Below are 47,251 nucleotides of genomic sequence, written 5' to 3'. Positions count from 1 at the left end.
CGATGTACAAAAATTCGTTTGCCATGAGCAGTGCCTGAGCATATTGCTCCTCGCGGCTCGGTGGAGCAACGGTTGGCCCCCGAAAGTCCGAGCGGGCATCCCAGGTTGTTTGAGAACCCTCTGCAGATTCAAGTGTGATCACCGGAGACCATTCAAATGAATCATGATTGGTGTTCTTCCGGCAATCGACGACGAAGTCGATGATCTCGCCAGCGTTCACGTCGACCCGAGGGATGATAGTTCGTGATCGCCCATCATGTGCCTCCCATTCTCCCAGCACTCCTACCGACTCGGAGACAATTCGTGCTCTCACTCCGTCTCCCCTGCTGTTGCGGTGGACCAATTGACCCTCTATATGAAGCACCCCCGCAACGGGTGCGGTCCATCGACGAATTGCAGCCCGATTCGGTCCATTCCCGACATGTCCGCCTTCAGCCTTGAGGTGCAAATGACCACCTTCGGGATGAGGAAACTCCTCACCGAGTTGCCAGGTCGTGCCGGTCCAGTGAGGGAGGTCCTGATACTGAAGCACGCGCCCCGTTTGCGCATCGAAGCCCCCGAAACCGTAGGACCACGGGGAACGCAGCGGCTCCATTGTCCGCGTCGCGGAGTTCAGAAATCGCTCGCCGAGTTCGAGCTCTGAGGCTTCGGGGACACGTCCGTAGAGAAGTTGATAATAGAACCGAATCCAGTCGGCAGGAACGTCCGAACTGGTCTCAGTTCGACATCGTTCGGCCAGGGACCGAGCCTGCTCAGCCACAAACGGGCTATTCATGAGGAAGAGGGCCTGCTGAGGCACAATGGTCTCGGGCCGATCTGGGTTTGAGACTTCGGTGCTGGCAAAGTCGAAGGTCCGGTAGACTCCATCGAGAAAGGTCCGGTCGATCATGGAATAGAGGGTTCGCCGAGTCCCTTCGGAAGACGACGGAGAACGCCCTGGCCGACCTCCGAAGCGAGGGTCCAGTCGTCCGGACACGGCAAGCATGGCATCGCGCATCGGTTCCAGTTCCAATCGCCTGCGATTTTGTCGCCAGAGCAGCCGATTTTCAGGATCAATCACCGCGGCCTCGGGGCGATCAAGCGATGACTGACGATAGGCCCGAGAGTTGAGGATGAGTCGGTGCATCGTCTTGATCGACCATCCGCTCTCCACGAATTGCGACGCCAGAGAGTCGAGTAATTCAGGATGCGTGGGAAGATCGCTCCGGGTTCCGAAATCGCTTGGGGTTCCGACGATCGGCCGGCCGAAGTGGTGCATCCAGATGCGATTAACCATGACCCTGGCCGTCAAGGGATTCTTCGGATCGACGATCTTTTGCGCAAGCTCCAGTCGACCACTGCCTTGAGTGAACGGTTGCCGCGTCTCTCCTTCGAGGAATCGGAGAAACTGCCTGGGCACCTTCGGGCCGTGGTTTCCCGGGTTGCCCCGGATGAAGATGACCGGCTCCCGAGGTTCCTCGGTGTCGACCAGCACCATTGCCCGGGGTGGAGCTCCTGGATGGGTGGCCTGGAGTTCCGCCGCCTTTCGTTCGAGATTGCGATGCTCGTTTCGCTCATCCCGTTCGAGGATGCGGAGCGCCTCGTCAATCGAAGCAACAACAAAAGCTCCTGTGTCTAACGCAAAGAGCGCATCAATCGCGGATTGGCCCGGCTCCTGCGAATCCTCGTCGGATTGCTGCGAAAACGCCTGGCTGTACCGCTCGATGACCTCGCCGAAGCTCACTGGTGGCGACGGATGGAGCAGCACCCTGGCGATGATCGGATTCAACGAAATGGAATTCTCACAGGTCAGGGCTTCAAGTGCCTCCTCGGCATTCTCAGCGAACGATTCGACAGGTAACGCGGCCAACGCGTGCCAGGGAGCGAAGATCGGGTCGGTCTTCGGGTCCGACCGTTCCAGCAACGTTCTCCACTTTTCACTAAATGCTCCAAGTCGGCGGGGAGGAAGTTCTCGTGCTCTAGCTTCTCGATCGAGGGCGCTTCCGTCTCGTCTGCGGCGGTCGCCTCCGTCGGTTCCGGATTCGCTCGTCGACTGGAGCACATGGGTTGCTTCCAGGTAAGTTCGGAAGCGTTGGCGGAAATCCGAGTTGATTTCATCACGTTTGGAGCGAAGAAACGCGGTCACCGATGCTTCACGCTCCTGAAGCTTCTCGAGAAAATCGTCGCGTTCAGGACCACTCGAATCGACCAGCTCCGTGATCAGAGGCAACGTGTCCGGCTCGGTTGAGCTGTTGAGGACGCCGTAGAGTGAGTAATAATCCGCCGTCGGGATCGGGTCGTACTTGTGGTCGTGACAGCGAGCACAGGAGACGGTGAGTCCCATCAACCCTCGGCTGATGACGTCGATTCGATCGTCGATCACATCGTTAATGTTGTTCAAGAACCGCTGTCCGACGGTCAAAAAGCCCATTGCGGCCAGGGCCGGATCACCTGGCGGAAGGTCGAGCTGATCGGCGGCGAGTTGCTCGAGGATGAAACGGTCGAAAGGTTTATCCTCGTTGAACGATCGAACGACATAATCTCGATAGGTATAGGCATACGGGTATCGCCGCTCTTCGGTGAAGACATATCCCTTGGTGTCAGCGTAGCGTGCGACGTCGAGCCAGTGTCGGCCCCAGCGCTCGCCGTAGTGCGGGCTGGCGAGCAGTCGATCGACTACCTCGGCAAAAGCCTCATCATCTGACCTTGCATCCTGGAGAAATGCCTCGACCTCCTGGGGGGTCGGTGGCAGTCCGGTCAGGTCAAACGAGACCCTGCGGATCAAGGTTCTTCGATCCGCCTCCGGAGAGGGAGCAATCCCCGCCTCGTCGAGCTTCTTTCGAATAAAGGAATCGATGTCCGTGCCGACCCAGGAAGGGTCAGACACTTCAGGAGGAGAGGGTTCGGCAATCGCTTGAAATGCCCAGTGGCTTGTAGAGGCGTCGAGAAGGTCTTCTGGCGTTGGGATCGTCGCGTCGTTGGGCCAGGGCATTCCCAGTCGCACCCAGCGCTCGAGATCGGCGATCACTTCATCGGGAAGTTTCCCGTCGGGTGGCATCTTCAATTCGGAATTATATTGAAGAACGTCCAGAAGTGGGCTTGCCTCAGGTTCATCGAGATAAACCGACGGACCTTCGATGAAACCTCCTGCGAGAATCGCCGATCGCGAGTCGAGCCGAAGCCCTGACGACTCCTTCTGTGCTCCGTGGCAGGAGAGACATTGCTCGGCCAGCACCGGACGAATCCGTTCCTCGAAAAAGCGTAAAGCTTCCGGAGGCCAATCAGCAGTCCCCTCTTCTCGTGCTTCAGAGACGCGCGGAGCAACGACGACAATGGAAATTCCGAGGATCATCCCGAGAGTCGTCGCAACCCGGTGTCGAAATGGTTCGGTCGCCAGCATTGCGGCCGATGCTCCTGAAAGATAAAGATCCGAACGTACTCCCGACTGCCACCGACACTCACCAGGACCGCGATAAACGGTTTGAGCGCCAAATGGTCACCGAAAACTCAACCAATTATTGAACATGCTCCCTTCTAAGATCAAGGGAAAGGAACGCCACAGTGTGATTGCGTGGATCGAGTGTGGAGATATTTCATGTCATCACAAGGAGCTTGGATCCACCTGAAGGAGTTGTACAACAAGTTCCCCTCCACACCCTTGCGGAAAGCGCGTTGCGTGTCGAGTTAGGACGACTCTCTCAGGGAGAGGTCTCGATGCCCGATCTTCCAGTGGGCTCTTGTGTGTCAACTCATCGTCCGCTAAATCGTTCGATGACGTGAGGCGCCTCTCGCATTCTGAACCCGTGAGAGATCGTCCTTCCCTTCCCCAGGAATTTCCGAACTACGAGAGCCCGATGACAAACACTGGTTCGATCCTGAAACTCCTTGCCACAGCGTTCATCCTCAGTACCGGGACCTTTGCCACTGCGGGTTCTACCGAGGATCAAGAGGGATTCCACGACCTGTTCAATGGTCAAGATCTGACGGGATGGTTCGGTGCAACCGACGGCTACTCCGTCGCGGATGGCATTCTTTACTGCATCGAAGGAAGCGGCGGAAAACTCTACACCGAGGAGGAATACGACGATTTTATCTTCCGGTTCGAATTTAAATTGACTCCCGGAGCGAACAATGGGATCGGCCTTCGAGCCCCGACCGAAGGTGATCCGGCCTACGCCGCAATGGAGATCCAGATTCTGGACAACACGGCCGAGAAGTATTCCAATCTTGCCCCTTATCAGTATCATGGATCAATCTATGGTGTCGTCCCGGCCAAGCGTGGCTATCTCCGTCCGGTCGGTGAATGGAATGAGCAGGAAATATCTTGCATCGGAAACCAAATTCGAGTGGTGCTCAACGGAGAAACCATTGTAGACGCTGACATTCAAGAAGCCTCAAAAGAAGGGACCATCGACGGTCGAGAGCACCCAGGGTTGAAACGCCCAACCGGTTATCTTGCGTTGCTGGGTCATGGTGATCGCGTCGATTTTCGGAATCTCAAAATTAAGCGGGTTGATGTCACAATACCCTGAGCTGGGGTGTATCTTCTAGGATTCCCGCCTGTATCGAAATTGGGAAAGCCGGGCGGGTGCGGCTCAGGAACTCCGGAGAACCCGGTCATGGCCCCGCCGCACATTCCCGGAGAACCCGGCAGCGAGCGCCTTGCTCCTGCCGGGCGGACCTCGAGGTTCTTGAAGTGGAGCGCCCCGGTGCTGGGGGCCCTCTTGGTGCTCATCCTTGGCTTCGTCTTGATGATGTCGATTGCCGAGGTATTCGTCCTTTCTCAGCTGAGCAAGATCGCGCTGCTTCTCGGGATCATGGTCCTCTCCGTCAGCCTGATGATCTGGATTCAGGCTCGGGTTCACCTTGCGGAGAATCGACAGGAAGCGACCGAGGAGTCGCTCCACTTGCTGTCTGATGCCTTGATTCAGGCTCGCCGAGACTTGGCACAGCACCGCGAGTCGGAGCAGGCACTTCGAGACGCAGACCGTTCCAAGGACGAATTCCTGGCGACCCTCTGCCATGAGTTGCGCAATCCGCTCGCGGCAATCGATCACGCTGGCGAATTACTGTTGGATCTGGACGATGACCAGGAGCAGCGTGAGTGGGCAGTTCGGATCATCCGAAATCAAACCCGACAACTCGCCCTGCTCATTGAGGATCTCCTAGACCTCTCCCGGATTTCCAAAGGGACACTCACCTTAAGCCTTCACCCAGCCTCCTTGCCTCAACTGCTTCAATCCGCGGTCGACGCGGCTCGATCCTTCCTGGAAGATGCGAAACAGACCGTGGTCTTCCAGCTCAGTGATGAACCAATGTGGGTCGAGATTGACCCCGCTCGAATGCAGCAGGTTCTCATCAACTTGCTTTCCAATGCTTGCCGCTATTCCGACCCAGGTAAGTCGATTACCATCGCGGCGACCCCCAGATTGTCAGAGGTCGTTCTGTCGGTCAGGGATCAAGGAATCGGAATTGACTCCACCTTGATGCCCCGAATCTTCGGCATGTTTGTCCGTGGAGAAGCAGCCCGCAATCGCTCTCCCTCTGGCCTCGGAATTGGTCTTCGGCTGGTCAAGCTGATCATCACGAGACATGGAGGCACCATTGTCGCTCGGAGTCAGGGAATCGGCCACGGAAGTGAGTTTGAGATCCGGTTGCCGAGGATCGCTCCTCCCGCTCACCTCTCGACGCAGAATCACCCCGGAATACCCGCCGAATTGCCTCAATTGCTCATCGTCGATGATAATCGACCCATGGTCGAGGCACTTCGCCTGTTATTGCAACGGGAGGGACACGAAGTTCGAGTCGCCCGATCCGGCAGAGATGCTCTGCAAGCGATCGGACTCCAACGTCCGGACGTCATCCTCCTCGACCTCGAACTTCCAGACACCGATGGGATTGAACTGGCACAAGTCCTTCGGTCGTCCGACCACTCAACCCCTCCTCCGATCATCGCCTTGACCGGATCGGGCCGGCCCACCGATCTCGACGCCTTGCAGCAGGCAGGAATTCTGGCCTTGCTCCAGAAACCTGTGCGTATTCAGGAACTCCGGGAGACGCTCGATCGCATCTTCCGGGAACGGGCTGGAACCCATTGACCGTAGGGTTGCACTCGCGAAGCGTTGGTGAGTCTCCAGGGCCGGCTCACTCAGTGCGAGAGAAACACGGCAGCCTGGCTGTCTTTGAGCACAGATCGTGTGGTTGATCCCAGGAAAAATTCCCTGAGCGTCGACTTGCCGTAAGCTCCCATTACAAGCAGATCCGCCTCGGTCTGTTTCAGATGTTCCAGGATGACCTCGGCTGGCCCTCGGTTGGACGAGAGCGTGATGGGCGTTGCCTTCAATCCGTGGAAACCAAGATACTCAATCGCGCGATCCGCTTTTCGAGCCGCTTCGACCTTGTCGTGATCAACCGTCAGAACTCGGATCGTCTGACCTTCCCCGAGACCTGTAAAGCGGAAGGCTTGCAAGGCTCGGGCAGCCTGAACGCTACCGTCATAAGCAATCAGGATTGACTTACGGTCGTCGTCGAGGCGTTCGGGAGCGGCAACCACCGGCCTTGGGTTCTCAGTCAAGACACGCCGAAGTGTGTCGTCGGCAGCATCTTGCCATCCAAACCGGAAGTGGGTTCGCTGACCCATAATGATGAGGTCGTATCGCTGGGCTTCAATCACAATGCGTTCGTGAGGAGTTCCGATGTCTTCAAGAGGCTTGAAAGATACGTCGGCCTCAACACAACGCAAGGCGGCCCGCTCCAGGGTCCGCTCGACCTCTCGACGAACGTCTTCAGTGAGACGTTCGTTGATCTGTCGGAAGTAGACCTCGCCAAGCCAGGTCTCCTCGGCACCGTGGATTCCGGGTTCGTCAATGACGCCAAGGCCCACGAGCAAGGCATTAAACCGCTTGGCCCATCGAAGACCGAGTTCCAGCGCGGCGTCGCCATGCTCGCTGCCGTCCAGTCCGACCAGCATACTCTTGAGCATCGTGCAAACTCCGAAAGAGTTCGGGAACTCTGGTCCCGCATCGCGTTGGAAGGTCTTTCTCAGACGAGCCAACCTGATCAAGCAGTTGGCTCGTGATTCTGATCGCATTCGCGAAGAAACGCCCAGAGATCGGCGATCGCCAGTTCGATCGATTGCCGATGACTGGGATCACCCGCGCTGTCGAGATTCTTCTCGAAGAGATTCAAGAGTTGACGAGCCGCCATCGCTGGCGTCTCACCGGGTGACCAGTTTTCGGGAAAATCGCGGTGGTAGATGCAGATGTGAGCGCCCCCGTGTGCTTCGCAGGGACCCTCCGAAACGATGACTCGATTCTGGGTGCTAATCATGGGAGGAGTCTCCCATTCACTCGTCTTGGAACTCGCGAAGCGAATGATCCACGGGTTTCAGGACGAAGAGACGAAGATCAAGAAGGGTAACAACGCTTACACGGTGATGGGAACTCGGACAGAGCGTTGGCTGACGGATAAAAAAACCCCGAGCCTGTGTGCATTGCGACCATGACACAGGACGGGGGCTCACTCAGCCGCAAACAAACGACCCGCCATGAGTCGAATGTTCCATTTCATTAGATACCTCTCCTGGGTTCGAAGTCAAACAAAATCGATCCCGATCTCGTCGCTTCCTGTCTTCTGCAGTCACCATCAGTTACGACCCTTCGCCCAAGCCTTGCCGACCGAACCGAAGCAAACGCTCGAATCGGCGAATCGATTCTCGGATGATCCCCGTCTCCCTCGATCTCGTTGATTGATCGCTTGCGACGGAAGACTCCCCACTCCGAACGCGAACAAAGCTGGCCAGGGACTATTCAGTGGGCTCTTTTCTTCTCGCAGCAACGCCAATCATTTCGAATTGTAATCACAAGGAATGATTGACGCGCTTGGAAAAGTTGGAAACTGTTAGTCGGCCAGGAAAACAACGAATAGCAAGGCAACACCGGTAACGCCGATCTTCTGATCTCGACCAGCGACGCAGGTGTCTCTTGAGAATTTCGGGAGAGATTTCCCGGATCCAAGCACTTTGAGGAATCAGGAATCGGGGAGATGGCGATGCATTGACAGGGCTCACAATCAGTCCAGAAGGATTCGGATTTCGCCTCTGTTTCGATGACCTAACCGTTGTGGGGGCTTGCCAGGCGGAGAGAACTGTCTCTAGCATGGCTTTTCTTACGAATCGGTTGGAGTGTGAGTGATTCGACCTGAGCCTCGCGACCAATGGTGACGCGATTGGTGTCGTGCGTGAGTGATCAGCTCGATTGGTGAAGGGATTGGGGCGGAGCTCCTCGAATGGGAGACACGGATCGGATTCTCTCAAGACACCGCGATGTGAAGCGGTATCTCGACTGGGACGAACAAAACGACTTTGAGCGGTTGGTCGGACTGCAGCCGATCATCACGCCTCACTTCCCCGCCTTGATTGCGGATTTTTATGCAGAAATCCAGCGGCATCCCGGCGCTTCCTCGGTCATCACCGGAGGAGAAGAGCAGGTCGCCCGCCTGAAAGCCACGTTACATCAGTGGCTGGACGATTTGTTCCGAACTCCTCCCGACGACGAATATGCTCAGCGATGCTGGCGCATTGGTCGTCGTCATGCCGAGATTGGACTCGATCCGCTCTTCGTGATCGCCGCCATGGCTCGGCTCCGTTCTGCCATGTGCCGAGTCTTGCGATCCTCCTGGACCGGAGAGTTTGAGCGATTGGCTGAATCTCTTCGGTCGCTCTATCGAAGGCTCGACCTCGACCTCGCCTTGATTCAGGATGCCTACCAGGCTGAGAGCGAGGACCGTCTCCAACGCGCCGAGCGCATGGCCACCCTTGGTCAGGTCGCCGGAGGCCTGGCGCACGAGCTGCGAAACCCCCTGAACGTGGTCAAGACTTCGGTCTACTTCCTCAAAAATGCGCGATCGGCCTCGGCCGAAAAAGTCGCAGAACACCTGCAACGCATTGGCCGAGGGGTGGATCGCGCCGATGCGGTCATCACGGCTCTCTCGAGCTTTGCCCGCCTCCCGGCTCCAGAGGCTCAGCCGACCCCCGTGATCGATCTGGTCCGCGAATCCCTCGAAGCCAACCCGCCCGACGCCTCAGTCGACGTCCAGGTCGAGATCGATCCCTCGCTCACCGTGGCAGTCGATCCGGCACAGTTACAGATCGTCCTCGGCAACTTGCTTCGCAATGCGAACGAAGCGATGGCCGATGGAGGAACGCTCTCTGTGAGGACACGTACGTTGGAAAATGGCCGTATTGAACTCGATGTCGAGGATACGGGAATCGGTATGGCTCCGGAGCTACGCGATCGGGTGACGGAGCCGCTGTTCTCGACCAAGGCCCGAGGGCTCGGGCTGGGGCTGGCCATTTCTCGGGAGATTCTCACCAAGAACCGGGGCACGTTGAGAATCGCGAGCGAACCAGGAGTTGGGAGCATCTTCACCTTGGTGCTCAACCAGGCTTTGGAGACCGGAGATCGAGATTGATGAACGATCCGGCACCTGCCATCTTACTCGTTGACGACGACATCGACGCTTGCCGTAATGTCTCGGACATTCTGAACGATCTGGGGTATCGAGTCGATATCGCTCACGAAGGCCAGGCCGCCCTCGAACTGGCAAACCAGCGTCCCTATGATGTCGCCGTGCTCGACTTCAAGATGCCCGGTATGGACGGTGTGACCCTCTATCGCCATCTTCGAGCACGGCATCCTGGTATCGTCGCCTTGCTCCTGACCGCCTACGCCAGTGAAGATACTGCCACAGCCGCCCGCTCTGCGGGAACCTGGAGAGTCCTTCGCAAGCCGGTTGATATTCCGGCACTGCTCGGTCTCATCAACGAGGCCGTCGGCCAACCCATTGTTCTGGTCGTTGACGATGACCTCGACCTTTGCGAAAATCTCTGGGACATGCTCCGGTCGCGCAATATCCGGGTCTGCACCGCTCATGACTCGATTCAAGCCGTCAATCGACTCAAGGAAGCCCGATACCAGGCGGTGTTGATTGACATGAAATTGCCCGGTTCCGACGGTTGCTCGGTCTTCCGGACCGTTCGTGAGGTTGATCCCCACGCCCGGACGGTCCTGATTACCGGTTTCCGTCCCGAGACCGAGCCCTTGATTGAGGTCGCTTTGGCCGAAGGGGCGGATGCGGTCTGTTATAAGCCGTTCGACTCCCCTGCCCTGATCGCCTTGCTCGAACGCCTGGTTGGACCGACTCCCTCTCAATCAAGGTGACTGCCGCGATGGATACGGCCTCCGCCCGGCGTCTCGGATCGAGACGCGTCCTGGTCGTCGAGGACGACGCCGATGCTCTGGCCAACATCTGCGATATTCTTGAGCTCGACGACTTCGCCGTCGATGCTGCCTCAACCGCTCGTGAGGCGCTCGATCGTCCCGCTCAACGATGGACCAGTTATGAGGCCTTGATCCTCGATCGTCGCTTGCCCGATGCCGACTTCGACTCCCTCATGCTTCAGCTTCGCGCGCTCGCTCCCGACGCGGAACTGATCATCGTCACCGGCATGGCCGACATTCGCGGCGCTATCGACGCCCTGCGAGGCGGAGCCACCGACTACATCCTCAAACCCCTCGATCCCGATGCCCTCCGAGCCAGCCTCGCTCGGGCGCTCGACCGCCGCGCCCTCCGTCTCGCCAAACGTCGCAGTGAGGACGCTTTTCGGACGCTCGTCGAATCTGCTGAAGCCGTCATCATCATTACCCGGCTTGACCGCTCCATCGTCTACTTCAGCTCCTTTGCTGAACGCCTGACCGGCTATCGGGTCGAGGAGGTGGTTGGTCAGAATTTCCGTGATCGCCTCATCCACGAGCAGGATCGCACCCTGACCGATGAGGCAATGCACCGACTCGGCGTCGGTGAGTCGGTCCGAGGCCTCGAATGTCGGCTTCGATCTCGAGACGGTTCCTCACGTTGCCTCGTCTGGAACGCTCGAAGGCTTGACGATTACGAAGGAGAAGGGGCGATCCTGGCCGTCGGGCATGACATCACCGACCTCAAGCAGGCTCAGCAGCGTGCCTTGCAGGCGGAGCGGCTTGCGGCAATCGGTCAGATGGTGACCGGATTGGCTCACGAAAGTCGCAACGCCTTGCAGCGCGGTCAGTCGTGTCTCGAAATGCTCGCCTTGAAAGTCGCTGATCGACCTGAAGCACTTGATTTGATCCGGCGGACCCAGCAGGCCCAGGACCATCTTCATCATCTTTTTGAGGATGTCCGTAGCTACGCAGCTCCAATCCGACTGGAGTCCGGCCGATTCGATCTGACCACCGTCTGGAGGGAGGCTTGGTCGTATCTCGAACCCACCGTCCGAGAACAATCGGCCACGCTCAACGAATGGATTGAGGCGCCGGAAACCCGATGCTGGCTCGACCCCTTTCGCCTGGTCCAGGTCTTCCGCAACATTTTCGAAAACGCCCTCTCAGCCGGGACCGCCCCCGTCGCGATCCAAATTCAATGTGTCTCGACGCGTCTGGACGGGATTGATGCATTACAAGTCTCGATCCGTGATAATGGTCCAGGCTTGACAACTGAACAGGCTGATCGCATCTTTGAGCCGTTTTTCACAACCAAGGCTCGAGGAACAGGCCTGGGTATGGCCATTTGTCGTCGGATTGTCGAGGCCCACGGGGGAAGGATCGCGGTCGGTCCCCCTGGAGTTCCCGGTGCCGAGATCCTTCTGACCCTCCCCCGTGAGCCGTCATGACTCGACCTCTTCGCATCGCTGTGGCTGATGACGAACAAGACATGCGGGACTACTACCGCACCATTCTCCCTGTGCTCGGCCACGAGGTCGTCGCAGTGTGCGCCGACGGTGAGGAATTGGTCGAGCGCTGTCGGGCAGTCCAACCCGATTTGGTGATCGCTGATATCAAAATGCCAGGGACCGACGGCATCGAAGCCTCCTCTCGAATCGAACGAGAGCGGCCCGTACCGATCATCCTTGTCTCAGCCTTTCACGACTCCGACCTCATCGAACGGGCCGAGACTGATCACGTTCTGGCTTACCTGGTCAAACCGATTAAGCAGGCCGATCTGGAGCCGGCGATTGCCATCGCCCTCCGCCGGTTCGAGCAATTCCAGGCACTCCGCAAAGAGGCTGCCGATCTCCGCCAGGCACTGGAGGATCGCAAGATCATCGAGCGGGCGAAGGGCGTGCTCATGAAACGCTCTAACCTTGACGAGAGTGCAGCATTCCGTCGCTTGCAAAAGCTGGCCAGCGAAAAAAACCTCAAACTCATCGAGTTGTCGAAGATGATTCTCACGGCTGAGGAGGCCTTGGGTGGCTAGAGCGTTATTCGTTTGTCTGTGAAGGGTCAGGGACATGAGGACTGGCTCCGAGTCTTCGAGGTGCGTGTCCCCATTTCCCGGCGAGCCGCTCCGCTCAATCGAAAACCGCTCTAAGCATCACTGCGACTTCCCCGTGTCCCCAGTCAAAGGGCCAGCAAGCGGAGCAACCCCGGCAGTTCGTCAATCGCAAACTGTGAGCGTATGACGCCGGCCTCGAAGGCCGCCTTGTTCATGCCGTAAATCACGGAGGTCGCCTCGTCTTGCCCAAGGGTCGCGCCTCCGGCCTCGATGATGCTCCGACACCCCTCGACGCCATCTCGCCCCATCCCGGTCATCAAGACACCGACCGCCTCGGCTCCAAAAATCTCAGCCGCCGATCGGAACAGCACATCAATCGACGGTCGATGACCGCTCACCGCCGGTCCGTCCGTCAGTGCGATCCGAACAAATGGTGGCCGCCCGAGCAGCGACATCTGCCGACCCCCGGGAGCAACCAAAATCAAGTCTGACTCGACCCGATCTCCCTCTTTTGCTTCCCGCACTGCGACGCGACACCGACGATCAAGCCGCTCGGAGAACACTTTCGTAAACGTTGGTGGCATGTGCTGGACGACGAGAATGGGAGGAAGCGGGGGCTCCAGCTCAGAAAAAACCCGGGTGAGGGTTTGCGGGCCACCCGTGGAGATGCCGACCACAACGCATCGCGTCGCGGCTCGCACTCCCGAGGGGCTTCGCGGTTCTCGAGCAACTGCTGATCGCGGTTCCACCGATGCTGTCCGCGACCGACGTACCCGGCTCCCCGCGGCGGTCAATAGCTTCGCGATCAGAAGATCCCGTGCTCCTCGAAGCTGTGAGAAATGTTTCCGATCAGGTTTCGGCAAGAAATCAACCGCTCCCAGCTCAAGCGCCGACAACGTGATATCGGCCCCTTCCTGGGTCCAGCTACTGACCATGACCACCGGAACCTCTTGCTGTTCCAGAAGCCTCGGTAATACCTCCAGACCGGAGAGCCCTGGCATTTCGACATCGAGCGTCACGACATCGGGACGCAGTTGATCCGCTAGAGCGAGTGCCTCCTCTCCGTCTCGGGCCGTACCGACGACCTCAAGCTTCGAGCTGGATCGGATCATCTCAGAGAGCATTTTTCGCATCAGAGCCGAGTCATCGACAATCAAGACTCTGACAGGCCGATGGGACATCGGTGTTTATCCTCCCGGTTCATTCCGGGTCAGACGTCTGGGGAACTGCCAAGCTTCGTCAACAGTCCCAACATCTGAGTTCGATCAAACGGTTTAACAATAAAATCCATCGCCCCGGCGTTGATGGAAGCGGCCAGCGTTTCCTTCTGGTCGAGCGCAGTCACGATAATCACCCGGGCCTCAGGGTCTTCGTCTCGGATGAGTTTCAGCGCATCGAGCCCACCCATGACCGGCATCACCAGGTCGAGCGTGACCAGGTTGGGCCGCAAGGAGCGGTAAAGGTCCACCGCTTGCTGCCCGTCACCTGCTTCGGCCACGACATGCCAGCCTGCGTTTTCGGCGACCCCTCGGATCAGCTTACGCATGATCAGGGCATCGTCGACGATCAGAAGTCGCTTCATCGATCGGTCCCCGGTCGCATCACGTTGGTCGGTCGATTCGAGCCTTGCCGGCCGAGAGGTCGTAACTGGGTCCACCGGGAATCCGAACCCGGACCACCCCCGAGGCCGTGTCGAGTGTCACGTTTCTGCCAGTCGATCCTCCGGCGTCCTGAGCGAGGATCGGAATGCTTAACGCGCGAAGGATACGTTGAGACGCCTCAAGGTTCTGTCGTCCAATATCGGCATTCGGTGCCGAGCGAAACATCGCCGCTCCTCCGACCAGCGTGGCTGAGAAGGTCGATCGGCCGATCAGCGAGTGCCCCTGGAGACGGGCCAGATCCCCCAGCAACGCAGGAACCGCCGTATCCACATATTTCCCTAGACCATCCTCGCGGCCCCGAGAATCGGGGAGCACGATATGAGCTAAGCCGCCGATCCGGGCTGCCCGATCATGCAAGATGATCGCGACGCAAGACCCAAGCAAGGTCCTCATGGTCGTCGGGGCCCGGGCGACTGCCCACTGGCCTATCAGAACACTGATGCTCGGAAGTGGTTCGGGAACGGGTGTTCGACTCACGACGGCTCCCCCGGATGTTCCCCCCCCAAGTCACCGAGACCAAGCGTCTCCAGGCCACCAGCGGCCGGCACGATAACCATTGCCCAGTCGTTAGTAATGCCATCAACCGAGAAGTGGATCTCGACCATCATGATCTGGTCGTTCCGACTCATCTGATCCATCAAGGCGAACTCAATCAAACTCCCCGAAAATTCGAACCGAAACTCGGGCGGCCCGGGAATCATCAATCCCCCTGGATTCAACGACTCGGCCATCGCATTGACGAATGCGCAGACGACAATATTGCTCGTCTCCTGAGCCGCCGACTGTTCCATCTCCCCCCATTCCGTTCCGGTTCCTTCCGGACGACCGAGCAGGGCGTCGATCATGGTCATCGCCGATCGATCATCGAAGATCATCAGGACGGTGCCCGGCAAGGGGCCTGATAATGGAATGGCGCAGGCGGCGACCACCGCGTCCCCCGGACCAAGTGCCTCCGTTGCCTCGATCAGTTCGACGAATCGAACCCGGCTGACCACCAGCGACGCGGGTCGTCCCAGCCACTTCGAAAGGGCAACGGAGGCTGCCTCGGCTCCCTCTTGGATCGCCTCGTCAATCCTTGGAGGAACCTGTCCCAGAGATTCGTCCCCCGAATTCATGAGTCTCGCCTCGAGAGGGCCATGGATGGAAGCTCGTGCTTCGGGAGGTGATGGGAAGGGCGGGTCGACAACTCGATCAAGGCGTCAACATCAAGAATCAAGGCAACCCGTCCGTTCCCCAGGATACTGGCCCCAGAAAGCCCTCGCACCGTCCTGTAATTCCTCTCGATCGATTTCAAGACAATTTCCTGAATCCCAATCAGGTCATCCACCATCAGGCCAATCGTCGTCAACGTACTCTGCACAACGACCACCGGGCGACGGAGCGAACCACGTTCCAGCGACGACGAGGCCGAGCGACTGGGATGGGGGCCCCCACCCCACGAAAACACATCATCAAGGCATAGCAGCGAGATGACCCGACCACGAACCTCGATCGCTCGACTCCCTTGAACGTTCAGGATTTGATCAGGGCCGACTTCGACGATCTCCCGAATCTCCCCTAACGGCAAGGCGTACGTTTCGTCGTAAATCCGTACCAGTAGACTTGGCATGATGGCAAGTGTGAGAGGGAGCCGGATGGTGAAGGTCGTCCCCTGGCCCGGTTCGGTCCGAACGAAAACCGTCCCGTTGAGTTGCTCGATCCGATGCTTGACGACGTCCATTCCGACTCCTCGTCCAGAGATGTCGGAAACGGTATCGGCCGTGCTCAAACCTGCATGGAAGATATACGGGATCACTTCTGGAGGCGAGAGCCGCGCGGCTTCAGCCTCAGGCAAGAGACCATGAGCGGCGATTTTGCGGCGCAACCGGGCAACATCCAGCCCTTTGCCGTCATCGGCCACGGTAATGACAACGCGATTGCCACGATGGGCTGCGGCAAGGGTCACGGTTCCCGTTTTCGGCTTGCCCAGTGACTGGCGAACGCCCGGTGCCTCCAGCCCATGATCGACCGCATTCCGCACCATGTGAATGAGCGGATCGCTCAGTTCGTCGATCATTCGCTTATCGAGCTCAGTTGATTCTCCCTGGATTTGCAGAGTGACGTCCTTGCCCGACCCCACGCTGACATCGCGAACAACCCGTCGGAAGCGTTCGAACAACGGGCCAATCGGAACCATTCTCGTATCCAGCACCCCCTTCTGGATACGGTCGCAAACCCGACCGAGCTGATCAATTGCTTCAGCCATTTCTGTCAGGTGGTCCCGGCCAATCCGAAGCCGATCCAGGTTCGCTCGGAGTTCACGAATGTTCTCGGTCAGCCGCCGAAATTGAGAACGCCATCGTTCTCGGATGCCCTGACTTCGTTCACCCGAGTCAAGCACAGCATCGAAGCCTTCAATCAGGCAATCGAGCCGATCTTGACTGTCAGCGGCCAGCAAGCGAACGTCCGAATCCCGAAAGAGTGCTTCCAGTTCCCGAGTCAGGTCGGCAAATCTGGCACGACTAATGACCAACTCTCCCGCAAGATTCATGAGATGATCAAGTCGGTCAACATCAACTCGAAGGGTCTCGGCAATTTTCGGTTTTGTCGTGGTTTTCGGCAGTACCATCTCCGTTGGTGCGGCCCGCTCGGGGCTAAGGGCGGGTGCATCTGTTTTCGCCACCAGTTCCGGAACATCGAGTAGTGGAGGGACTGTCTCTTCTGAGGGCCAGACCTCCTCCGAGCCGTCCGCACCATCGCCGAATTGAATCGCAGCAACCCCATCAACATCGGCGAGCGATCGAAGTTCGTCACGATCCGCGTCGGCATCGACCCAGGCGGTGAACGTGGACCTCGACTCGACCTCGTCGAGCCGATCGGCAGGCGGATCACTTCCCAGGACCCGCACCCGAGAGGATAGTCGATTCAGAATCAACCGCGCTTTCATGTCACGCCACTGCAGGGTCGGCACAAACACGACCTTGACAGCCAGGCCTTCAGGCTGTTCCGCCTCGTCGATTTCTGAAGCGGAGTCCGAGCTCTCTGATACGGTTTCGGGAGGTGTGTCGATCAGCTCGTCCGATGTCTCGCCCATCGGAAGATCATCGAGATCCGATAAGTCGGTTGATTCCAACGGAGGTTCGATTTCATCGCCAGAGGTCGCTGAAGGCGTGGTCTGGTCCGCTCCCAGATAGGAAACCACCGCTTCGATCATATCGCTCAGGTCGTCACCCTTGCCTTCCGATCGAAGATCTCTATGGTAATCACGCAGGCGATCAAGGCTCTGAAAGCTCAACTGAAGTGCATCGAAATCGAGTAACCGTTTCCCACTACGAAGTTGGTCGAAAAGCGTTTCCAGATGATGCGCGAGCCGATTGACCTGATCAAACCCCATCACACTGGCCGAGCCCTTCAGGCTATGAACAATTCTGAATGTCTCCTGAAGCGCGGCCGCATCAGACTGGTCCTGCTCAAGCCGTAAGAGCGTGTCGTTGAGCGTGCCGATTTGCTCATCCGTTTCGTCAAGATAGAACGGCAAGAGCTCCGAAACGTCAAAACCCGACATGAGTGTCATTCCCCGTCCGGTTTTCGGTAGAGCCAACTCTCGACACGCTCCAACGGATCAAGCATTCCGTAGATCCCCTCCGTCGGACCGACCACAAGATAACCTCCGGGAGCAATCGCACCGAGGATCTGACGGACGACCCGAGCCTTCGATTCTGCATCGAAATATATCAACACGTTCTTTAGAAAGATGCAATCAAACGGTCCTTCTCGGATCGGATGTAACAGGTTATGGCTGCGGAAGGTTGCACGCGACTTCAGTTCCTCGTTCAGGTTCCATCGATTCGCAGCAGAATCAAAGGAAAACCAGCGTGTTCGTTCCGCCTGGGTCACTGATCGAAGCGACCGATCTCCATAAATTGCCTCACGAGCCGACCGAAGGGCCGCCTCGCTGATGTCCGTTCCGAGGGCGAGAAGCTTCCATCCTGGGGGGGGACAATGGACCTCAGCCAGACGAATCAAGGCAGAATACAGTTCTTCGCCACCACTACAGGCGGCAGACCAGATCGAAATCGTCCGTGATCGTTTCCCAAGTCGGGCTTGTTCGATCAGTTCCCGGGCAAACCGTTCGGCGAGCCAATGAAAATGGTGCGGATCGCGAAAAAAGTAGGTTTCTCGGGTCGTGATGGCATCGACGAATCGACCCAATTCCAGACGATCACCACCCGTAGCCAATCGGGCGTAATAGGCTTCGAAGGTCCCATCGCCAGTCGCCTGAACACGTCGTTTCAGGCGATTGGAAAGCATGACACGCTTGTTCTCTGGAATCCGAATCCCCGTTGAACGGTAGATCATCGCTCGGAACTGATCAAAAAGTTCATCGGGCAGCAAATCCTGTTGCATTGGTTCTCGCTCAACACCAACCCGTGACAGGGCCAGAACGCTCCAAATGCCTCTGGAGGTTCTGGCCCGCCGGGTTTACCGGATCAGACCTTGAAGCCCGAAACCGCCTGACGCAAGGCCTGAGCCTGGGCTCCGAGTTCCTCGGCACTGGCCGAGAGTTCCTCGGCGCTCGAGGCGTTCGTCTCGGTGATTCCCGAGACATCCTGAATCGCTTTGGTCACTTCCGAGGCAGATTCCGACTGCTCATGAGTAGCTCTGGCAATCTTCGCAATGCGTTCGGTGGTCTCCTCGACCCCCTTGACGATCGTCGAGAGGGACGACCCAGCCTTCTCGGAAAGTCGAGCACCATCGGCCACGCGTCGTGTCGATTCCTTGATCAATGAGGTGATCTCTTTCGCCGCGGCACTGGAGCGTTCCGCAAGTTTTCGAACCTCGTCAGCGACCACCGCGAAGCCCAGACCATGCTCGCCGGCCCTGGCTGCCTCGATCGCTGCGTTTAGTGCGAGCAGATTGGTCTGGCTCGCAATCTCGCCGATCACCTGGGTGATGTCACTCACTTGCTCGCTCGATTTCGTGATCAGGCCCATGGCTTCAATCGCCTGCTCGACAGCTTCGCCTCCTTGTCGGGCGAGTCCCCAGGTCTCTTCGGCCTGAGAACGTGCTGCCTCGGCGTTCTGATTGATTTCGGTGATCGCCCGGCCGAGTTGCTCGATTGAGGCTGACATCTCTTCGACCGTGGCCGCCTGACTCTGAGACGACTCGCTCAGGTAGGTCGCGCTCTCGGCGATCACCTGAGAACCTTCGGCAAACTGGCCTGTCGATTCAGCAATCTGACTGATGATCTCTTTCAGATCCCGAATCATGTTGGCCATTGCAGCCCCAAGCCGGCCCAGATCATCCTCTCCTCGAACCGGAACCTCCACGGTCAGATTTCCAGAAGCTGCGGCCGAAGCCACGTTCATCAGAATGTTTACTTTCTGTTCCAGATCGCGTTTCTCAGCCTCAGACCTGGCTTGCCGATCGACCCGGTCGAGCGCGCTTGACACTAGCCTCCCCACGCTCCTCATCACTTCCAGACGATTCTCCGACGGATCGATGGTCTCCTTCGTCAGAAAATCCATGGCACCGAGGAAGCGACCATTCAACTGAATCGGAATAGCCAGCGCCGACGAAACCTCGCAACGGCGGGCGACTCCCGCACGCGGGCATCCTGAGAGTTCGGACAGTTCGGGAACAAACACGAGATCGAGTTGTTGCCAGCAACGACCACTTAGCCCTTGACCTTCGACGTAGCGAGACGCTTTCGTAGCCCTCTTGAACTCGTCCGGCATCTCTCCTGATTCCAGTCCGAAGACGAGCGATCGTCCATCGGAGTCAAGTTTCCAGAAAGATCCATAGAGCCATCCGAAGGCCTCACGAACGGTTTCCAGGGCGATCCGGATCACATCATCCGGTGTATTGGCCTTGCCCAATCGCATCAACACAAAGTTCACTGCGTTGGAGTCCGCCAGCATCTCCGTTTCGCGAACGGCCTGAACATGTTTCTCCGTCACAATCTCCCAGGTGAGCATCGGTCCGAGATACTCGCCGTTCTCGTCAACGATCGCCGATGCCACCAAATCAATCAGTTCCGATCCAAGGTGCATCGTGCTATGATACGGCAAGTTTGCGGGGTCCGCCAGCAAGGCACGTTGATTCTCGGGATTCTTGTGAAAGGCGTCGAGTGATTGGCCGATCATCTTGTGAACCGGCACACTTAATGAGCCTTGCAGTCGAGTTAACGTTTCGATCGACTTCGGGTTGAGGTAGCGGATCCGAAGGTCACGATCCGCAAACATCATGTTCAGCGGAGCATTCGCGACCATCTGAGCCAGGCGGTTCATCTCGCGTTCCTGGGCCAGGTGGCTGATCTTGTTCGAGGCTGTATGCGCGATCGTGTTGAGCGCATCAATGCGAAGCTCAGTGATCTCGATCGGACGGGTTGAGGCAAACTCAAGTACTCCGATCAATTCGCCTCCCTGTCGAATCGGTAGCGCAATCATCCCTCTCAGACCGGCCTCCTTGGCAACTCGATCATTGGTAGAGGAGTGATCGGCCAGCAGATCTTCGACGTAGACCGGCTCGTCGCGTCGCCAGGCCAATCCGGAGACCCCTTCATTCAATCGAATCTCTCGATCTTGAAAGAGCCTTCGCAACGGACCATTCCCTGATCCCGCATCAAGACTGCAGACCAACGCATTCGATGTTTGATCAATCTTTCGATAACAGGCGATCTCCCAGCCATAGTTCGACTGGATGGTGGAAAGCACTTCTCGCAGAATGTCTGAAATCGAGTTCGCACGTACCAGTCCTGCGAAGGCATCGATCATGGCCTTGGTGTCGGCCTTCGAGGCTTCGAGCTGAGCGTGAGCTTCCTCGGCCAGTGCCATTGGTTCCATCTCAGAGGTGACTCGTGCGGACCGTTCCCGGACCTTGGCGCTCGTCGGTCGTTTGGAGGACCGCCCCGAGGGGATGTCTTCCGAGACGGGAGAGGATGTGTCGACTGCTTCTGGATCGCGCGGATCGTGACTCATGGAACACGGTGCTCAGGAGGGAACTTGGGGAAGAAGAACCTGGCCTCCTGCCCCGTTCTTGGCTCCGTCAACAAGCAACTTGCGCTCGGGGTGCGAATCCCCGAAGGTCGACTCAGTCCGATTCGATTTCGAGATGTTCCAGCAAGCGGTCAACATCCAGTGCGATCACCAATCGATCTCCATCGCGAAAGAGACCGGAGATGGCCGAGGAGGCCACCGACGCAATGCCAGGAGGAGGTGGTTGGAGCTGGTCTTCACCGACCCGCATGACCTGAGAGACCGAATCGACGATAAAACCAACCGTCCTCGATTGAACATTGACGACCACCACGCGTGTATGTTCGTCAAACGGTTTTGGAGGCACGCCGAAACGGGTTCGGAGGTTGATTACCGGGAGAACTGTCCCCCGTAAATTCATGAGCCCCTCGACATCCGGGGAGGTCTGCGGCAATCGAGTGATCGCCGGCATGAGAATGATCTCTTGCACCCGACGAATGGCCACCGCATAGTCCGAACGATCGAGCCGAAACCCCACAAATTGGAGAAGCGTCCCCTCACTTCGAGGAGCGTCAGGTGTCGGCGTTGATGCGTTCAGCGAGTTCGACGCAGAAGACATGTGACTGACGCTCATCAATCTGAGAAGAGGAAGAAATCACTCCAACCCAGTCGCCGCGACGCTCTCGTGCCAACCCTTCTTGAAGTTTACCTGATGAAACGTCCGAGCGTCGTGAGGTTCACGAAGAGCTCCTACCACTCCCGGGCGTGAGACGGAGTTGAACGATTGAAAAATCGTCCTCAAATCCTGGTTTGCCTGATAACGAACCCAGGTAGGCGATCAGCGCGTCCATGGCCGATCCGGGAGCCTTCGATTGTTGGCCGAGATAGGAGACGAACTCGGAAAATGGCCACATCGTCTGATCGGCTTTCTGAACTTCAAAGACACCATCACTATAGACAAACACTGTCGCGGGCCCCTGAAGCGGGTACTCCTTGGTCTCAAATTCGAGCCCGTCAAAGGCTCCGACCATCGGCCCCGTCGCTTCGAGCATGACCGTCTCCCCCGAATCATCTGACACCAACAGTGCGGGGGGATGCCCTCCTCCGGTGTAGCGGATGACTCCGGTCGGGAGGTGATACACACCATACCAGGCCGTAAAATACTTGTCGGCCTGACGAGACATCTCAAATCGCTCGTTCAAGGCGGTGAGCACCTGGCCCGGATCTTTGAAATCGGCCCCGGGAAGCGATTGCGATCGAATGGCATTGAGGACCGAGACCGAGAGCAACGCCGCCCCGACCCCGTGGCCAACTACGTCAATCAAATAGACAGCGAAGTGGTCATCATCGAGCTGGTGGTATCCGAACGTGTCTCCCCCGAGCTGAGCAGAGGGGATAAACCGCCAGTCGGCCTGAATTGCCCCCTGCTCGATCGGATCGGGAAGAAGCGACTGGACGTATCGGGCAGCTTCATCCACATCATGAGCCAGCGCTTCCTGGCTCGCAACAAGAGCGCGATAGGCCTCATCACGCTGAAGCTGGTTGATGTATCCTTTCGAGTGGTGCCGGATCCGAGCGAGCAGTTCAAGCCGATCCGGAAGCTTCACAATGTAATCATTGGCCCCAAAGGCAAAGGCATCGGCCTTGGTCTGAGGCTCTTCTCGGGTCGAAAGTACAATGACGGGAACGTCCCGGGTCGCCTCATGCGTGCGGTAGAGTTTCACCAGATCGAGCCCATCGACATCGGGCAAGACGAGGTCCTGAAGGATGATCGTCGGCTGAAACGCCACGGCCGTCTCCATTGCTAGAGACGGTTCCTTGCAATACTGAAACTCGATGTCTTGCTCGTTCGCGAGCATCCGTTTCACAGCCTCACCAATCAATGGCTGGTCATCGATCAGGAGAACCTTGACCTTGTGTTCGCTTAGGCCGGTGGCCATCTACGGGGCCTCGCTGCAGACGTGGGCGATCGGGCAAGAAGAACGACGTGGAACTGACAAGAGAAATGATCCTAGCCTGTTCGAGCGGTCAACGACAGTTGGCAATCAAGCATTTCGGTCCAATCCAACAAGGTGAGGATCGATCGAAGAACTCGACTGACCCCCACCCCCTCCCCCACCGCATTCAAGGGAACAAAAATTTGCCAGGGACCTGCAAGAGAGCGCAATCCGTCTGGAACCATTGTTGGATAGCACGGACATAATGCGCACAACAGGCCCTTGAATCGAACACAAGGATCAGATGATCGCTCGAATGGGGTCGGCCCCTTCCACTCCCACCAGGGTCTGGTCGAGACCACCGTAAAAGAAGCTGAGGCGATCCGGATCGAGGCCAAGTTGATTCAGAATCGTCGCGTGGAGATGCTTCACATGAAAGCGATCGCGCACCGCGGCTGACCCAAGATCGTCGGTCTCGCCAACGGAAGTCCCTCCCTTCACACCACCACCAGCCATCCACATGGTGAAGCCGTAGGAGTTGTGATCGCGCCCGGTTCCCTTGTCATATTCAGCTGTCGGCTGACGACCGAATTCGCCTCCCCAGACAATCAAGGTCTCATCAAGAAGACCGCGACGTTTGAGGTCGGTCAGCAGGCCGGCGATGGGCTTGTCGGTCCGTCCACAGTGAAAGTTGTGATTGGCTTCAATGTCGGTGTGTGCGTCCCAGTTATCGTCGTTGTGGGCCCCTCCAGCGTAAATTTGGACAAAGCGGACGCCTCGTTCCACCAACCGGCGAGCCAGCAAACAGCGACGGCCAAAATTCTCGGTCTTCGGATCGTCAATCCCGTAAAGGTGCTGTGTTTCCTCCGTTTCCCCCTGGATCTCGGTCGCCTCCGGTGCCGCCATTTGCATCTTGTAGGCCAGTTCGAAACTGGAAATTCGGGCAGCCAGGTCCGACTGATCCGCACGCGCAGCAAGATGATCCGCGTTGTATTCGTTCAGAGTGTCGATCAACCGCCGCTGAACCGCATCACTCATACCATCAGGGCGGCTAAGATCAACGATCGGATCACCTTGAGATCGCAGGATCGTTCCTTGATACGTCGAGGGCATGTACCCGCTCGACCAGTTTTTTGCCCCTGAGATTGGCCCACCGATCGGGTCGAGCATGACCACGAATCCCGGGAGATTCTCATTCTCGGAACCGAGCCCGTACGTGACCCAGCTTCCCAGGCAAGGACTGCCGCTCAGAATCTTCCCTGAGTTCATTTGCAGCATTGCAGAGCCATGCAGCGGGCTATCGGCCGTCATCGACTTGATGAACGCCAAATCGTCGGCACACCCGGCCAGGTGAGGAAACAGGTCGCTCACCCACTGGCCCGACTCACCATGCTGTCTAAATTTCCACTTTGGACCGACGATCCTCCCCTCATTGCGAGACCCGGCCCTCCCCTTCGTCTTTACCGCAATCGTCTGGCCGTCCAGCCGGACCAGATCGGGCTTGTAGTCGAACGTGTCAACATGGCTTGGACCACCATACATGAACAGAAAAATGACCGATTTGGCCTTTGGGGTAAAGTGTGGTGCTTTGGGGGCCATCGGATTGACATAATTGGTCCGATTTCCCGAATCTGCCTGCACAGAGTTCGAGAAAAACCCATCCCGAGACAGCAAGTCGATCAACCCGAGCGACGTGAAGCCAAGCCCTGTTTGCCAGATGAACTCGCGTCGTGTCCGCCCGCAGAAAGAACCCCTCGGTCGATTCGTGTGGTTCATGACATTCGACTCCATGGACTCGGGGGGATCGAGGCTCACCCTCGTCGCGAGTAGATTAATCAAGATAAAGAAATTCGTTCAGATTCAGCGCCAGCAGACAGAACAGATGAAACGCCTGGTCGTCATCGACATCGTGGTCATGCTGAAACTCGTCGACAAGAGCGATTCCTCGCTCGATTTCTTCAGCGGAAGGAGAGCGAGCAGTGACCAGTTGAAGCACCCGGCGGATACGCTCCTCCAGGTCCTCGCCCACGTCCTGACGAACGCGAGCACTCAACGCACCGGCCTGCTCATGCAACAAGGGGCCATTCAACGTACTCAACGCCTGGGTCGGCTGAGTCGTGGCAAAGCGAACCGGACAGGAGAAATCCGTATCGGCCGCGTCGAAACTGGCGAGAATCGGTGTCACAAGCGACCTTTTTATGTAGATATAAATGCTTCTGCGAGCTTGTTCCTCTTTGGATGAATTTCCCCAGCCTGCTCCCGGGCGTGATTGACCGGCCAGGTACGCCTTCTGAATCTCGGGATAAAAGCTCGGTCCACCCATCTTCGGGTTCAAGGTTCCGGTGACGACGAGCATGGCGTCCCGAAACTCCTCGGCCGAGAGTCGTCTTAGGTTAAATCGCCAGAACAGGTCGTTTTCCGGATCCTGCGCGAGAGCCTCAGCATTGCCTCGGGATGACATCCGATAGGTACTCGACATCACAATCCGTTTGTGCAAAGGCTTAAATCGCCAGCCCTCCTGAATGAACTCCGCGGCCAGCCAGTCGAGCAGTTTCGGATGCGTTGGTTTGTCTCCCTGGAAGCCAAAATCATTGGGCGACCGGACGATTCCTCGACCAAAGTGATAATGCCAGACCCGATTGACCGCGACCCGAGCGGTCAGCGGATTCGAAGGGCTGGCAATCCACTCGGCCAGGACCCGACGACGACCCGAAGAGTCGGACGCGGTCGAGGGAGACGGCAAAACGGGTTCCGGGGAACCAAGGACCTCCGGGAATCCTGGTTCTACCGGCTCCCCAGGTGCATGTGCACTACCGCGAATCAGCACGAAGGTTTGTGGAGCCTCTGCCCCATGTTCCCTGGCACTCAGGGCCATCGGTAACGGTGGGACGGGTGGGATAGCCTTCCATTGCTCGATCAAATTTCGATACGAGGCCAGTTCCTCGGCCGAGAGTTCTGCTTCCGCCATCCCGTCCAGAACGTGCCGACGCGCCTCGAACGATCCCCACCGAACATTCGATCGCCGCGGTTCGGGGACGGTCGCCAGGAGTTTCGATTCGATGGTGCTCAGGTCCTCCTGGATCTCGGCTTCGCGTTGCGATCGCTCGGCGAGGGCACGTTGATGAGCCTCACGTTCCTCGTCCGAGGCAATCTCGGTGAGGATGTGGTCCTCGCTGTAGGAATAGGGTTTCAGGTTGTGGAAGAACGCGAGGAATCGATAGTAGTCACGCTGGGGGATTGGATCGATCTTGTGGTCGTGGCAGCGGGCACAGTTGATGGTCAGACCGAGCATCGACTGCGAGGTCGTCATGATGATGTCGTCCAACTCGTCGAATCGGGCCTGAGGCGGATCGGTCGGCTCGTCATCCCAAGCACCGAGTCGGTAGAACCCGGTGGCGATAATCGACTCGGCCGAGGTGTCGTCGAGTTCATCGCCGGCCAGTTGTTCGAGGACGAATCGGTCGTACGGCTTGTCATCATTGAATGAATTGATCACATAATCGCGATAACGCCAGGCATTCGGCTTGTGGTTGTCGCGCTCGAAGCTATTCGTCTCCGCATACCGAACGACGTCGAGCCAGTGCCGCCCCCACCGTTCGCCGTAGTGCGGCGAATCGAGCAGGCGATCAACGAGGGCTTCGTAGGCGTCGGGAGACTGATCGGCTAGAAACGCCTCGACTTCATCCGGAGTGGGGGGCAAGCCGGTCAGGTCGTAGCAAAGGCGTCGGATGAGGGTCGCTTTTGAGGCTTCGGGAGCGGGGGAAAGCCCTGCGGCTTCAAGTCGGTGCAGGATAAACGCATCGATCGGATCGCGGACCCAGTCCGAGTCCTCGACGTCTGGCATCGCCGGCCGTTGCAGAGGTTGGAAGGACCAAAAGCGTCGGTCCTCGTCCGAGATAGCTCCCTCGGGTTCTCCCTCGTCGGCCTGAGCGGGCGTGTCTGGGTCGTCCCCGCTGTAGGGGACCCCTTGATTGACCCAGTCTGTGAGGATGGCAATGGTGTCGGGGTCGAGCTGACCGGTTGGAGGCATTTCCAGCCCGGCGTAGGTGATCGCTTCAATCAGAAGACTCTCGCCGGGCGATTCCAAATCGACCGCTGGACCAAGGTCCCCGCCCTTGAGCAACCCCGAGCGAGAGGTCAGATCAAGACCTCCTCGCGTTTTCCCGTCAGCACCGTGACATCGGAGACAATGCTGCTCCAGGATGGGACGAACCGATTCCTTAAAAAATCGGGATCGATCGGCCTCGACCGCCTCGTCCTGGCCTCGACTCGATCCAGGCGTTACCAAGAGGCTCAGCATGACGAGCCAGCCGAGACGCATCATCAGGCAAAGTCCTCAAAAAAAGGTGGAGTCACCCTGTTGAACCGCCGATCGATCCCACGATTACCGTACCGAAACCGAACCGATCGGGTCAACAGAACGAGGCTCGTGAGGTTCGTGGGGACTGGGAGGGATCACACGAGATACGTCTTGCGGAACTCACGAAGCCAGGGAACCAGCGGTTTAGCCTGCCCTTCCGCATCAAAGAGCCCGGCGTGGGGATAAAGGTGCGGCGACGCGTCGGTGGCATGGGTCCAGATGACCGATCGGACGTAAGGCTTGGCAGCTGCGAGCGCGATCCATCGCGAGGCCAGATCACGCTGCATTTCCGGAGTCGGGGTACCGGGCCACTGCCGCTTCTCCACCTTGATTTCACCCGAGGTCTGAGGGTCCTTACCGCGAGTCGAGGGTAATGCGATGGTCACGTGCAGGGGCTGATTGAGCAAAGCAAAGAGGTCGAGCATCCGAGAAAACTCAAAGAGATCTCGCATATGACTGCCCGGTGAGCTGAACCCCGGTGCGACCTCAATCCCGACCCCAGCCAGGCCAATCTCAGCTCTCGACAGCGAATCAGCCACATGGAGGGGGCCGATTCGAAAGGGGCTGGAGCCGAGCCACTCGGCCCAGGGCTGGTCAAAGTCGACGATCAAAGGGGTTACAGGATCGACCTGATGGGCCACCTGAACGCATCGGGCGGCCAGGCGAATTTGCTCCTCCTCAGACATGCCGAGCACGTCTCCCGAGGCTGGCCGAGCCACCAGGTGCCAGTGACCGAGTCGCCCCTTGTAGCGCGAGACCGCCTGACGGACCAGGTCGATCGCCATCGAGCTGATCTCCTCGACGTCTCCGGCCCAGAGCCAGAGCCAGTCGGGGAAGGACGATGGCCGAAACTCCAGAATGGGCCCAGCCATCGGCATCAGATTTCGAGATTGGCACCACTCGATCTGAGCATCGAGTGCTTCCCAACGATAGCGTCCCTCGGTCGGAGCCAGTTCCGCCCAGGAACAGCGAACCCGGGCGGCATTGATAAGCTCGATGAGTGAATCTGCCCAGGGGCTCCCAACCGGATCCGCGTTCAGTCCACAGCCGAGCAGCGTCGGCAGTTTCGAGGAGTGTTCCAGGCGTTTGCGAATGACCTGGGTCGTGTAGGTCTCCGTCAGGTGCTCTCCAGCCCGAAACGAAGCTGCAAGACTCGCCCGGGCGAACGAGGCGGCCCGCGACGGATTCTCGCAGGTCACGGCCCTGGAGAAGGCTCGGATGGATTCGGCCAGGGGGGCGGAGACCTCTTCGGGCAAGTGCAACCCGAGATGACGCCAGTCTCCCGCCTGACCGCGCACGTCGAACAGTTTTCCCCGAGCCAATTCCACGGTGAGATCGAAGGGCCGGGACCGCTCGGCCAGAGTGGCCGTGCTGACGAACGGCATCCCAAAGCCTTCGACCGGAAAAGGCACATGAAGCCGCCCGCTATCGGGAGAATCGCGCTGTGTGACCAGCAAACCGGGACGCAGGTCGATTGAGACGGGCTCTGGAGTTCGATCGAGCCCGGTGAAATACCCCCTCCGCAGTTCGGGTAGCCGCTCGGACAGATCAGGAGGCGTTAATCGAAACTTCATCACGCCCATCGTCCACGAGTCCTACCCGAGCAGGCCAGCAAGACACCCATTGAGAATGAGCGTGTTCTAGCCATGAAGTGAAAGATCGCCAAAGTCACATAAAGTCGAGAAATGTTGACCCATCATTCCAACTCACGAATGAGGTGGATCGCGCCAGGCTTCCGGATTCAAGAGGTCGGCTGGCCGACGCCCTCGTAACGCGTCATTGAGATTTGCCGCCGCCTTGCGGGCCATGGCATTCCGGGTTCCCCTGGTCGCACTCCCAAGATGGGGAAGCAAGACGGTGTTCGCACACTCCGCCAGTCCCTGGGCCATCTGCGGTTCACGTTCATAGACGTCAAGCCCTGCCCCGGCAATTTGCCCTGACCGAAGCGCGTCCACGAGAGCTCGTTCATCAACGACCGGGCCCCGCGACGTGTTGATCAGGCAGGCGGTTGATTTCATGAGTCCGAGGGCTTTGGCGTCGATCAGGTGATACGTTGTCTCGGTGAGTGGGACGTGAAGGCTGACAAAATCGGACTGCTGAAGCAATTCCTCCAGCGGCACCTTCGCTGCTCCGAGGGCTTCAAACGAAGACTCAACTCGTCTTCCGGTGTACAGAATCCGCATCGTGAACCCGATGGCCCGCTGGGCGACTGCCAGGGCAATTCGACCTGGTCCGACAAGTCCGAGCGTCTGTCCCGAAACATCGGCACCCAGCATGTAACGCGGACCCCATCCCGGAAATCGGCCCGATCTCATCTCAAGATCCCCTTCTACGACGCGACGGGCAACGGAGAGGATCAAGGTCCAGGTCAGGTCGGCAGTAGCCTCGGTCAAGATCCCTGGGGTATTGGTGAGGAGAATCCCGCGATCGGTGGCGGCGGGAATGTCCAGGTTATTATAACCTACGGCCATGTTGGCGAAGATCCGGCACCCTTGTGCAGCGTCGAGCACCTCGGCGTCGATTCGATCGGTCAGCATGCAAAGAACACCGTCTCTCCCTTGAACGGCGTCAAGCAATTCCGTCCGCGTCATGGGGCGATCATGCGGGAAGATCTCGACCTCGTCCGCGACCTCCTCGATCAGACGAGGGCCGATGTCGGGAATCGGTCGCGTGATGAAAACTCGCCCGGGCACGAAATTCAAGACTCCGGACTTGATGAACAACCTCGGACCTTTCGGACCCGAATTGCGATGACCCAAAATGATCCTACCACCCTTGGCTCAACGATGCCCAGTCTCTGATCGAATTCTCGTCCCACGACCCAAGCCTGACTTGATCAGACTGGTTATCATGCGGAATCGTGCAAGGCCCTGCAACGAAACCCCGGCGGAATCCGTCCGGCCCGATACCCCTTTGGGATGCTCGAACCATGCCGCTTGCCTTGATTGGAGCCAGCCCCATTCGCCATCAGCCCGGCCCCTTCCGAGATCTGCTTCATCAGGGTGGATTTCAGACGGTTGACCCGCAGGGTGATGATGTTCTGACCGATTCCCAACTCTTTGACAGCTTGCCCGCCTGCGAAGCGATTGTCGCAGGAGGTGAACGGATCTCGGCCGCCTTGATCGCAGCGTGCCCGAAACTCCGTGTGATTGCTCGAACAGGGGTCGGTTACGATGCGGTGGACGTGGCGGCGGCCTCGGCCCGAACGATCGCTGTGACCATCACCCCGGGGACCAATCACGACAGTGTCGCGGAGCAGGCGTTTGCGCTCTTGCTCGGCGTCGCACGACGTGTGGCAATCAACGATCAGATCATCCGATCGGGGGGCTGGAACCGGACGATCGTCCGGCCGTTGCGGAACACAACCCTCGGACTCGTCGGACTGGGACGGATCGGCCGAGCCATGGTCCCGCGCGCCAGGGCGTTCGGGATGCGAGTGCTCGCCCATGATGAGGTGACCGATCCCGTCTTCGATGCCGAGCATGGCATCGAGCGATGCCCCTTCGAGATGCTGCTGGCAGAGTCGGATGTGGTCAGTCTCCACGTGCCCCTGACCGATGCGACTCGTAATCTCATCGACGAACGTCGGATCGCCCTGATGAAGCCCGGTTCCATCCTCATCAATACCAGCCGGGGTGGTCTGGTCGATGAAGAGGCACTGTATCAGGCGCTTACGTCCGGACACCTCGCCGGGGCAGGCCTGGATGTGTTCCGGGTCGAGCCAACGCCGGCCGATCATCCGTTGATTGCGTTGCCGAACGTCGTCTCAAGCCCCCACATCGCTGGCGTGGACGAACGATCCATGGCAGACATGGCCAAGATGGCAGCCCACTGCATCGTGGAGTTACACGAAGGGCGTTGGCCTGGCGACTGCGTGGTGAATCCAGAGATCCGCCCCAACTGGGCGTGGTAATTGGCAGCACGAACCATCAGGGAACGCAAGCCTCGCCGGCCCATCGACAGGGGCCGGCGAGAGGCGATCCATCGAACGGTACCATCCGTCACCCCGTCTCAGGACGGATCAGACCTGGAACGAGCTTCCGCAACCGCAGCTCTTGGTCACGTTCGGGTTGTTGAAGGCAAAGCCGCGACGGCCGAGGTCGTCAATGAAGTCGATGACCGTGCCATCGAGGTAGGGGTCAAATTTCTTTTCGATCGCCAGGCGAACGCCGTGGAACTCGGCCACGCGGTCCCGCTCGCTCGTCTCGGAATCAAAGTTCAAGCTGTAGGAAAAGCCGCTGCAGCCGCCACCCTGCACTCCCACGCGCAGGACAAGTTCCTGGCCGTTGCCTTGCTCTTCAATGATTCGCTTGACCTCGCTGGCGGCCTTTTCGGTGAGCGTGACACTCATCGGGTTCGTGCTCCTGACTCAATGACGGAGGGAGGAACGGCGAACAAACTTCGCCGGTGGGTGCGATCTTTACGTTAGACATTCTACGCAGTTGTCGAACAATCACAAGTCGTTCCACGCAAGATCTGGGTCGGGGGCGGAGCCTCCCGAGGCCGATTGTCGCAGTCGAGCCACGGTTTCCGTGACGACCTTCGCGGCCTGATCGACGTCCTCTCGGGTGGTGAATCGGCCGAGTCCGAAGCGAAGGCTGGCCCGGCCGAGTTGCTCGTCTCGCCCCATTGCCCGAAGGACATAGCTTGGCTCAGGTTCGGCAGACGAACACGCAGCTCCGGAGCTGACGGCGATGCTCCGAAGTCCCATCAAGAGGGCTTCGCCTTGCACTGCTTCGAAGCTCAGATTCAGGTTGTTCGGCAATCGATCGATCGGATGGCCATTGAGCACGATGCCTTGATCGTCGAGCAACGACCGGATGGTCCTGTCCAGTCGATCCCGAAGAGTTCGCATTCGATCTGCGTCAGTCGGCCCTTCCACCCGAGCCAACTCGGCCGCTCGGCCGAGTCCGACAATCAAGGGAACCGGCAAGGTGCCGCTCCGCAAGCCTCGCTCGTGGCCCCCACCGTCGACCAGGGAGACCAGCCGGGCCCGTCGGTCCTGGCGACGCACGTAGAGGGCACCTATCCCTTTCGGGCCGTGAAACTTGTGAGCGGTCAGGCTGAGCAGGTCGATCGCGTCGCCCTGAACGTCGATCGGGATCTTACCGACCGCCTGAGCCGCATCGGTGTGGAAAAGGATGCCTCGATCCCGGCACAAACGGCCGATCGCTCCGATGGGGTTGAGGGTACCGACCTCGTTGTTGGCTGCCATGATCGAGACGAGGACCGTGCGATCCGTCAGGGCGTTTTCGACGGCCTCGACCGAGATTCGACCGGAGGGTTCGCAGGGCACAACGGTCAGTTGCCAACCCGATTCGCGGGCGAGGCGACGGAGTGGATCGAGCACGGCCCGGTGCTCAACACTCGAACAGACAAGATGGTTCCCCCCCTTCGCTCGGGAGGCAAGGGCGGTTCCTTTAAGGGCGAGGTTATTGGCCTCAGTTGCGCCGGAGGTAAAGACGATCTCGGACGGTTCGGCTCCGATCAAGCATGCAACCTGCTCACGAGCCCGATCGACTGCGTCTCCCGCCTCCCAGCCGAAGCGGTGAGAGACGCTGGAGGCGTTGCCGTAGTGCTCAGTGAAGTAAGGGAGCATGGACTCGACGACGCGGGGGTCGGTGCGAGTGGTGGCGTGGTTATCGAGGTAGATCGGCAATGCGGTCACAACGGAAGCTCGCGATCAGAGTCGTTCTGTAGGAGGTTCGGAAGAAATCCACCTTGTCGAAAAATGGCGTCTCGATCAAGCTACGTCGCCCCCTCGGGAAGGAACCCGCACGAGACGGTCATCGGAGGACGCGACCATGGGCTACGACAAGCAGCAGGCCACGGAAGAGTTCACCCGCTGGAGCGAGTCGTACGATCGCTGCATCCTTCAGTGGTTGCTCTTCGGCCCCTCGCACCGGGCATTGATTCGGCGAATTCAGCAGCGCTTCGGCGACCGGCCCATCCGGGTCCTCGATGCAGGATGCGGGACCGGCCAGTTCGGTGAGAAGATCCTCAAAGCCCTGCCAAATGCTCAGGTCTATGGCATGGACCTTGTCGCCGAGATGCTCCAGGGTGGCGCGGCTCGCTGGGCTTCTCACAAGAATTCCCTCATGCCGGTCCAGGGAGACAGCGAGCACTTGCCCTTCGCCAGCGGGAGCTTCGACGTGGTAACCTGTGCCAACAGCTTTCACCACTATCCCGACCAGCAGCGGGCCGTGACCGAGATGCACCGGGTCTTGAAGCCGGGGGGCCGGTTGATGCTGATCGACGGCTACCGCGATGCTCCCTGGGGCTGGTTCATCTACGATGTCTGCGTGGAGACGGTCGAGGGGAACGTCCACCACTGCTCTCGGGCTCGGATGCGCGACCTCTTTGCCAACGCCGGATTCGTCGAGACGGAACAAACGGTTCACCGAGGCCCGGCTCCCTTCCTGCTCACTGAAGGACTGACCCGATCGGCCACGACCCTTGGTCGACCGCACTTTGCGGTGACCCCTTCCGAGGTTCGCCAGTCGAGCGGAAGGCGCTGACCGCAAGGGATAGAGCACGCGGAATCAGGTCACAGCGCCGGCGGTGCCAGTGAAGGCTCGCCAGGCGCCGGTGTCGAGGATCTCGGTGATGGCATTGAGGGCGAGGTCCAGCTCATCGTCCCTCGTGTAGAAGTGGGGTGAGAGGCGGATCCCGGCTCCGGGACGGTAGTCGCAGAGAATCTCCCGAGCTTTGAGCGCTCGGGAGACCTCAAGGCCGTGGGGAACGTTCAGGGCGACGGTCCCTGCCCGATGTTCGGGGTTGCGCGGGGTGGTTGAGGAAAAGCCTCGGGCGTCGGCCAGTTCGAGCAGACGCTCGGTCTGGCGGAGGGACTTGGCGCGGATGGCGTCGATACCGGCCTCGTGGAGGATTTCCAGGCCGGGCCGGGCCGCATAGAGGGCGGAGATGTTCGGGGTGCCGTGGAGGAACCGCCAAGCGTCAGATCGGCGATCGAGCGAAGGCTGGAACGCGAAGGGCTGGGTGTGAGCCATCCAGCCGGTGAGGCGAGGGGCGAGCGTCTTGCGAAGCTCGGGCCGGACCCAGAGGAAGGCGGCGCCGGGGCCTCCGCAGAGCCACTTGAGGCAACCGCCGATGTAAGCGGAGACGCCCAGTGACCGGACATTAACCGGGATCGAGCCGACCGCCTGATAGCCGTCGATGATGGTGTAGGCCCCGACCTGACGGGCCCGCTCGACGATGGCGGCGATGTCGTGGATGTACGAGCTTTTAAACAGGACGTGGGAGAGGTTTACGAAGGCTGTCTGGGCGTCGATGGCGTCGATGACCCGCTGGGTTTCGATCGTGCTGTCGTCGTCGGAGGGAATGTCAATGACCTCGGCCCCTTCGGCCTTGAGCCCCTCGATGAGGTAGCGGATCGAGGGGAAGTGCATGGCGTCGGTGACGACCCGAGGGCGCAAGCCTCGGAAGTCGAAGCAGCTAAAGAGGACGGCATGAGCGAGCGTCACGCTCGGCTGGAAGACCACCTCGCCCGGCCCGGCCCCGATCAAGGGGGCGACCAGATCGCCTGTCGAGGCGGCCAGGTCCCACCAGGTCTCCTCCCAGGCTCGGACCCCTCGGGTGGCCCAGGTGGCATAGTAGTCGTGGAGGCTCTCATCGACGCCCCTGGGCACGGCACCGAGGGAGTTGCTGATGAGGTAGGTCGTCGTCCCGAGGATCGGGAAGCGGTCGCGGAAGCTCAGGAGGGGGTCGTTCGGGGTGGCGGGGCTCATGTTGGAACGGTCCTCAGGATGGCTCGGACCGGACTGGCGTCAAACCCGACGAGCAGAAGCGGCAGGGCGATCAGCTCGTATCGGCCTTCCGGCACCTTGGCCAGGACCAGCCCTTCGAGGATCGTCACGCCGAGGTCGAGGAAGCGGTGATGGGCGGGAAGCTCCTTCGAGGAGAAGGGGTCGACGCTCGGTGTATCGACCCCGATGAGCCGGACTCCGCGATCGTGCAGGAAGGAGACGAGTTCGGGGTCGAGGGCGTTGAAGTCCTCGCGGAAGGACTCGGGGTCGGGGAAGGAGCCGGTCGCGATCAGGAGGCGAGGGGCGTCGACTGTGGTTCCTTGAAGGTGCTCAACACGGACCAACGCTCCCGGCTCGACGGACACGCGGACGACCTGACAGGGACCAACAAAGCGGTCGATCGGCCAGGAATCGACGCCGCCCGATCCTCGGCCGTAGTGGTTCGGGCCGTCGACGTGGGAGCCGAGGTGAACGGTCGCATGCAGGGTCGAGAGGGTGAGGTTGTCCCCCCGGTCGAGGTCGAGCAGGACCTCGCGGCGTGGCGGGGTGTCACCCGGCCAGACCTTCAGGCGGTCGGAGATGGGAGGGGAGAGGTCGAAGATCATGCGAAGGAGCCCCCGATCCCTCGGACCTCGTCGAGGCTCTTGCGGAGGGTCTGGACGGAGTGGATGAACGCGGATCGCTCGGAGGGGGTGAGAGGGAGGTCGATGACGTGCTCGGCCCCTCCTCGACCGACAATGCTGGGGAGGCTGCTCGACATGGGGCCGGAGAGCCCTTCAAGGTTGGTGAGGGGGGAGCAGACGGTCAAAACGGTCTTCTGGTCGCGGAGGATCGCCTCGACGATGCTGACAAGAGCCAGTCCGATGGCGTAGTAGGTCGCGTGCTTGCGCTGGATGATCTCGTAGGCGGCGGTGCGGGTCTGCTCGGCGATCCGAGCACGGTCGGCGAGGTCCTTGGAGCGTCCCTGCGACCCGACGAAGGTTTCGAGTCCGACGCCTCCGATCGACGCGAGGCTCCAGACGGGGACCTGGGTATCGCCGTGCTCGCCGATGATGTAGGCGTGGACGCTCCGAGGGTTGACCCGGAAGTGCTCACCCAGGAGGAATCGGAAGCGAGCGGTGTCGAGCACCGTGCCCGAGCCGAGGACCCGGCCCGGCGGCAATCCGGCTTTCTCGGCGGCGATCTGGGTCAGGACATCGACCGGATTGGTCGCGATCAACTGAATGGCGCTGGGAGACGCGGCGACGACCTTTGGGACAATGTCCTCGATGACGGCGGCGTTCTTGGCCAGGAGATCGAGTCGGGTCTCGCCGTGACGCTGGTTCCGGCCGGCAGTGATGACAACGACCTCGGCGTCGGAGAGGTCGTCGTAAGTTCCGGCCCGGACCCGCATGGGAGAGACGAAGGGGAGGCCGTGGTTGAGGTCCATCGCCTCTCCTTCGGCCCGTCGAGGATCGAGGTCGATCATGACCAGTTCGGAGGCCACCCGGCGCTGCATGAGGGCGTAGGCAAAGGAGCTGCCCACCATGCCGGTGCCAATCAGGCCGACCTTGCCGCCGCGAGCTTCTCCGATCATGAGTCGGCTTCCTCAAGTCATGGTGTCGTGTTTTGGTGAGGGTCTTCGACTAGCGTATCGAATCGTCAACGGCTCGGCGACCGATCGGGTGGTTGGAGGATCGCGATCGGCTCAAAGCTCGGGTGGGCAATGGAGCCGAAGGATGGTAGAGACGGACCCACGGCCGGAGTGCGCCCGGGGCGAGCCGGCCTGCCCAAGGATGGATGGAGCGTGGAGATCCGACCGATGGACCGACGACAGGCGATCAAAGCGGCGGGCCTCTTGTTGGCAGAGGCGTCGATCGGGGCTTCGGTGGCGAAGGGCCAGGACTTCGGGGCTCTCCTCGAAGACTTCGGCAAGGAACTGCTCCGCCAGCAATTGAGCCCTGAGAACATTCAGCGAACCCTCAAACCGCACCTGACCGGTGAGACATTTCCGATCCGGACGGCCGACGGCTGGACACTCGTCGCCCATCGCTTCCGACCGAGCACCGGGATGAGACCGGGCACGATGCCGGTCATCCTCTGCCACGGCCTGAGCTACAACGCCCAGTTCTGGGACATCAGCCCCGAGGTCAGCTTCCCCCAGTATCTGGCCGAACGGGGCTGGGAGGTCTGGGTGGTGAACCTGCGCGGGTCGGGCCTCAGTTCGAAGTGGGTGGCCAAGATCGATGCTGCGCCAACGATGGTGGTGGGGGGGCTGATCCGAAGGGCCACGAACAACCGGATGGCTCCGACCGGCTACGCGACGCTCGACCCGAAGTTTGCCCGCTGGAACCTGGACGATCACATCAACTACGACGTGCCGGCCCTGGTCCATCTCGTCCGATCGCACACCAGAGCGCCGGAAGTGGCCTGGGTCGGGCACTCGATGGGAGGGATCATCGGCCTCTGCCACCTCTCGCGGTACCAAAACCCGGGGATCGGCCGCCTGGTCACGGTCGGGAGCCAGGTGACGATGCCTAACGGACAGCTTGCCACTCAGTTTCTCATGGAATTGCTCGCCCTGCGTCAGGGACAGATTGCCGGGGAGATTCTGCCGGAAGAGCTGATCATCGACTCGAAGACGAGCATCGACAACATGTTCTTCAACAACAGCCACGTGGACCCGAGAGTGTATCGGGCCTTGACGCATGACGGGGTTGATGTGCCGTCGATCGGACTCTTGCAGCAATACCTCACGCTCGCGGCCCGGAAAGAGTTGCTCGACGCGGGCAAGACCTTTAGCTATGCGGCGATGCTGCCGAACGTCCAGGCGCCGATTCTGGTGGCTTGCGGCTCGGCCGATCAACTGGCCCCTCCGGCTGTCCAGCAGACGATCTACGAGCGGGTCGGATCAACCGACAAGACCTTGATGTACTTCGGTCGCGCCCAGGGCTTCGCCGCCGACTCGGGCCACTCGGACGCCCTGGTCGGTCTGACGAGCCGACAACAGGTCTATCCGTACATCGAACAGTGGTTGCTGGGAGCCCGTTGATTCGGGTGAGTCGATCGGTCGAGACGGACGGAGAACGCGAGAGGTCCTCCCAGTCAGGACGGGAGTGCCTGGAGTTCCTTCCTCTCGGGAGATTTCGGGTTTACGAACGGCGGGCAGCAGCGTTTCGGGCGCGTCGCGCTCGCCGATTGAGCGGGACGGACGCGCCGGGGAGGACCGATCGGCGCAGGGATCCGCGCCCCTGAACGCGATCGGAACTGGCTTCGTTTGGGGATCGAAGACCTGGGGCGTTCGGATCAGCAGCCAACTCTTGCGATGGGGGGGGAGGCTCGGGATTGCAGCGGGCACCTCGGGGGTCGCGATCCGGTCGAGGACCCGGGGGTCGGAGATCAGAGGTAGGAGCGTGAGCGATGCAAGAATCCACTCGCCCACGATCGGATTGAAGACGACGTAATTCATTCGTGCAAAAAAGGATGCGTCGGCGAGCGTCTGCGGCATAACGTTCGAGGAGGCGGATCGGAGCGGGATCGAGGGCGGAGAGACCGGCCTCAGCGTTGAGGCGATGGCGGGTGTCTCGGGCATTGAGGTACGCGTCGAGGCGATCGCTGAGCGCCTCGACCGCCTGGGAGACCAGTGCCAGGCCGGGACAGGCTGTGTTGTCCTCGGGATCGAGGTCCCAGGGGCCGGTCCCGTCTCGGGCCGAGGAGGGAAGGCCGAGGAGATCAAGCGCTCGTTGCCAGGTGTCGACGGTCCAGCCGTCGTGCCGGCTGATCGAATCGGCCACCTCAGCCCAGCGGTCGAGGAGCCAGAGCACACCATGTTTGTTCTGGAGCAAGAGGGGTTGGATGCGGTCGGGTTGGGCGGCGAGTCGGGAGCCGAGGGAGGAGGCCACGGCGGCGCGGTCGTCGTCCCAGGATTCGGAAGCGGTCAGGGCGAGTTCTTCGCGAGCGGCGAGGAGACGCGCCTCGCAGGCGTCGAGGCGGACCGACTCGGCCACGAGGCGTTCGAACACCCAGGTCTGCGAAGGCCCTTCGGGCCGGTAATCGGGTGCCCAGAGGGTCTTGCGTTCGGCGATGGCCGCGGCCATGTCCGAGGGAGGTCGAGTGCCGACCTGGGAAAGGCCGTGCTTGAGGGCGTTGCGGCTGGAGGCGTCCTTGCCAGAATCGGTTTTTGGACCAGTCGAGCGAAGCGCATTGAGGCGATTGGCAAGGATTTGAGTCATGGTGGCGGCCATGAGAAGGTTCCATTAGGGTGCGAGTTCAAGGATTGAGAATCGAACCAGTGCGAGAACGAGGAGCGGACCCTCGCGCCTTCCTTTCATGATCGAGGAAATCGGGAGGCTTAATTGCGAAATTCCTGAAACCCAAGAATCGCGAAACGGTCGAGCCGAGGACGGCCGACCGTTTCGAGGTCGCTTTCAGGATCGAGGGAACCCGGAAACCGAGATCGGGTCGATGGGTGCGATTACGCCTTCGGCGCGGACTGGCGATCGGGATGCGAGGCGGCATCGCGGAACATGTAGGCCTTGGGGATGCTCGACGCGGGTGGAGGAGCGGCCTTGTCAGTCAGGAACCGGCCGAGAATGAAGTGCCGGACGGCGCGATAGGGGCGTCGGACGAGGCTGTGGAGGATCAGGATCGCACCCTTTCGACGGGCGGAGGAGAGTTCGGATTCGGTGAAATCCTCAGGGCGCTGGCGGCGGTGGAGCTTGCGGAGGTGGTAGCGATCGACGCGCTGAAGATACGCGACGATCGGGCGGCCGAGCCACCGGGGGAACAGTTCGAGGGCGATTTGCAGGTCGATGATCGCGGGCGAACCGTTGGGGAGAACAAGGACGTTCTCGGGCTTTGAGAGGTCGTTGTGCGAGATGCCGCGCTGGTGGATCGCGTCGAGGATTTGAAAGAGGCGGGGGAAGTACTCGGCCTCGACGCGACGGCGTTGGCCGCGAAAGTATTCGCGGAGGTTGACGCCGTCAAGGTATTCGCGGACCAGCCCGTTCCGACCGAAGGATTCGAGAAGGGTGGGAACGCCCTCGATGCCAGACAGGCGGCGGAGATAATGGCGCTCTCGGTGGGCAAGATAGACGCCGAGCAGGGTCAGGGGAGGCAGCCACCAGGGGTCGGCGTGATAGATCTTGAGGAGGATCTGGGCGGGAGCCTGAGAATCGGGATCAACCCGGCGGTAGATGCCAGTCACGGCATAGAAGTCGAACTTCAGGGTTTTTTCGAGGGCGTAGGCTTCGGAGCCCAGGAGCGTAGCCGTCGCGGGCAGGGCGTGGCCGCGCAGGGATCGGTAGCGGACCCAGTCAGCGTCTGGCATGGGATTCGGCCTTTCCTGAGCCTTGGACAAACTCCGTTTGTTTCGGAATATCGTGCTTCAAGGCGAAAAGGTCCAGAGAAACTGAACCGGGAATTCGCTGCGGGACGATGATCGGTCGATCGATTGAGGTCTGTCCGATCGCGTTGATGAGGAGGTCGGCCCAGGGAGTTGCAGGGTTGGATTGACGGTCGGGGGGTGTGCTGTTACGGTCTGGAAACCTCTCTCAGCCCCGGGGGTCAACGACCGCCCATGAATCGTAGAGTGTTCGACGCAGGCCCATTTGATCAGTACGAGCGGAACGGATTCGACGAGATGTTCGCCGAAGACGGTCGGCCTCGATCGCATTACGGTGCGCTCTACAACCGTCTGGCGACACTCAGCACCGAGGATATGGAATCACGTCACCACATGGCCGATCTGGTCATGAGGCGACAGGGGATTACCTTCACCGTCTACGGCCGGGGCGAGGGGCTGGAGCAGATCATTCCCTTCGACCCGATTCCTCGTCTGATTTCGAGCGAGGAGTGGGAGACCCTGGAGCGCGGGCTGGAGCAGCGGGTTCGGGCGCTCAACGCCTTTGTGCACGACGTGTATCACGACCGCTTGATCCTGAAGGATCGAGTGGTGCCGGCGGAGCTGGTGGTGGGGGCGTCGGGCTATCAGCGCGAGTGTGTCGGGCTACGAGTTCCGCGCGATATATACATTCATATCAGCGGCATCGATCTGATCCGAGACGAGAACGGCCAGTTCCTGGTGCTGGAAGACAATGCGAGGACGCCTTCGGGGGTCAGCTACGTGCTGAATAACCGGCACGTGATGAAGCAGGTCTTCCCGTTTCTGTTCCAGCAGTATAACGTTCGGCCGATCGACGATTACCCGGCGAACCTACTGGCGACCCTTCGGGCGATTGACCCAAGCGGGCGAGACGATCCGACGGTCGCGGTGATGACACCCGGCGTGTACAACTCGGCCTACTTCGAGCACAGCTTTCTGGCCCGGCAGATGGGTGTGGAACTGGTCGAGGGACGCGACCTGTTTTTTGATGGTGGCTACGTTTACATGAAGACCACCCGAGGCCCAAGGCGGGTGGATGTGCTCTATCGCCGCGTCGATGATCGGTCGCTCGATCCATTGGCGTTTGATCGGACGAGCGTGCTGGGGGTTGCCGGGCTTTATGGAGCGTTGCGGGCGGGGAACCTGGGGCTGGCCAATGCGCTTGGAACCGGCGTGTGCGACGACAAGGCGATCTATCCGTTCGTGCCTGAGTTTGTGCGCTATTACCTTCGAGAAGAACCGATCCTCGGGAACGTTGAGACGTTCCGCCTGACTGAGCCGTCGCAACGTCAGCACGTGTTGACGAATCTTGAGAAACTGGTGGTCAAGGCGGTGGACGGATCGGGCGGTTACGGCATGCTGATCGGTCCGGCCTCAACGAAGGCCCAGCGCGAAGAGTTTGCTCGGAAGATCGAGGCTGATCCAAGGCGGTTCATTGCGCAGCCGACGATCAGTCTGAGTCAGCATCCGACCTTCGTCGATGGCCGGCTGGAAGGCCGACATATCGACCTGCGGCCCTTTGTACTGTTCGGCGATCAGGTGAGGGTCTTACCCGGCGGGCTGACACGCGTGGCGTTACCGAAAGGAAGCCTGGTGGTGAATAGCTCGCAAGGAGGAGGGACCAAGGACACATGGGTCTTGCGAGGGGATCCTCCCGAGCAGAACGAGGCAACGGGTGAGCTTCAAGGGGACTGATGCCATGCTCAGCCGGGTTGCCGAGAATCTGTACTGGATCAGTCGATATCTGGAGCGTGTCGAGAGCGTGGCCCGCCTGCTCGACGACAGCTTCCAGCTGGAGCTGGACGCCGCCGGCCTGCACGCAGCGGCCGCGGGAGAACGCCCGGTCGAGAGTGTGCTCTCGATCCTTGGCTGCAAAGAGGCGTTCCTGACGCAGCACCCGAATGGAGGGCGGGCCGAGGTCTTGAAGTTCCTGACTTTCGAGCGTGATCATGCCGATTCGATGCTCTCGATGATCGGTCGGGCCCGAGAAAACGCCAGGGGAACGCAGGAAACGTTGAGCGCTGAGGTCTGGGGTCAGATCAATCGCTTGTATCTTTATCTCTGTGGCCGGCAGGCCCGCCGGCGTTATCGGACCAGCCCCTCGCGCTTCTTCGAGGGGATCAAGCGGTCGTGCATTCTGTACACCGGGCTGGTGGAATCGACCTTGCCGCGGTCGGAGGTGTATCACTTTCTTCAGTTCGGTCGGTATCTGGAGCGGGTAATGCAATTGAGCCGGATCCTGGGTGTGAAGGTGCATGCGCTCCGGCAGGTCGAACCCCTCGCGGCGGGGTCGCTCCGCGTCGTATACTCGACAAGTCTGTTACAAAGCTGCTCGGCATATGACGCGTATATCCGGCAGGCTCATGAGCAGATCGATCCACTGGGGGCGGTCGGTTACTTGATGCTGGACCCGGATTTTCCGAGATCGATGCGGTTCGGCGTGGATCGGGCGTGCAATGCGCTTCGGGCGATCTCCGGTGGGGATGAGCACGGCTTCGCCACCGAGGCGGAACGATTGCTTGGCCGGTTGGGAAGCGACCTACGGTTCCTAGACCTGGACGAGGTGATTCACCGCGGTCTGGAGCAGTTTTTGACCGAGGTCCTGACGACCTGTCATCGGGCGGCTCACGAAGTTCATCAGACCTATTTTCTTACGTGAGCCGGATCGAACGCTACCGGTCGAAGGGATGCGCGGCAACTCCCGGTTGCCTCGCGCTTTAAGGGAACGTGTTCGAAAACGGGCCTGGGGTAGAGGTGGCTGGCGATGTTGCTTCGAATCAATCACGAGACGCGCCTGACCTACTCCGAACCGGTGTCGGAGACGATTTTTGAGGTGCGGATGGCACCTCAGTCAGACGAGGATCAGACGGTCCTTGGCTATCGGCTTCGGATTAGCCCGAGGGGCCCGGTGACGACCTTCCGGGACGGATTCGGCAACCGGGTGGACCTGTTCAACCTGACGGCGCCGTACCGGGAGCTGGTCCTGCATGCGACGAGCTATGTGAGAACCCACCGGAGGCTCGGGATCGCCGGGTTGGCGGGAGTGCCCTGGCTGGGCCGAGGGCCCTTGCCTCCGGAGGCGCTCGAGTTCCTCTTGCCAAGCAGACAGGTCGCCCACACCCCGGAGGTCGATGCATTCGTCCGAAGCCTTCCCGAGCCGCAAGGGACGCTGGCCGACGTGACCCGGACGGTGATGGAGGCCGTCGATTGCCGATTGGCGTATCAGAAAAAGGCCACGACGGCCCTCACAAGTGTGGAAGAAGCCCTGTTGCTCGGCCGAGGAGTTTGTCAGGACTTCGCCCACCTCTACATCGCCGCGTGCCGAGGGCTGGGCTTGCCGGCGCGTTACGTGAGCGGATATGTGCACCAAACGGGAGAGATGGCAACGCATGCCTGGTGCCAGGTCTGGGCGGGAGAGCCTTCGGGATGGGTCGATGTAGACCCGACCCACGGGGTCTACCCGGAAGATGACCATGTGGTGACGGCCATCGGCCGTGATTACGCGGATGTGCCACCGAACCGAGGGTTCTTCCGGGGCCAGTCTGAGGAGTCAATCCATGTGATGGTGACGGTCGAGCCGGTCCATCGGATTCCCCCGCAGTGGCAGGAGTGGGGCACTCCCCTGCCCTTGAACGACGGGTCGAGCGCCTCGGGGTCGGCGGAAGGGGCCTCCGCCCGATCGGCGCCTCGGCGAGGGAAATCGCTTGGCCTGGGGCATCGGCCCGATCTGCCTCCGGGACTCCGTCAGCAACAAGGTCAACAGCAGCAGCAGTAACACTGGTGCGACGCGAGCTAACAGCGATGGAAGCGAAGTGAGGAGTTCCCACCGTGCCGAACCGCCACGCCGAGATCACCCGAACGACGAAGGAAACCGAGATTCGCCTGGAGCTCGACCTCGACGGGACCGGACAGGCGAAGATCGAGACCGGGATCGGCTTTCTGGACCACATGCTGGAAGGATTCGCTCGACACGCGTCGTGTGATCTGATGGTTCGGTGCAAGGGAGACCTGCACGTGGACGACCACCACTCGACCGAGGACGTGGGGATTTGCCTCGGGATGGCCATCGATAAGGCACTCGGCAACCGCTCGGGAATCCGGCGCTATGGCCATGCCATCTTGCCAATGGATGAAGCGTTGGTTCTCTGCGCGATCGACCTGGGAGGACGACCGTACTTTGCGTGGGAAGCGGCGATGCCCACCCCGAAGGTCGGTACGTTTGATACGGAACTCGTGCCTGAGTTCTGGCGATCGGTCGCAACGTTGGGGCGAATGAATTTGCACGTGAAAGTGCTCGCAGGCTCCAACACGCATCACGTGATCGAGGCCATCTTCAAGGGTCTTGCCCGGGCGCTTCGAGACGCCTGGGAAGCCGATCCAAGATGCGGCGGGGTCCCGTCGACAAAGGGAAGTCTTTGACGACTCCCAAGAAGCTGTGTTCCGGAAGTCGGGTCGGTCGGCCGAGCAACACCCCAAGGGTGGTGCCGGCCTGACCGCGGCTCAGGAGAGTTGCTTGACGATGATCCGGGAGCCTTGAACGTCGACGACCTGGATCAGGCAGTCTTGCTCGATGAAGTTGCGCTCGGCGGTGACTTCAGCGATGATCTCGCCGAAGCGGGCACGGCCGCTGGGCCGAAGTACGGTGGTGGTTCGACCGGTTTCGCCCAGAAGGTAAGCGTACGGAGATTCGGGCTCGAAGACGTCCTTCTCGACATCGGTTGCCGAGAAGCTGAAGGGATCGGATTTGAGGATGAGCTTGTCGAACAACGGAAGCGAGGGGAAGAAGCGGCCGAGGAGCACCGCGCCGACCACGACGGCGGAAATGGAAAGCATGAGCAGAATCAAGGTCCGGCTCAACTGACGATACTGAAAGTCCTCGGTCGGGATGATGAAGCTGTGGCTGGCCATCACCACGCTAAACAGGATGAGAAAGACGCCGCTCATCCCGAAGACACCAAACCCGGGGAAGACAAACAGTTCGAGGGCCAGGCAAAGTAGACCGACCATGAACAGGATGATTTCCAGACCGTCGGCCGTTCCTCCGAGATAGCGGCTCCAGAAAAAGAGGAGAAAGGCCAGACAGGCGGTGATCGCCGGCAGGCCAATGCCGGGAAGCTTCATCTCGACGACGAGCATGAAGAACCCGACAAAGAGCAACAAGCCACTCATGAAGGGCGTATTGAGAACGCCAACGAGGGAATCAACCCACGATGGCCCTCTGAGCCGGACGAGGTCATCTCCCAGACTGTAGAGCGCTGAGAATTCCTCGTCACTGTCGAGAACGGTGCTGGCGAGGTCGAACTTCTGGGCATTGCTAGCGGTGACGGTCAGAATTTCGTCACCAAGCACCAGGGTGCCCTGCTCGATGAAACGATTTGGTTCGGCCTGGATCGTTTCTCGATCGACCAGGGTGACGGCGGCCGTCTGGGTGTCGATGGCCTCGACCACCTCGACATCGGGTCGAACCAGGGATCGCGCCACGGCGGAGGGGTAGCCTTTTTGGTCGGCCAAAGCAGCAAGACGATCGGCCAGGACCTCGCGGTCTCGATCGCCGAGCGGCTCGACCTTTCCGCCGCCGGTCACGGTGGCGTCGATTTTGCCGAGCTTTCCATCGGTGTGGAAGACAATCTCATCGCAGGCCAGGGCAAGAAGGGAGCCGACACCGAGGGCTCGATCCCGAACGTAAGCAACCGTCTTGATGCCTTCGAGCCTGTGAATGCGTTGAGCAAGATCGTCGGCAGGCTGAATCTGACCGCCGGGCGTATCAAGTTGAAAGATGATCAGCGTGGCCCCGGATTTCTGAGCGCGGGCAATCTGTCGGCTGATAAACGATTCCTGGATGGAATCGATGGGCCGAGCGACCTGGATCCAGAAGGGACGAAGCTTATCTGCGCCAAGGGCCGTGGAATCACTGACACGATCCAGATCGTAAATGCGGGCAACCTGAGCGCGATCGGCGGCGAAACTTCGAACGACACCTTCGCTCCGAGCGGCCTCGGACGAGAGCCGTCCCCGAGCGCCAGCTTGCCAGACGGGCTCGGTGGAAAGCACGGCATTCTGGGTCTCGAATTCGGGAAGCCGGGAGCGGAGGACGTAGTCGGTGCGTCCGTCGGCAGTGCGCACGCGAAGCAACTCGTTCGAGGGATCGAGCATGCCAACGATCAGGTCGGGAGGACGACCCTTAGTCCTCGCGAGCGTCTCGGCGAAGCCGATCAGTCCGGGATTGACGTCGTCACCGTCGGGAGTGATCGGGCCGAGGGAGGCCGACGGACCGAGAACGATTTCATCGCATGCGAGCGCAACAAAGGTGGCATATCCTGAGAGTGGTTCGGGGACATAGGCCACAGTTTTCTCTGCACGCGAGAGCTTCAGTGAAATGAAGTCAGCAACCTGAATACAGATGCCGTAATCACTTGAACCAGGGCGAATTTCGAAGACGAGAACCGGCTCTTCGCCACGCGAGGCAGACGAGCGAATCACGGTTTCGACGGCGCTCTTGAGGCGATCGGCCCGAGCGGTGTCGATCGGTTGCTCGATGAGGAAAAAGTGGCCGGGCATCTCGTCACGATCGACCGCCTGGCCCCACGCGGCCGACGCCAGTACCAGGAAACACGCGACCGTAGAAATTGGAAGGGTCGTGCAATCAGACCACGACCGACCAGGCGAGACTACTCTCATAGACGCCGGACTCCCCCGATGCTCAGGCTCCATCGACTCATCCGAGCGATCCAACCCTGCCCGGAGTGAAGAGAAAGAGGTGCAGGGCGGCAATCGAGTCGAGCAAGCGAAACACGGGTCACTCGCCAGGGCGAAGACGATCCATCATCGTGATGCCAGGGGTTCATCCTAGGCGTCACGAACGAGGTGATTATAGGCCTCGTGTCGAGAGGGAGTCAAACCTGCAACTCCCTTGCCAGGGATCGCAGA

The 47,251-nt window shown here is 59.8% G+C and carries 37 protein-coding genes; 13 read left to right on the top strand and 24 right to left on the bottom strand.

Annotated features, from left to right (window positions below; translation table 11 throughout):
* On the bottom strand, window positions 1-3,331 hold a 3,331-nt coding region (locus tag HG800_RS21615), incomplete at its 3' end, for a PSD1 and planctomycete cytochrome C domain-containing protein (RefSeq protein WP_206352385.1).
* Between the two features lie 502 nt (window positions 3,332-3,833).
* Between HG800_RS21615 and HG800_RS21610 the strand changes: the two genes are divergently transcribed.
* Together HG800_RS21610 and HG800_RS21605 are read left to right on the top strand one after the other, a co-directional pair.
* Window positions 3,834-4,511 (top strand): 3-keto-disaccharide hydrolase, encoded by a 678-nt coding sequence (locus HG800_RS21610; protein WP_169979386.1) that lies wholly within the window; start codon window positions 3,834-3,836, stop codon window positions 4,509-4,511.
* 87 nt (window positions 4,512-4,598) lie between these two features.
* Window positions 4,599-6,077: a hybrid sensor histidine kinase/response regulator gene (locus tag HG800_RS21605; RefSeq protein WP_169979384.1), complete on the top strand. Its 1,479-nt coding sequence runs from the start codon at window positions 4,599-4,601 to the stop codon at window positions 6,075-6,077.
* 50 nt (window positions 6,078-6,127) lie between these two features.
* On the opposite strand, the gene HG800_RS21600 is transcribed toward HG800_RS21605, so the two are convergent.
* The gene (locus HG800_RS21600) at window positions 6,128-6,961 is read right to left on the bottom strand and encodes a universal stress protein (protein WP_169979382.1); all 834 of its coding nucleotides are present in this window, start codon (window positions 6,959-6,961) and stop codon (window positions 6,128-6,130) included.
* A 77-nt stretch (window positions 6,962-7,038) separates the two neighbouring features.
* Window positions 7,039-7,308 (bottom strand): hypothetical protein, encoded by a 270-nt coding sequence (locus tag HG800_RS21595; protein WP_169979380.1) that lies wholly within the window; start codon window positions 7,306-7,308, stop codon window positions 7,039-7,041.
* A gap of 957 nt (window positions 7,309-8,265) precedes the next feature.
* Here HG800_RS21595 and HG800_RS21590 point away from each other — a divergent pair.
* From HG800_RS21590 to HG800_RS21575, 4 genes are read left to right on the top strand one after another with little or no spacing between them, the layout of a single operon-like run.
* Window positions 8,266-9,450 (top strand): protoglobin domain-containing protein, encoded by a 1,185-nt coding sequence (locus tag HG800_RS21590; protein ID WP_169979378.1) that lies wholly within the window; start codon window positions 8,266-8,268, stop codon window positions 9,448-9,450.
* Entirely contained in the window at window positions 9,450-10,199 is a 750-nt protein-coding gene (locus HG800_RS21585; protein ID WP_169979376.1) for a response regulator, read from the top strand. Before HG800_RS21590 ends, HG800_RS21585 begins: the two co-directional genes overlap by 1 nt.
* Before the next feature lie 8 nt (window positions 10,200-10,207).
* Entirely contained in the window at window positions 10,208-11,683 is a 1,476-nt protein-coding gene (locus HG800_RS21580) for a hybrid sensor histidine kinase/response regulator (RefSeq protein ID WP_169979374.1), read from the top strand.
* Entirely contained in the window at window positions 11,680-12,267 is a 588-nt protein-coding gene (locus tag HG800_RS21575; protein WP_169979372.1) for an ANTAR domain-containing response regulator, read from the top strand. Before HG800_RS21580 ends, HG800_RS21575 begins: the two co-directional genes overlap by 4 nt.
* A gap of 143 nt (window positions 12,268-12,410) precedes the next feature.
* On the opposite strand, the gene HG800_RS21570 is transcribed toward HG800_RS21575, so the two are convergent.
* From HG800_RS21570 to HG800_RS21510, 13 genes are all read right to left on the bottom strand, one after another.
* The gene (locus tag HG800_RS21570; protein ID WP_169979370.1) at window positions 12,411-13,466 is read right to left on the bottom strand and encodes a protein-glutamate methylesterase/protein-glutamine glutaminase; all 1,056 of its coding nucleotides are present in this window, start codon (window positions 13,464-13,466) and stop codon (window positions 12,411-12,413) included.
* Between the two features lie 29 nt (window positions 13,467-13,495).
* Window positions 13,496-13,867 (bottom strand): response regulator, encoded by a 372-nt coding sequence (locus HG800_RS21565; RefSeq protein WP_169979368.1) that lies wholly within the window; start codon window positions 13,865-13,867, stop codon window positions 13,496-13,498.
* Between the two features lie 19 nt (window positions 13,868-13,886).
* Window positions 13,887-14,423 (bottom strand): chemotaxis protein CheD, encoded by a 537-nt coding sequence (locus HG800_RS21560; protein ID WP_315852081.1) that lies wholly within the window; start codon window positions 14,421-14,423, stop codon window positions 13,887-13,889.
* Window positions 14,420-15,061, bottom strand: coding sequence for a chemotaxis protein CheC (locus tag HG800_RS21555; RefSeq protein ID WP_169979366.1), 642 nt, complete (start codon window positions 15,059-15,061; stop codon window positions 14,420-14,422). Before HG800_RS21555 ends, HG800_RS21560 begins: the two co-directional genes overlap by 4 nt.
* Window positions 15,058-17,490 carry a chemotaxis protein CheA gene (locus tag HG800_RS21550; protein ID WP_169979364.1) on the bottom strand — a complete coding sequence of 811 codons (2,433 nt, stop codon included), beginning with the start codon at window positions 17,488-17,490 and terminating at the stop codon, window positions 15,058-15,060. The genes HG800_RS21555 and HG800_RS21550 overlap by 4 nt, the downstream gene beginning before the upstream one ends.
* Before the next feature lie 5 nt (window positions 17,491-17,495).
* The gene (locus HG800_RS21545; RefSeq protein ID WP_169979361.1) at window positions 17,496-18,332 is read right to left on the bottom strand and encodes a CheR family methyltransferase; all 837 of its coding nucleotides are present in this window, start codon (window positions 18,330-18,332) and stop codon (window positions 17,496-17,498) included.
* Window positions 18,333-18,415: 83 nt separating this feature from the next.
* Window positions 18,416-20,770, bottom strand: coding sequence for a methyl-accepting chemotaxis protein (locus tag HG800_RS21540; RefSeq protein WP_169979358.1), 2,355 nt, complete (start codon window positions 20,768-20,770; stop codon window positions 18,416-18,418).
* 247 nt (window positions 20,771-21,017) lie between these two features.
* The gene (locus tag HG800_RS21535) at window positions 21,018-21,521 is read right to left on the bottom strand and encodes a chemotaxis protein CheW (RefSeq protein WP_169979356.1); all 504 of its coding nucleotides are present in this window, start codon (window positions 21,519-21,521) and stop codon (window positions 21,018-21,020) included.
* A 118-nt stretch (window positions 21,522-21,639) separates the two neighbouring features.
* A complete protein-coding gene (locus HG800_RS28280) occupies window positions 21,640-22,842 on the bottom strand; it encodes a fused response regulator/phosphatase (protein ID WP_169979354.1) in 1,203 nt (400 codons plus the stop codon).
* 297 nt (window positions 22,843-23,139) lie between these two features.
* Window positions 23,140-24,615, bottom strand: coding sequence for a DUF1501 domain-containing protein (locus HG800_RS21525; RefSeq protein ID WP_169979351.1), 1,476 nt, complete (start codon window positions 24,613-24,615; stop codon window positions 23,140-23,142).
* A gap of 55 nt (window positions 24,616-24,670) precedes the next feature.
* Window positions 24,671-27,163, bottom strand: coding sequence for a PSD1 and planctomycete cytochrome C domain-containing protein (locus HG800_RS21520; protein WP_206352384.1), 2,493 nt, complete (start codon window positions 27,161-27,163; stop codon window positions 24,671-24,673).
* 131 nt (window positions 27,164-27,294) lie between these two features.
* Entirely contained in the window at window positions 27,295-28,773 is a 1,479-nt protein-coding gene (locus HG800_RS21515) for a hypothetical protein (RefSeq protein ID WP_235963863.1), read from the bottom strand.
* Window positions 28,774-28,905: 132 nt separating this feature from the next.
* On the bottom strand, window positions 28,906-29,892 hold the full coding sequence (locus HG800_RS21510) for a 2-hydroxyacid dehydrogenase (protein WP_169979346.1): 987 nt from the start codon (window positions 29,890-29,892) through the stop codon (window positions 28,906-28,908).
* A gap of 236 nt (window positions 29,893-30,128) precedes the next feature.
* On the opposite strand from HG800_RS21510, the gene HG800_RS21505 reads away from it, so the two are divergent.
* Window positions 30,129-31,112 (top strand): phosphoglycerate dehydrogenase, encoded by a 984-nt coding sequence (locus tag HG800_RS21505; protein ID WP_169979344.1) that lies wholly within the window; start codon window positions 30,129-30,131, stop codon window positions 31,110-31,112.
* A 108-nt stretch (window positions 31,113-31,220) separates the two neighbouring features.
* Here HG800_RS21505 and HG800_RS21500 read toward each other — a convergent pair whose 3' ends face one another.
* A complete protein-coding gene (locus tag HG800_RS21500) occupies window positions 31,221-31,550 on the bottom strand; it encodes a HesB/IscA family protein (RefSeq protein ID WP_169979341.1) in 330 nt (109 codons plus the stop codon).
* A gap of 102 nt (window positions 31,551-31,652) precedes the next feature.
* On the bottom strand, window positions 31,653-32,867 hold the full coding sequence (locus HG800_RS21495) for a cysteine desulfurase family protein (protein WP_169979339.1): 1,215 nt from the start codon (window positions 32,865-32,867) through the stop codon (window positions 31,653-31,655).
* A gap of 136 nt (window positions 32,868-33,003) precedes the next feature.
* Here HG800_RS21495 and HG800_RS21490 point away from each other — a divergent pair, with 136 nt between their 5' ends.
* Complete coding sequence (locus tag HG800_RS21490) at window positions 33,004-33,717, top strand: class I SAM-dependent methyltransferase (protein ID WP_169979337.1); 714 nt, start codon at window positions 33,004-33,006, stop codon at window positions 33,715-33,717.
* 24 nt (window positions 33,718-33,741) lie between these two features.
* Here the strand turns inward: HG800_RS21490 and HG800_RS21485 are convergent, their stop codons facing one another.
* From HG800_RS21485 to HG800_RS21475, 3 genes are read right to left on the bottom strand one after another with little or no spacing between them, the layout of a single operon-like run.
* The gene (locus HG800_RS21485) at window positions 33,742-34,944 is read right to left on the bottom strand and encodes an aminotransferase class V-fold PLP-dependent enzyme (RefSeq protein ID WP_169979335.1); all 1,203 of its coding nucleotides are present in this window, start codon (window positions 34,942-34,944) and stop codon (window positions 33,742-33,744) included.
* Entirely contained in the window at window positions 34,941-35,567 is a 627-nt protein-coding gene (locus tag HG800_RS21480) for a cyclase family protein (protein ID WP_169979332.1), read from the bottom strand. The genes HG800_RS21485 and HG800_RS21480 overlap by 4 nt, the downstream gene beginning before the upstream one ends.
* The gene (locus HG800_RS21475) at window positions 35,564-36,538 is read right to left on the bottom strand and encodes an L-lactate dehydrogenase (protein WP_169979329.1); all 975 of its coding nucleotides are present in this window, start codon (window positions 36,536-36,538) and stop codon (window positions 35,564-35,566) included. Before HG800_RS21475 ends, HG800_RS21480 begins: the two co-directional genes overlap by 4 nt.
* A gap of 225 nt (window positions 36,539-36,763) precedes the next feature.
* Between HG800_RS21475 and HG800_RS21470 the strand changes: the two genes are divergently transcribed.
* Window positions 36,764-37,993 (top strand): alpha/beta fold hydrolase, encoded by a 1,230-nt coding sequence (locus HG800_RS21470; RefSeq protein WP_169979327.1) that lies wholly within the window; start codon window positions 36,764-36,766, stop codon window positions 37,991-37,993.
* Between the two features lie 100 nt (window positions 37,994-38,093).
* On the opposite strand, the gene HG800_RS21465 is transcribed toward HG800_RS21470, so the two are convergent.
* Window positions 38,094-39,185, bottom strand: coding sequence for a hypothetical protein (locus HG800_RS21465; protein ID WP_169979325.1), 1,092 nt, complete (start codon window positions 39,183-39,185; stop codon window positions 38,094-38,096).
* 230 nt (window positions 39,186-39,415) lie between these two features.
* Entirely contained in the window at window positions 39,416-40,270 is an 855-nt protein-coding gene (locus tag HG800_RS21460) for a hypothetical protein (RefSeq protein ID WP_169979323.1), read from the bottom strand.
* A gap of 249 nt (window positions 40,271-40,519) precedes the next feature.
* On the opposite strand from HG800_RS21460, the gene HG800_RS21455 reads away from it, so the two are divergent.
* The 4 genes from HG800_RS21455 to hisB all read left to right on the top strand — a co-directional run bounded on the left by HG800_RS21455 (window position 40,520) and on the right by hisB (window position 44,743).
* Window positions 40,520-42,019 (top strand): circularly permuted type 2 ATP-grasp protein, encoded by a 1,500-nt coding sequence (locus tag HG800_RS21455; RefSeq protein ID WP_169979321.1) that lies wholly within the window; start codon window positions 40,520-40,522, stop codon window positions 42,017-42,019.
* Window positions 42,000-42,983 carry an alpha-E domain-containing protein gene (locus tag HG800_RS21450; protein WP_315852079.1) on the top strand — a complete coding sequence of 328 codons (984 nt, stop codon included), beginning with the start codon at window positions 42,000-42,002 and terminating at the stop codon, window positions 42,981-42,983. Before HG800_RS21455 ends, HG800_RS21450 begins: the two co-directional genes overlap by 20 nt.
* 105 nt (window positions 42,984-43,088) lie before the next feature.
* Window positions 43,089-44,099: a transglutaminase family protein gene (locus HG800_RS21445; protein ID WP_169979319.1), complete on the top strand. Its 1,011-nt coding sequence runs from the start codon at window positions 43,089-43,091 to the stop codon at window positions 44,097-44,099.
* A gap of 53 nt (window positions 44,100-44,152) precedes the next feature.
* The gene (gene hisB, locus HG800_RS21440) at window positions 44,153-44,743 is read left to right on the top strand and encodes an imidazoleglycerol-phosphate dehydratase HisB (RefSeq protein ID WP_169979317.1); all 591 of its coding nucleotides are present in this window, start codon (window positions 44,153-44,155) and stop codon (window positions 44,741-44,743) included.
* Window positions 44,744-44,824: 81 nt separating this feature from the next.
* On the opposite strand, the gene HG800_RS21435 is transcribed toward hisB, so the two are convergent.
* Window positions 44,825-46,882 (bottom strand): NfeD family protein, encoded by a 2,058-nt coding sequence (locus HG800_RS21435; protein WP_169979315.1) that lies wholly within the window; start codon window positions 46,880-46,882, stop codon window positions 44,825-44,827.
* Window positions 46,883-47,251: the final 369 nt, after the last annotated feature.

Origin of the sequence: Tautonia rosea (assembly GCF_012958305.1) — a bacterium.
GTDB classification, from domain to species: Bacteria; Planctomycetota; Planctomycetia; order Isosphaerales; family Isosphaeraceae; genus Tautonia; species Tautonia rosea.
The sequence above is the reverse complement of the archived record's forward strand: the minus strand, read 5'-3'. Positions and strand labels throughout refer to the sequence as shown.

Excerpts from the sequence above, each read along its gene's own strand:
- HG800_RS21610 (WP_169979386.1), top strand. The coding sequence starts at position 3,834 with ATGACAAACACTGGTTCGATCCTGAAACTCCTTGCCACAGCGTTCATC.
- HG800_RS21605 (WP_169979384.1), top strand. The coding sequence starts at position 4,599 with ATGGCCCCGCCGCACATTCCCGGAGAACCCGGCAGCGAGCGCCTTGCT.
- HG800_RS21600 (WP_169979382.1), bottom strand. The coding sequence starts at position 6,961 with ATGCTCAAGAGTATGCTGGTCGGACTGGACGGCAGCGAGCATGGCGAC.
- HG800_RS21595 (WP_169979380.1), bottom strand. The coding sequence starts at position 7,308 with ATGATTAGCACCCAGAATCGAGTCATCGTTTCGGAGGGTCCCTGCGAA.
- HG800_RS21590 (WP_169979378.1), top strand. The coding sequence starts at position 8,266 with ATGGGAGACACGGATCGGATTCTCTCAAGACACCGCGATGTGAAGCGG.
- HG800_RS21585 (WP_169979376.1), top strand. The coding sequence starts at position 9,450 with ATGAACGATCCGGCACCTGCCATCTTACTCGTTGACGACGACATCGAC.
- HG800_RS21580 (WP_169979374.1), top strand. The coding sequence starts at position 10,208 with ATGGATACGGCCTCCGCCCGGCGTCTCGGATCGAGACGCGTCCTGGTC.
- HG800_RS21575 (WP_169979372.1), top strand. The coding sequence starts at position 11,680 with ATGACTCGACCTCTTCGCATCGCTGTGGCTGATGACGAACAAGACATG.
- HG800_RS21570 (WP_169979370.1), bottom strand. The coding sequence starts at position 13,466 with ATGTCCCATCGGCCTGTCAGAGTCTTGATTGTCGATGACTCGGCTCTG.
- HG800_RS21565 (WP_169979368.1), bottom strand. The coding sequence starts at position 13,867 with ATGAAGCGACTTCTGATCGTCGACGATGCCCTGATCATGCGTAAGCTG.
- HG800_RS21555 (WP_169979366.1), bottom strand. The coding sequence starts at position 15,061 with ATGAATTCGGGGGACGAATCTCTGGGACAGGTTCCTCCAAGGATTGAC.
- HG800_RS21550 (WP_169979364.1), bottom strand. The coding sequence starts at position 17,490 with ATGTCGGGTTTTGACGTTTCGGAGCTCTTGCCGTTCTATCTTGACGAA.
- HG800_RS21545 (WP_169979361.1), bottom strand. The coding sequence starts at position 18,332 with ATGCAACAGGATTTGCTGCCCGATGAACTTTTTGATCAGTTCCGAGCG.
- HG800_RS21540 (WP_169979358.1), bottom strand. The coding sequence starts at position 20,770 with ATGGAACCAATGGCACTGGCCGAGGAAGCTCACGCTCAGCTCGAAGCC.
- HG800_RS21535 (WP_169979356.1), bottom strand. The coding sequence starts at position 21,521 with ATGTCTTCTGCGTCGAACTCGCTGAACGCATCAACGCCGACACCTGAC.
- HG800_RS28280 (WP_169979354.1), bottom strand. The coding sequence starts at position 22,842 with ATGGCCACCGGCCTAAGCGAACACAAGGTCAAGGTTCTCCTGATCGAT.
- HG800_RS21525 (WP_169979351.1), bottom strand. The coding sequence starts at position 24,615 with ATGAACCACACGAATCGACCGAGGGGTTCTTTCTGCGGGCGGACACGA.
- HG800_RS21520 (WP_206352384.1), bottom strand. The coding sequence starts at position 27,163 with ATGATGCGTCTCGGCTGGCTCGTCATGCTGAGCCTCTTGGTAACGCCT.
- HG800_RS21515 (WP_235963863.1), bottom strand. The coding sequence starts at position 28,773 with ATGAAGTTTCGATTAACGCCTCCTGATCTGTCCGAGCGGCTACCCGAA.
- HG800_RS21505 (WP_169979344.1), top strand. The coding sequence starts at position 30,129 with ATGCCGCTTGCCTTGATTGGAGCCAGCCCCATTCGCCATCAGCCCGGC.
- HG800_RS21500 (WP_169979341.1), bottom strand. The coding sequence starts at position 31,550 with ATGAGTGTCACGCTCACCGAAAAGGCCGCCAGCGAGGTCAAGCGAATC.
- HG800_RS21490 (WP_169979337.1), top strand. The coding sequence starts at position 33,004 with ATGGGCTACGACAAGCAGCAGGCCACGGAAGAGTTCACCCGCTGGAGC.
- HG800_RS21485 (WP_169979335.1), bottom strand. The coding sequence starts at position 34,944 with ATGAGCCCCGCCACCCCGAACGACCCCCTCCTGAGCTTCCGCGACCGC.
- HG800_RS21480 (WP_169979332.1), bottom strand. The coding sequence starts at position 35,567 with ATGATCTTCGACCTCTCCCCTCCCATCTCCGACCGCCTGAAGGTCTGG.
- HG800_RS21475 (WP_169979329.1), bottom strand. The coding sequence starts at position 36,538 with ATGATCGGAGAAGCTCGCGGCGGCAAGGTCGGCCTGATTGGCACCGGC.
- HG800_RS21470 (WP_169979327.1), top strand. The coding sequence starts at position 36,764 with ATGGACCGACGACAGGCGATCAAAGCGGCGGGCCTCTTGTTGGCAGAG.
- HG800_RS21465 (WP_169979325.1), bottom strand. The coding sequence starts at position 39,185 with ATGGCCGCCACCATGACTCAAATCCTTGCCAATCGCCTCAATGCGCTT.
- HG800_RS21460 (WP_169979323.1), bottom strand. The coding sequence starts at position 40,270 with ATGCCAGACGCTGACTGGGTCCGCTACCGATCCCTGCGCGGCCACGCC.
- HG800_RS21455 (WP_169979321.1), top strand. The coding sequence starts at position 40,520 with ATGAATCGTAGAGTGTTCGACGCAGGCCCATTTGATCAGTACGAGCGG.
- HG800_RS21445 (WP_169979319.1), top strand. The coding sequence starts at position 43,089 with ATGTTGCTTCGAATCAATCACGAGACGCGCCTGACCTACTCCGAACCG.
- HG800_RS21435 (WP_169979315.1), bottom strand. The coding sequence starts at position 46,882 with ATGCCCGGCCACTTTTTCCTCATCGAGCAACCGATCGACACCGCTCGG.